This is a genomic window from Billgrantia zhangzhouensis, assembly GCF_021404465.1.
GTDB classification, from domain to species: Bacteria; Pseudomonadota; Gammaproteobacteria; order Pseudomonadales; family Halomonadaceae; genus Halomonas; species Halomonas zhangzhouensis.
Genome location: NZ_JABFTT010000008.1, coordinates 56184 through 112409, shown reverse-complemented (window position 1 = coordinate 112409; position 56226 = coordinate 56184). Strand labels below are relative to the sequence as shown.

The following is a 56226-nucleotide window of genomic DNA, read 5'->3' as shown; positions in this document are numbered from 1 at the left end:
AGATCACCGAGTAGGTGGAGTATTGCAGCATGGCCAACTCGTCGCATACGCCAATCGCCAGCGCCCCACCGGAGCCGCCTTCACCCACTACGGTGGAGATGATCGGCGTCTTGAGCCGCGACATCACCGCCAGGTTGTAGGCGATGGCCTCGCTCTGGCCGCGTTCCTCGGCATCGATGCCGGGGTAGGCGCCCGGCGTGTCGATGAAGGTGAGCACCGGCATCTTGAAGCGCTCGGCCATCTCCATCAGGCGGCACGCCTTGCGATAGCCCTCGGGGCGCGGCATACCGAAGTTGCGCCGCACCTTCTCTTTCACCTCGCGCCCTTTCTGGTGGCCGATCACCATCACTGGACGGCCTTCGAGACGGGCAACGCCGCCGACGATGGCAGGGTCGTCGGCGAAGCGACGGTCGCCGTGCAGCTCATCGAAGTCGGTGAAGACATGCTCGAGGTAGTCGAGCGTGTAGGGGCGCTGGGGATGGCGCGAAATCTGCGACACCTGCCAGGGTGTCAGGTCCTTGAAAATCGATTCGGTGAGCTTGCGACTCTTTTCCTCAAGGCGACTGATCTCATCGCTGAGGTTGAGTTGGCTGTCGTTGCCGACCAAGCGTAGCTCTTCGATCTTGGCCTGGAGTTCGGCGATGGGCTGTTCGAAATCGAGATAGTTGGGATTCATAGTGGCTGGGCCGCCTTGTCATTGCTGTCGCCGGGGCATGATGAACGCTGTTCGTCCCGGAAGCCATAAAATCGAGTGTCGGGCATTATCGCACCCTCAACGCACGGCGCAAGGCAACGTATGCGGACTTCGCTAGCACCGAGGGCTGCCGGGGACAGGCCGAAGAGGAGGTCTTTTGCCATGGATGGCAAAAGTAGCGCCCAGGGATGGGTTCACAGCGCCTCCTCGACGGTCCGGCGCTCCGGGGCCTGTCGCCGGATCAGCCCCGATGCCTTGTTTGGCGCACCTCGCTCAAGTCTGGATTAACTTTCTGTAATCAGCGGTACTTAAGCCGCACGCCATCTTGCCCTTCTACTTCACGCAGCGCGATCAGCAGCTCGTCGCTGGGCGCCACGCGCCACTGCGCGTCGAGCTCCATCCAGCCGGCGGCCACGTCGTTGCGGTAGCGCAGCCGTACCGGCAGGCCACCGTCGTCGCGGTGCGGAGTGAGGCTCGCGCGCAGCGAGTCGACCAGCCGGCCGTTGACCCGGGTGCCGTCTAGCGACAGCTCCACTGCTTCGCCGTAGCGGGCGCGGGCGGCCACCATCGGCGTGACCTCTTTGCCGCGCAGGCGCAGACCGCCGGAGAAGTCGTCGCTGGAGACTTCGCCCTCCACGATCAGCACCTGGTCGGCCTCGATCTGTCCGCGCAGCTGATCGAACAGTTCGCCGAACAGCGAGGCCTCGATGCGTCCGGTGCGGTCGTCCAGGGTGATGAAGGCCATGGTGTCGCCGCGCTTGGACTTCATGGTGCGCACCGCCACCACCAGGCCGGCCACGCGCTGCGGTTCGCGCGACGGCTTGAGATCGACGATACGAGTGGAGACGAAACGGGCAAGCTCCTTCTCGTACTCGTCGATGGGGTGGCCGGTGAGGTAAAGCCCAAGGGTCTCCTTCTCACCGGCCAGACGCTCCTTGTCGGTCCACTCGCGAGCACGCCGATAGGTCTCGTAGGGGTCGCTCTCGGCCTCGTCGTCGGCGAAGGCCTCGCCGAACATGTCCATCATGCCCAGGCTCTGGTTGGCCTGGGTCTGGGCGGCGGCGCGGATGGCATCGTCCAGGGCGGCAGCCAGCACCGCCCGGTTCGGTCCCAGGTTGTCCAGGGCGCCGGAGCGGATCAGCGCCTCCAGGGTACGCTTGTTCATGCGCTTGGGGTCGACCCGGCGGCAGAAGTCGAACAGGTCGTTGAACGGACCATCGGCCTCGCGTGCCTCGACGATGGCACCGATGGGACCTTCGCCCACACCGCGAATGGCACCTAGGCCGTAAACCACGCGGCCCTCGGTATCGACCGTGAACTTGTAGTCGCCGATGTTGACGTCCGGCGGTGTCACGGTCAGACCGATACGCCGCGACTCCTCGATCAGCGGCACCACCTTGTCGAGGTTGTCCATTTCGGTGGACATCACCGCGGCCATGAACGGGCCAGGGTAGTGCGTCTTGAGCCAGGCGGTCTGGTAGGAAACCAGGCCGTAGGCCGCAGAGTGCGACTTGTTGAAGCCGTAGCCAGCGAATTTTTCCACCAGGTCGAAGATGTTGCCGGCCAGCTCCTTGTCGATACCGTTGGCGGCGCAACCCTCCATGAAGCCGCTGCGCTGCTTGGCCATCTCCTCGGGCTTCTTCTTGCCCATCGCCCGGCGCAGCATGTCGGCCTGGCCCAGCGTGTAGCCAGCCAGTACCTGGGCGATCTGCATCACCTGCTCCTGATAGAGGATGATGCCGTAGGTGGGCTCGAGCACCGGCTTGAGCCACTCGTGCTGGTAGTCCGGGTGGGGGTAGGAGATCTCCGCGCGTCCGTGCTTGCGATTGATGAAGTCGTCGACCATGCCCGACTGCAGCGGGCCCGGGCGGAACAGGGCCACCAGGGCAATCATGTCCTCGAGCGAGTCGGGCAGCAGGCGCTTGATCAGTTCCTTCATGCCACGCGATTCGAGCTGGAACACCGCCGTGGTCTCGGCGCGCTTGAGCATTTCGAAGGTGGGACCGTCGTCGAGCGGGATGCTGTCGATGTCGAGCGGGCCCTCGCCCTTGGCCGCTCGCACCTTGTCGACCATTTCCAGCGCCCAGTCGATGATGGTCAAGGTACGCAGGCCGAGAAAGTCGAACTTGACCAGCCCGGCATCCTCAATGTCGTTCTTGTCGAACTGCACCACCAACCCCGAGCCGCCCTCGTCGCAAAGTAGCGGCGAGAAGTCGGTGAGCTTGGTCGGGGCAATCACCACACCCCCGGCGTGCTTGCCGGTGCCGCGGGTGATGCCTTCGAGCTTGACCGCCATCTCCCAGATCTCGGCGGCTTCCTCGTCGGCCTCGAGAAACTCCTTGAGTGCCGGCTCGGCCTCCAGCGCCTTGGCCAGGGTCATGCCCACCTCGAAGGGAATCAGCTTGGAGAGCTTGTCGCCCAGCGAGTAGGGCTTGCCCTGGGCGCGGGCCACGTCGCGCACCACCGCCTTGGCCGCCATGGTGCCAAAGGTGACGATCTGCGACACCGCATTTCGCCCGTAGCGGTCGGCCACGTACTCGATCACCCGGTCGCGCTTCTCCATGCAGAAGTCGACATCGAAATCGGGCATCGAAACCCGCTCGGGGTTGAGGAAGCGCTCGAACAGCAGGTCGTATTCCAGCGGGTCGAGATCGGTGATCTTTTGCGCGTAGGCCACCAGGGAGCCGGCCCCGGAGCCTCGCCCCGGCCCCACCGGCACGTCGTTCTCCTTGGCCCACTTGATGAAGTCCATCACGATCAAGAAGTAGCCGGGGAAGCCCATCTGGATGATGATGTCGAGTTCGAAATCAAGGCGCTCGCGATAGCGCTTGTCGATCTCGGCGTACTCAGCGCTGTCGCGGGGGTACTTCTCGGGCGGGTAGAGGAAGTCGAGGCGCTCGTCGAGGCCGTCGTGGGAGACCTTGCGGAAGAATTCGTCCTGGGTCATGCCCTCGGGGATCTCGAACTCCGGCAGGAAGATCTCGCCCAGACGCACATCGACGTTGCAGCGCGCGGCGATCATCACGCTGTTCTTGAGCGCCGCGGGAATGTCGGCGAACAGCTCGGCCATCTCCGCCGGGCTCTTGAGGTATTGCTCTTCGGTGTACTTGCGCTCGCGGCGCGGGTCGTCCAGCGCCTTGCCCTCGCCGATGGCGACTCGCGTCTCGTGAGCCCAGAAGTCGTCGCGCTCGAGGAAGCGCACGTCATTGGTGGCTACCACCGGCGTATCGCTGGCCATGGCCAGTTCCACCGAGAGGTGCACGCACTCCTCTTCCAGTGGCCGCCCAGTGCGGGTCAGCTCGAGATAGTAACGGCCCGGAAAGGCAGCTTTCCACTCCTCGAGCAGCACACGCGCCTCGTCGCGATGGTCTGCCAGCAGGTGGCGACCAATTTCACCCTCGCGACCGCCGGAGAGGGCGATCAGCCCCTCACTCTGCTCAAGCACCCAGCGCTTCTCCAACAAGGCACGCCCTTGCCGCTGCCCCTCCGTCCAGCCACGCGAAATCAGCTCGGTGAGGTTGCGATAGCCGGTGTCGTTCATCGCCAGCAGGGTCAGCCGGTAGGGATGCTCGTCATCGTAGGGGTTGGTCAGCCACAGGTCGGTGCCGATGACCGGCTTGAGCCCGGCTCCCTGGGCTCCGCGGTAGAACTTGACCAGGCCGAACAGGTTGGCTTCGTCGGTCACGGCCAGTGCCGGCATGCCCTGCTCGGCAGTCGCCTTGAGCAGCGGCTTTAGCCGCACCAGGCCATCGACCAGGGAGTATTCGGTATGCACGCGGAGATGAACGAAAGGCGTGGTCATAAGAGGCTCGGGGCTTGGCGGTAAATGGTCGACACGTGAAACGGGCTGTGATCCTGCAGTATGACTCGACGTCCTGCTCCGCTCGGGCTGATCCGGCACCCTCGCTATATTGGGAGCGACTCATGGGCTAAAGCAGCTCGAGCTGTCCCTTCAGCGGAGCGAACGAGCGGCGATGCTCGGGCAAAGGCCCAAGACGCACCAGCGCGTCCAGGTGCTCGGGCGTGGCGTAGCCCTTGTGACGGGCGAAGCCATACTCGGGGTAGAGGCCATGGAGCGCCACCATCTGGGCGTCGCGGGCCACCTTGGCGAGTATCGAGGCGGCGGCGATGGCCGGATGGCGGGCATCGCCCTTGACGATCGCCTGGCCGGGAACATGATGCCCGGGCAGGCGATTACCGTCTACCAGCAGGTACTCCGGCACCAGCGGCAAGGCATCGATCGCCCGGCGCATGGCCAGATGCGTGGCATGGTAGATGTTGAGTTCATCGACTTCGGCATGTGTGGCCTCGGCCACGGCGAAGGCCAGCGCCTTGTCGCGAATCTCGACGTCCAGCGCCTCACGTCGCTGTGGCGTTAGTTTCTTGGAATCGGTCAGGCCTTCGATAGGACGCAGCGGATCCAGGATCACCGCCGCGGCGACCACCGCGCCGATCAGCGGTCCACGCCCCACCTCATCGACGCCGGCCAGTAGATGGCCTTGGTAGTCGATCGTTAGCGGTGGCAGGTGGGATTCGTTCATGCCTCGCTCCTCTTGCCTTGCGTCTCTGCGCTCTGCTCCATCGCTTCGCTCGCCAGAGACTCGGGCAGCGGACGCCCCGCGACCACGGCCTCGATGGCCTCGACCGCCTTGGCGCTGGCATTGCGCTGCAACCCTGCATGCAGGCTGGCAAAACGCGCCTCGAGATCGGCCCGTGCATCGGCATCGTCGAGCATCGCCCCAAGGCGCTCGACGATCGCCTCGACACTAGCCGCATCCTGAATCAGCTCCGGCACCAAGGTCTCCTGGGCGATCAGGTTGGGTAACGAGATCCACGGTGTCTTGACCAGGCGCTTCGCCAGCCAGTGTGTCAAAGGCGCCATGCGGTAAGCCACCAGCATCGCACGATGACACAGCATCGCCTCCAGAGCGGCCGTACCGGAAGCGAGCAGCACGGTGTCGCTGGCCACCATGGCCTGGCGTGCCCGACCATCGAGCAAAGTGGTCCGTTCAGCGAGCAACGGACGGTGTTCGAGAAGCTCTTCCAGCGCCTGACGGCGCAGTGGGGTCGCGGCCGGTATCACCACCTTCAACGCCGGCCGTTCGCGACACAGCTGCTCGGCGGCATCAAGGAAGATTTCACCGAGATAGCGGATCTCGTTGGCCCGGGAACCGGGCAGTACGGCCAGTACCCTATCGTCTGGCATCAGGCCGAGTTCGGTGCGCGCGCCGTCACGATCGTTGACCAGAGGTAGCTCGTCGGCCAGAGGATGGCCGACGAAGGCCACCGGCAGCCGATGCCGTTCGTAGAAGGCCGCCTCGAAGGGCAGCAGAGCCAACATGGCATCTACCGAGCGGACGATTCCCTTGACCCTGCCCTGGCGCCATGCCCAGACCGTCGGGCTGACGTAGTGCATGGTGGTGAGGCCGGCCTCACGCAACTGACGCTCCAGCCCCAGGTTGAAGTCGGGCGCGTCGATGCCGACCATCACGTCCGGCTGCCAGGCCAGCGCATCGGCACGCAGCGTGCGGCGAACGCGAACTAGCTCAGGCAGGTGCTTGAGCACCTCGACCAGCCCCATCACCGAAAGCGTCTCCAGGGGAAAACGGCTGTCGATACCTTCGGCAATCATGCCGGGACCACCGATACCGCGGAACTGTACCTGCGGATGACGCGCCTTCAGGGCGCGCATCAGGCTGGCGCCAAGCTGATCACCGGACATTTCGCCAGCGACGATATAGACACGCGCGATTCCGCTCATATCATCCTCATCGCCATGACCTCATGTTTATCCTGCAGAGGCACCAGCGCCTCCGACACGCTATCGCTCAGCGCACGATGCCGCGAGTCGAAACTTCGATGGAAGCGGCAAAGGCCTCGGTTTCGGGCAGCGAATAGCGGCTACGGATTTCGTCCAGCGCCTGGGCGACGGTCAAGCCCTGACGGTAGACCAGCCGGTAGCTGTCGCTCAGCGCCTTGATCGCCTCGGTCGAGAAACCGCGCCGCTTGAGTCCGACCAGATTGAGGCCGTGGACCTGGGCGGGGTTGCCGTTGATCATGACGAAGGCCGGAGTGTCCTTGGTGATGATCGAACCGCCACCTGCCATGGCATGGTCACCAAAGTGGCAAAACTGGTGAATCGCCGACAGCCCGCCGAGAATGACGAAATTTCCCAGGGTCACGTGGCCGGCCAGGGTCGCCTGATTGGCCAGCACGCAGTCGTCGCCGATGATGCAGTCATGGCCAACATGGACATAGGCCATGAACAGATTGCGCGAGCCGATAGTGGTTTCGCCACGGTCCTGGGCGGTGCCGCGATGCAGGGTCACCCCTTCGCGGATGACGTTGTCGTCGCCCATTACCAGCCGCGTCGGCTCACCGGAATATTTCTTGTCCTGGCAGTCCTCGCCAACGGAGGCGAACTGAAAGATGCGGGTGCGGGCCCCCAGTACGGTAGGGCCCTTGATGACCACATGTGGGCCGATGCGACTGCCGGGCCCGATCTCGACGTCGGGCCCGATCACGCTGAAGGGACCGACCTCGACATCCTCGGCCAGACGTGCCCCGGGGTCGACGATGGCAGTGGTATGTATCAAGAAACCTTCCTCTCCGCACAGATGATATCGGCCTCACAGACCAGCTCACCGTCAACGGTAGCACGACAGGCAAACTTCCAGATGCCGCGCTTTTCACGCTCGACCCTGGCCTCCAGCTTCAGGCGGTCGCCCGGCATCACCGGTCGCTTGAAGCGCACGTTGTCGCTACCCACCAAATAATAGACGTAGCCGTCGGCAGGCAGCTTGTTGACGGTCTTGAAGCCGAGAATGCCGCAAGCCTGAGCCAGTGCCTCGAGTACCAGCACGCCCGGCATGATCGGGTGGTGGGGGAAGTGGCCGTTGAAGAATGGTTCGTTGATGCTGACGTTCTTGTAGGCAACGATGGATTCGCCGAGGCTCAGCTCCATGACCCGATCCACCAGCAGGAAAGGGTATCGGTGCGGCAGATAATCACGAATCTCGTTGATGTCCATTACCATCGTAGCGACCTCTGAAATGAAGTAGGGAAGCCATCGCGAGCGGCAACGCGTGCCGCCCCGGCTTCCCGAAAAACGCCTGCTCAGGCAGGCGGGAATTATAGCGCCGCCCGATTTCGTCTCAACCCTCTTGGCTGCGCTTCTCCAGCCGGCTCAAGCGACGAGCCATGTCGTCGAGCTGCTTGAAACGTACCGCGTTCTTGCGCCACTGGGCATTGGTCATGGCCCCGGTGCCCGATGAATAGACGCCCGGTTCGTGGATCGAGTTGGTCACCAGGCTCATGCCGGTGACCTGTACGCCGTCGCAGATCGTCAGGTGTCCTGAGAGACCCACCCCCCCCCCCAGCATGCAGTTCCTGCCCACCTTGGTGGAGCCGGCGATCCCGACACAGCCGGCCAGCGCCGTATGATCGCCGATGCGCACGTTATGCGCGATCTGTACCTGGCTGTCTATCTTGACGTCGTTACCGATCACGGTGTCGTCGAGCGCACCGCGGTCGATACTGGAACAGCTGCCAACCTCGACGTCGTCGCCCAACACCACGCCACCGAGCTGGGCGATCTTGTGCCAGCGGCTGCCATCGTGGGCGAAGCCGAAGCCGTCGCCGCCGATCACGCAGCCGCTGTGCAGGATGGCCCGCGCCCCGATGATCACGCCATGACAGACGGTGACGTTGGGGTGTAGCCGTGAGCCGGCGCCGATATGCGAGCCGGCACCGATGAAGCAGCCGGCGCCGACCACCACCTCGTCCCCCAGCTCCACCCCGCTCTCGACGACGGCATTGGGGCCGATCGAAACCCGCGCACCCAGCACCACGTCGTCCGCCACCACGGCCGCCGGATGGACGCCACCTTGCGGCGGCGCAAGGATGGGATCGAACAGCTGCGACAGGTGGGCATAGCCAAGATAGGGATTGGCCAGTTCCAGGCGCGCCACAGGGCAGGCAGCGGCATGCTCCGGATGCAGCAGCACGGCACCGGCCCGCGCGTTGGCGAGATCCTTGAGGTAGGAGCGGTTGGCAACGAAAGCGACCTGGTCGGGACCAGCCTCCTTGAGGGAAGCCAGCCCCCGGACCCGGCGGCTGCCATCGCCGACCAGATGAGCACCGAGCCTTTCGGCAAGCTCGGCCAGGGTGAATTCGGGAGTAGCAGGGTGCGTCATGGAAACCCGTGTCGACCGCGTGCGGCAGTGCCGCAATGGATATCAGAGTGAGTTGAGAATCTCGATCACTTCACCCGTCAGGTTAGGCAGGTCCTGTTCGGAATGCAGCACGCCCTGGGGCTCCACCAGCACCTGCACGCCGTGCCGCGAGATGACCTGTTCAACGGCCTGCTCGAGCTTCGGTTCGGCCTGCTGCAGGAACTCCTGCTCGGCGCGCATCTGCTCTTCCATGATCTGCTGACGCAGTTGCTCGAAGCGGCTGCCCTTCTGCTGGAACTCCTGGATCAACGACTGACGCTGGGCATCGGGCAGGCTTTCTCCTTCCTGCTGCAGTCGCTGCTGCAGCTGGGAGAGTTCCTGCCCCAGAGACTGGGCCTCCTGCTGCTGCCCAGCCAGACGGCTCTCGAGCTGCTGCATGGAGCGCTGGGCGGCATCGGACGCGAGCAGCGCCTGGCGCCAATCGAGTACCGCAACCTCGGCCGAGTGGGCCGGCAGCGCCACGATGGCCAGCAAAGCCAGGCAGAGAATGGCTGTCAACTTACGCATGTAGAACACCTCTTGGCAGGCCGGCTCAGAAGGTCTGGCCCAGTGAGAATTGGAAGAACTGCGTATCGTCGCCGCTCTCGTCGTTGAGCGGCTCGGCGATGCTGAAGGTCAACGGTCCCACCGGAGTCAGCCAGGAGAGCCCCACGCCGATGCTGTAACGCAGGTCGCCCAGGTCGACCCCGGACGAGCAGCGTGACGGTTCGTCCCCGGGCATCACGTCATAACAACTGGTCAGGAAAGTGTTGCCGGCGTCGATGAAGAAACCGGTCTGCAGCGAACGCTGGTCCTCGATGAAGGGCAGCGGGAAGAGCAGCTCGGCACTGCCTTCGATCAGGACATTGCCGCCCAAGGTGCGGTCACGCCCGGACTCGCGCGGCGTGGTGCGCTGGCCCAGAGTGTTCCCGGTGAAGCCGCGTACCGAACCCAGGCCGCCAGCGAAGAAGTTCTCGTAGAACGGATAGGGATCGCTGCCGATGCTATCGGCATAGCCCAGGGTAGTGCCGAGCTTGAGCGCCCAGGTCTCCTCCTCGTTGAGGGCGAAGAGCTGCTGGGCACGCGCGCGCAGCTTGAAGTAGTCGGCATCGCTGCCGGGGGCCGCGGTCTCCAGCGACAGGCGCTGATAGTTGCCGGAGGTGGGCATGATGCCGCGGTTGAGATTGTTGCGCGTCCAACTGGCGGTAAGCTTGAGGCTCTGGGCGCTGTCGCCTTGCTCCTCGACGTAGCGCACGATCTCCGAGGCGGTGTCGCGATAGGTCTTGACCGTCAGGTCCTCGACGCTGGCACCGAAGTTGAGCCGCGACAGCTCGCTGATCGGATAGCCGAAGTTGATCCCCGCGCCGTAGGCGTCGGTGGAGTACGTCGAAATGTCCGAATCCTCGTAATCGGTTTCGCGGTAGAACAGGTTGTAGCCGCGCGAAATGCCATCCAGCGTCCAGTACGGGTCGGTGAAGCCGAAGTTGACACTGGTGAAGGTATCGCTTCGCTGGGCGCCGATGTTGACGCGGTTGCCGGTACCCAGGAAGTTGTTCTGAGCCAGCGCCGCGCCGTAGATCACGCCAGCGCTCTGGGAGAAGCCGATGCTGGCCGAAATCGATCCGGAGGGCTGTTCCTCCACCGTATAGGTGACGTCCAGCTTGTCAGACTCACCGGCCACCGGCTGGGTCTCCACCTCGACCTGACGGAAGAAGCCCAGTCGCTCCAGTCGACGGCGCGACTGGCTGATCGATTCGGTGGAAGCCGGCGCCCCCTCCATCTGGATCATTTCGCGGCGCAGCACCTCGTCCTGAGTAGTGGTATTGCCGATGAAGTTGATCCGCCTCACATAGGCACGCTGCCCCGGCTCAATGCTGAAGGTGAGATCGACGGTCTCGCCATCGGCACGCGGTTCGGGCACCCCGTCGACCCGGGCAAAGGCGAAGCCCTCTGCGCCCAGGCGCGAGCGCAGCGCCTCGGTGGAGGCGGTGACGTCGCTACGCGAGAAGATCTCGCCACTCTGCACTTGCAGCAGGTTGCGCGCCTCGCGTTCGCCGATCTGCAGGTCGCCGGCGAAGCGGATGTCGCCCAGGCGGTACTGGCTACCCTCGTCGACGTTGATGGTGACGAAGATCTGCGACTTGTCCGGGCTGATGGAAACCTGGGTGGAGGTGATATTGAAGTTGACGTAACCGCGATCGAGGTAGAACGAGCGCAGCCGCTCGAGATCGCCGGCCAGCGCCTCGCGGGAGTACTCGTCACGGGAGAACCAACCGAAGAAACGTCCCGGGCGGTCGTTGAGTTCGAATACCTCGCGCAGCTCGTCGTCATCGAACTGGCGATTGCCGACGATATTGATCTGGCGGATATTGGCGACGGCACCTTCGTTGATGTCGATATCGACCTGAACCCGGCCCTCGTCGATCTCACTCACGCTGGTTTCGATACGGGCGCTGTAGCGCCCCTGGGCCTGGTAGACACCCTCGAGTTCGCGCTGGATGTCCTCGAGCGTGGAAATTTGCAGCACCTGACCTTCGGCTAGTCCGCCTTCGCGCAGACCACGGCGCAGGTCTTCCTCGGAGAGGCGACGGTTGCCACTGATGTTGAGCCGCGAGATGGTTGGCCGCTCGACGACCTGAATGACCAGGACGTCGCCGTCACGGGCGAGCTGAATGTCCTCGAACAGGCCAGTGGCGAACAGGTTGCGGGCTGCCTCGGCAAGCTCGCGGTCGTCCACCCTGTCTCTTGCGCTGATGGGGAAGGCGTTGAAGACGGAGGCGGCGGAAACCCGCTGCAGCCCTTCCACGCGGATGTCGGAAACTTCAAAGGATTGGGCCAGCACCGTACTGGAACCGGCCAGCAGCAGTGCCGCCAGTCCGAGGGTCTTGATATTCATGCAGTCGCTTCGCTCGCGTTGATCCGCCTGCCTGTCCAGACAGGCACCATATACATATGTGCGGGTGACTGACAAGGCAGAGCGAAGCTCTGCCTCCCTGTGCCCCGATAGGGGCGCTTGCTACCAGAGACGCATCAGATCGAAATACAGGGCCATCAGCATCAGCATGCCGACCAGCGCCAGGCCGATGCGCAGCCCAACCGCCTGAGCCCGTTCCGATACCGGCCGGCCGCGCACTGCTTCGACGAAATAATAAAGCAGGTGGCCGCCGTCAAGTACCGGAATCGGTAATAGATTGAGTACTGCCAGGCTGATCGAGAGGTAAGCCAGGAAGCTGACGAAGCTCTCCAGCCCGGTGCGCGCCGTATCCCCCGCCATCTGGGCGATGGTGATCGGCCCCGACAAGTTGGTCGGCGAGATCAGCCCCACCAGCATCTTGCGGATGGCGTCGAGGGTCAGCACGGTCATCTCGCCGGTACGGCTCATGGCCTGTCCCACCGCCGCCACGGGCCCATAACGGATCTCGCGGCGAAGCTCCTCGGGCCACTCGACCGGTTCGACGCCGGCTCCGACATAACCGATGGCCGCCCCCGTCTCGATTTCGCGCGAGCCAGGGACAAGCGTCAGCTCGAGACGTTCGTCGCCACGTGCCACCTCGAGCTCCAACGTCTCGCCGGGGCTGGCGCGCACTACACTGACGAAATCCATCCACTCATCGACAGAATGCCCGTTGACGGCCAGGATCTCGTCACCCGGCTGTAGCCCCGCCTCGGCGGCCGCCTGGCCATCGAGCACCTGTCCCAGCACGGCGGGGAAGCGCGGCTGCCAAGGCGTGATGCCGAGGCTCGCCAACGGCTGCGGGGGATCCTGGCGCACCAGGTAGTCCTGCACGGGCAGGCGGTATTCGCTCGGGCCGGACGTGGCATCGTCGCGCGCCTGGAAGATCAGTTCGCCGCTGGCGCCAATGTGAGCGATCAGGCGCAGGTTGATCTCGTCCCAGGAGCGCACGGCACTACCCTGAACCGAAACGATCTCCTGTCCGCTGGCCAGACCACTGTGGGCTGCCGGCGAGTCGGGCGTCACGTTGCCCACCACCGGCGCCACCGTGGTAGTGCCAGCTACGAACAGAGCCCAGTAGGCGACGATGGCGAGCAGGAAGTTGGCCAGGGGGCCCGCCGCGACGATGGCGATACGCTGCCATACCGTCTTGCGATTGAACGTTTCGTGGAGCTGCTCGCCAGGGACCGGGGCCTCACGCTCATCGAGCATCTTGACGTAGCCACCGAGCGGAATCGCCGCCACGGCGAACTCGGTCCCATGACGGTCGACACGAGACCAGATCGGTTTGCCGAATCCCACCGAGAAGCGCAGCACCCGGACACCGCAGCGACGCGCCACCCAGTAATGGCCGAACTCGTGGAAGGTGATCAACAAGCCTAGCACCACGATGACGGCCAGCACGTTCTGGATCAGGCCCAAGACAGCCTCCTTGATAGAACTACATTTAGACCGGCACAGACCGGCTCAGTGCCTTTCCAGCCATTCACGCGCCGCCTGGCGCGCTCGGGCATCGGCATCCAGGATGGCTTCCAGGTCGCCGCCGGCTTCGGCCGGCAGCGCCTCGAGAGTCGCGGCCACCAGCTCAGCGATGCCAGGGAAGCTCAACCGGCCCGCCAGAAAGGCATCGACGGCCACTTCGTTGGCACCATTGAGAATGGCCGGTGCCGTCCCGCCCTCCCGCATGGTCTCGCGAGCCAGCCGCAGGCACGGGAAGGCCACCTCATCCGGCGCCTCGAAATCGAGCCGGGCAATCTGAAACAGATCCAGCGCCTCGACACCGGCCTCGATGCGCTCCGGCCAGGCCAGGCCATAAGCGATCGGGGTACGCATGTCCGGGTTGCCCAACTGCGCCAGCACCGAACCGTCACTGTAGGCCGCCATGGAGTGGATCACGCTCTGCGGGTGCACCACCACCTGCACCTGTTCGGGTCGGGCATCGAAGAGCCAACACGCCTCGATCAGTTCCAAACCCTTGTTCATCAGTGTGGCACTATCCACCGAGATCTTGCGCCCCATCGACCAGTTGGGATGGGCACATGCCTGCTCCGGAGTCACCGTCGCCAGACGCTCCCGCGACCAACCACGGAAAGGCCCACCGGAAGCCGTCAGCAGCAGTTGAGTCACTCCGTGACGGGACAGACCGCCGCGATGTTCGGAGGGTAGACACTGGTAGATGGCATTATGTTCGGAGTCGATCGGCAATAGTGTGGCGCCATGGCGTACCACGGCATCCATGAACAGCGCCCCGGACATCACCAGCGCTTCCTTGTTGGCCAGCAGCACGCGCTTGCCTGCGCGCACCGCGGCCAGCGTCGGCAGCAACCCTGCGGCACCGACGATGGCAGCCATCACCACGTCCACCTGCGCCTCGCAGGCCACCTCGACCAGCGCCGCTTCGCCGGCCCGCACCTCGGTGCTCAGGTCCGCCCGGGAGAGGCGCTCGCGTAACCAGGCGGCATCGGCTTCCTCGCCCAGTACCACCACCTCGGGATGATGGCGCAAACACAGCCCCAGCAGCGCCTCGCGCGAACGCTGCGCGGTCAAGGCATGCACGCGATAGCGCTCGGGATGACGTGCGATCACGTCGAGCGTATTGGTACCGATGGAGCCAGTGGCACCCAGCACCGTCACACGCTGCTGCCGGAGAGGCTCACTCATGTCACAGCACCCCACTCTACAGAACGCCAAGGGAGAGCAGTGCGAACAGCGGCACGGCAGCGGTCAGGCTGTCGATGCGGTCGAGCACGCCGCCGTGGCCGGGCAACAGGTTGCTGGAGTCCTTGATGCCGCGAAAGCGCTTGAGCATGCTCTCGAACAGGTCACCAAGCACCGAGACCAAGGTCACCACCACCGTGGCGAGCGCCAGCCCCAGACCGCCCGCGAGGCCCAACCCCTGCCAGACGGCGAACAGCAGTGCCAATGCCAGCGTCACGCCGATACCACCGACGACGCCCTCCCACGACTTGCCGGGGCTGACCGCCGGCGCGAGCTTGCGCCGCCCCCAGGCACGACCGCTGAAGTAAGCCCCGATATCGGCGCCCCAGACCAGCAGCAGGACATAAAGCAGCCAGACGCCGCCAGTATCGCGTAATACGTTGAAACCCACCCAGGCCGGCAGCAGCACCCATAACCCCATGATCAGGCGCATGACCGTGGAGCGCCACTGCTCACTCCGTGTGGGGTACTGAGTGACCCAATAGAGGTTGGCCACCCAGCCGGCCACTGCTAGCCATAGTGGCCACGTCGCGAGCGCGGCCCCGGCCAGCCATAGCATCAGCATCAGCAGCGCCATGCCGACCACCAGTGCCAAGCGGCGCACCGCCTCGGTCACGCCGGCGAGATTGGTCCACTCCCAGGCGGCCAGCAGCACGATGGCCCCGGTAAAGAGGGCGAAAGCGTCCTCCGTGAGGCCGAACAGACCGGCCAACGTCAGCGGCGCCAGCCACGCCGCGGTAATGATCCGCTGTCTAAGCACCTTCGGCCTCGATCTGTTCGTCGGTCATTCCGAAGCGACGCTGTCTTCGGCGGAAGTCGTCCACTGCCAGATCGAAGGCATCGCCATCGAAGTCCGGCCACAGCAGCGGCGTGAAATAGAGTTCGGCATAGGCCATCTGCCACAGCAGAAAGTTGGAAATACGCTGCTCACCGCTGGTCCGGATGCATAGGTCCACCGGCGCCTCGCCGGCCAGGCACAGCTCATCCTGTAGCTGGTGCTCATCGATCGCGGCAGGATCGAGTTCCCCAACTGCGGCACGTTCGGCCAGACGGCGAGCGGCCGTGACGATGTCCCAGCGCCCGCCATAGTTGGCGGCAATCACTAGGTGCATGCGCTGGTTGTCCCGGGTCAATGCCTCGGCCTTGGCAATGTACTTCTGGATCGAGGTGGAAAAGGCGCTGCGGTCGCCGATCACCGAGAGGCGAATGCCGTTGTCATGGAGCTTTTTCACCTCACGCTTGAGGGCGATGAGAAAAAGATCCATCAGTGCGCTGACCTCAGCCTCGGGACGGCGCCAGTTCTCGCTGGAGAAGGCGAACAGCGTCAGGGTCTGGATACCGCGCTCGGCAGCGCGCCGAATCACCGCACGCACGGCCTCGACACCCGCACGGTGGCCGCGTATGCCGGAGAGTCCACGCGCACGCGCCCAACGGTTGTTACCGTCCATGATGATCGCCACGTGCTGTGGCAGGTCGTCGCCGGGCGGCTTGGGGGGCATCTGCGATGCAGAGGTCTGCGCTGGCGTCATGATGTCTCGCAATGGGGATGGAAGAACCGGGCGACAGGTCGCCGCCCGGCGCTGCTCAGACCTGCATCAGGTCGTGTTCCTTCACTTCGAGCTGCTTGTCGATCTCGGCGATGTACTTGTCGGTAAGCTTCTGGATCGTGTCTTCGGCACGATGCTGCTCATCCTCGGAGATCTCCTTCTCCTTGAGCAGGGCCTTGATGTCGTTATTAGCGTCACGACGCACGTTGCGTACCGCCACACGGGCATTCTCGGCCTCGGAGCGAGCCTGCTTGATGTAGCCCTTGCGGGTTTCCTCGGTGAGCATCGGCATCGGCACGCGGATCACGTTACCGGCACTGGAAGGGTTCAGCCCCAGGTCGGAGGTCATGATCGCCTTCTCGATCTTGGGCACCAGGTTCTGCTCCCACGGCACCACGGAGAGGGTGCGGGCATCTTCCACATTGACCGAGGCGACCTGGTTGAGAGGTACCTGGCTGCCGTAGTACTCCACAGTGACCGAATCGAGAATGCTGGAGTGAGCACGCCCGGTACGGATCTTGTTGAAGTTGGCATGAAGGGCATCAAGGCTCTTCTTCATGCGACTTTCGGCATCTTTCTGGATGTCATTGATCACGGTATCAACCTCTGTCTATCAGCGTGCCTTCCTTGCCGCCCACCACCAGGTTCAGCAGGGCGCCCGGCTTGTTCATGTTGAATACGCGAACCGGCATGTCATGGTCCCGCACCAGGCAGATAGCGGTCAAATCCATGATGCCGAGCTTCTGATCGAGCGCATTATCGTAGCTCAGATGATCGTACTTGACCGCATCGGCGTGCTTCACCGGATCCTTGTCGTAGACGCCATCCACCTTGGTGGCCTTGACCACCACATCGGCATCGATTTCGATGCCACGCAGGCAAGCGGCCGAGTCGGTGGTGAAGAAAGGATTGCCGGTGCCGGCGGAGAACAATACCACGTCTCCCGAGGTCAGGTAGCGGATGGCCGTGCGACGGTCGTAATGTTCCACCACGCCGCTCATGGGGATGGCCGACATGACCCGCGAGCGAATGTTGGAACGCTCCAGGGCATCGCGCATGGCCAGGGCGTTCATCACCGTGGCCAGCATGCCCATGTGATCGCCGGTGACCCGATCCATGCCCGCTTCGTTGAGCGCGGCGCCGCGGAACAGGTTGCCACCGCCGATGACGATACCGACCTGCACGCCGATCCCCACCAACTGACCGATCTCGAGCGCCATGCGATCGAGCACCTGGGGGTCGATGCCGAAGTCGTGCTCGCCCATGAGGGCTTCGCCGGAGAGCTTGAGCAGGATGCGCTTGTACTTGGACTTTTCACCGCGGGACTTGTCGGAGCGGGGCTGGGCGGGACTATCGACCTGATCGGGAATGGCCATGGCAACTCTCCTGGGCGCAAGGTGGAATGAAGCAACGCTCTGCTGCGACCGACGTGGCGGCCGGATACGAGAAGGCGTGCGCTCACGCGCACGCCATCATCGAACTGGAACCTCTGACCTTAGCGGCGGCCAGCCTGTTCCATGACTTCCTTGGCGAAGTCGACCTCTTCCTTCTCGATGCCCTCACCCACTTCGAAGCGAGTGAAGCCGATCACCTCGCCGCCAGCGGCCTTGACGAACTCGGCCACGGACTGGTTCGGATCCTTGACGAAGGGCTGCTCGGTCAGGCTGTTCTCGGCCAGGTACTTCTTCAGACGGCCTTCGACCATCTTCTCGGCGATCTGCTCGGGCTTGCCGGCCATGTCGGGCTGGGCCAGGATGATCGCCTTTTCCTTGTCGAGCTGCTCCTGAGGCATGTCCTCGGGGCGCGCCACGGCCGGGTTGATCGCGGCCACGTGCATGGCGACGTCCTTGGCCACTTCGGTGTTACCGCCCTTGAGCAGGGTGAGCACGCCGATGCGGCCGCCGTGGACGTATTCGCCCACCAGTCCGCCTTCGGGCGCCTCGACAACGGCGCAGCGACGCACGCCGATGTTCTCGCCGATTTTCTGCACCAGTTGCTCACGGGCGGTTTCCAGCTCACCGGCCATCACCGCTGCCACGTCTTCGCTCTTGGCGGTGAAGAAAGCGTCGGCCACCTTGTCGGCGAAGGCCTTGAAGTTGTCGTCGCGGGCGACGAAGTCGGTCTCGGAGTTGATCTCGACCACCACGCCGTAGCTGCCATCCTCGGCGACACGGGTCGCCACGGTGCCTTCGGCGGCGGTACGACCGGCCTTCTTGGCGGCCTTGAGGCCAGAGCTCTTGCGCAGGTTCTCGATGGCGACTTCGATGTCGCCATCCGCCTCGGTGAGTGCCTTCTTGCACTCCATCATGCCGAGCCCGGTACGCTCGCGCAGTTCCTTGACCTGGGAAGCGCTGATCGCTGCCATGGTATTCACCTCTCGATAAGTGGAACCCGTTCAGGTTCGACCTGGGAATAAGGGCGCCGGGCCCATGGGCCCGGTGAAATCTCGCCCCGCCGCGGCGGAACGGTAGCGGGCGGCCGAATGACTTGGCCGCCCTCCCGGCCCGGCGTTGCCGGCCCGGAAAACTCGCCGTTACTCGGCTGCGGCAGTGGCATCGCCACCTTCACCCTCGGTGACCTCGACGAACTCGTCGGGACGGCCTTCCTTCGCACGCGCACAGGCATCGGCGATCGCCTTGACGTAGATCTGGATGGCACGGATGGAGTCATCGTTGCCGGGGATCACGTAGTCGACGCCGTCCGGGTCGGAGTTGGTATCCACCACACCGATGACCGGGATACCAAGCTTGTTCGCCTCGTTGATGGCGATACGTTCGTGATCCACATCGATCACGAACAGGGCGTCGGGCAGGCCACCCATGTCCTTGATGCCGCCGATGGAGCGCTCGAGCTTGTCCTGCTCGCGGGTCGCCATCAGGACTTCTTTCTTGGTCAGCTTGTCGAAGGTACCGTCCTCGCGCATGGACTCGAGGTCGCGCAGACGCTTGATCGACTGACGAATGGTCTTGTAGTTGGTCAGCATACCACCGAGCCAGCGGTGGTTGACGAACGGCATGCCGACGCGGGTGGCTTCTTCCTTGATGATCTTGCTCGCACTGCGCTTGGTGCCGACGAACATGATCTTGTTGTTGGAAGCGGCCATCTTCTCGACCACGTCGATCACCTCGTTGAGGGCCGGCAGGGTGTGCTCGAGGTTGATGATGTGGATCTTGTTACGCGCGCCGAAGATGAACTTGCCCATCTTCGGGTTCCAGTAACGGGTCTGGTGACCGAAGTGTGCGCCTGCCTTGAGCAGGTCGCGCATGTTGACGTGTGCCATGGATGACTCCTGAAAATCGGGTTAGGCCTCCACGCACCCCATGGATCCGACCGCCGGGAAGAACCGCGGCAGCACCCGGGACCATGTGCCGGTACGTGTGTGTTTTCAAGGCTGTTGGATTAACGGCCGGCGCCGTGGGCATCATTGTGCCTCGTGCGGCCCGCTGCCGACGCCTTCGCTGTCATGCCGGCCGCAGGCGAGCCTGGCGGGCGACGATTGCAGGAATGCGCGCGGCTTTATACCATAGTTCGCCAACGAGATGAAGTCGCCCGCCGCCCACACCGCCCCGTTGTCTGCGCTGCAACCCCTCTGAACCGAGATTTCATGAACATACCCATCAAGACGCCCGACGAGATAGAAAAGATGCGTGAGGCCGGCCGCCAGGCCGCCAGCGTGCTCGAGATGCTAGCCCCTCACGTCCAGGCAGGCGTGACCACCGGTGAACTGGACCGCCTTTGCCACGACTATATCGTCAACGAGTTGGGCTCGACACCGGCACCGCTCAACTATCACGGCTTTCCGAAGTCGATCTGCACCTCGATCAACCACGTGGTCTGCCACGGCATCCCCGACCCGGGCAAGAAGCTCAAGAAGGGCGACATCATGAACATCGATGTCACCGTGAAGACCGCCGACGGCTACCACGGCGACTCCAGCGTGATGCACGTCATCGGTGAGAGCATCCAGGGCGAGCGACTGTGCCGCGTGACCCAGGAATGCCTGTACAAGAGCATTGCCCTGGTACGCCCCGGAGTGCGCCTCTCCGAGCTTGCCCGCGCCATTCAGCACCACGCCGAAACCAACGGCTACTCGGTGGTGCGCGACTTTTGCGGTCATGGCATCGGTGCCAGCTTCCACGAGGACCCGCAAGTGCTGCATTATGACGGCTACGCGCCCGAAGCCGACGCCACTCTGGCCGCCGGCATGTGCCTGACCATCGAGCCGATGATCAACGTCGGAGGGCACCAGACCAAGGTACTGCGTGACGGCTGGACCGCAGTGACCCGGGACAAGAGCCTGTCTGCGCAGTGGGAGCATACGCTGCTGGTCACCGAGACTGGCGTCGAGGTACTCACGGCGCGCAATGAGGAAGACTTCTCCTTCCTCGACCACTGAGTCGAGTCGCCATGCTCCTGCACCACTATCGCTTCGCCCCCGACGAGTCGCTGTTCGATGCCGAGACCTTCCGACGCGAACTGGCAGGGACTCGCTCACCCATCGCCCCGTTCAAGGCGGCACTGCGCGACATCCAGAGCCGGCTCGACGAGCGCTTCCACGCCGGGGCAGACATTCGCGACCTGATACACGGTCGGGCCTGGTGCCTCGACCAGTTGCTCAGCGTAGCGTGGTCGCTGCAGGAATGGCCCGATGACGGCGTGGCACTGCTCGCCGTGGGCGGCTACGGCCGCGGCGAGCTGCATCCCCATTCCGACATCGATCTGATGATGCTGCTCGAGAATGACGACGACACCCCCTACCGTGGGCCGTTGACTGCCTTCATCACCTTGCTGTGGGACATCGGGCTGGAGATCGGCCACAGCGTGCGTTCGCTTTCCGATTGCGAACGCGAGGCCGGGAGCGACATCACCATCATCACTAACCTGATGGAGTCGCGCACCCTGGCTGGCCCCGAGTCGCTGCGCGAGGCGATGAAGGCGCGCATCGCCACCGAGAGCATGTGGCCCGCCGACCGCTTCTTCGAGGCCAAGTGGCAGGAACAGATCGCTCGTCACCATCGCTTCAACAACTCCGAGTATCACCTCGAGCCCAACATCAAGAGTTCGCCGGGCGGCCTGCGCGATATCCAGATGATCGGCTGGGTGGCCAAGCGCCACTTCGGCAGCCAGCGCTACGAGGACCTGGTGGCGGAAGGTTTCATGAACGATGCCGAGCTGCGCATCCTGAGCCAGGGCCAGGCCTTCCTGTGGCAGGTGCGCTATGCGTTGCACATGCTCACCGGCCGCGCCGAGGATCGCCTGCTATTCGACCATCAGCGCACCATCGCCGAGCTGTTCGGCTTTCGCGACACGCCCGAGCGCCTCGCCGTCGAGCAGTTCATGAAGCGCTACTATCGCCATGTCACCGCGCTGGCGGGACTCAACGACATGCTGCTGCAGCACTTCGACGAGGCGATCCTGCGTGACGGAGAGCGACTGGAGACTACCGCCCTCAACGAGCGCTTCGCGATCGAGGGCAGCTACATCAAGGCGCGCCACCGCTCGGTGTTTCGCGAGCACCCCTCCGCCCTGCTCGAGCTGTTCCTGCTGATGGCCGAGCACCCCGAGATCGAGGGCGTGCGCGCCGACACCATTCGCCTGATTCGCGACAACCGCCATCTGATCGACGACCTCTACCGCGACGACGAACACCACCAGCACCTGTTCATGTCACTGCTGCGCTCCAGCGGCAATGTGGCACGCCAACTCCGGCGCATGAACCGTTACGGCGTGCTCGGCAAGTACCTGCCGGAGTTCGGCCAGGCCGTCGGGCTGATGCAGCACGACCTGTTCCACATCTACACCGTGGACGCCCATACCCTGCGCCTGCTCAAGTGCATTCACCAGTTCCGCAAACCGCAGGCGCGCGACGACTTCCCGGTAGCAGCGGCGCTGGTGCCCCAGTTGCCCAAGCTGGAGCTGCTGTGGATCGCCGGGCTCTACCATGACATTGGCAAGGGGCGCGGCGGCGACCATTCGATCCTCGGCGCCCGTGACGTGGAGCGCTTCGCCGAGCGCCACGGCCTGTCGCAGCGGGACACCCGCCTGGTTAGCTGGCTGGTGGAAAACCATCTGGTAATGTCCATGGTGGCGCAGAAACGCGACATCACCGACCCCGATGTGATTCGTGAATTCGCCACCTTGGTGGGCGACGAGGCTCGCCTGGACCACCTCTACGTGCTCACCGTGGCCGACATCAACGCCACCAACCCGACGCTGTGGAACGGCTGGCGCGCGTCGTTGCTGCGCCAACTGCATGCCGAGACCAAGCGCGCCCTGCGCCGCGGCCTGGACAACCCGCTCGATCGCGAGGATTGGGTCGCCGAGACCCGCAGCGAAGCGCGCTCGCTGCTGACCACGGTAGGTGCCGAGCTGAGCCGGGTCGAGCGCCTATGGGAGCAGCTCGGTGAGGAGTACTTCCTGCAGTACGCCCCCAGCGAGATCGTCTGGCAGACCCTGGGCATCCTCGCCCACCGTGAGTCGGCGCTGCCGCTGGTGCTGATCAGCGCCCCCACCGACGACATGTCCGAGGGGGGCACCAAGGTCTTCATCCATACCCGCTCGGTGGATGACCTATTCGCCGCCACTGCCGCCGCCATGGAGCAGTTGGGACTGTCGATCCACGACGCACGCATCGCCACCTCGAGCAACGACTGGACGCTCAACACCTTCATCGTGCTCGACGACCAGGGCCGTGCGATACGCGACCCGAGACGCATCGAGGAGATCCGCGCCCACTTGGTGGAGGAACTCGACGACCCCGAGGATTACCCCCAGATCGTCACCCGTCACACGCCGCGCCAGCTGCGCCACTTCAAGGTGCCCACCGAGGTGCTGATCGAGCAGGACCCGGCCAACGAGCGCACCCTGCTGGAGCTGACCGCGCCCGACCGACCCGGCCTGCTGGCCCGGGTCGGGCGCATCTTCATGGAGCAGGGCATCTCGCTCTCGGCGGCCAAGATCGCCACTCTGGGCGAACGGGTCGAGGACGTCTTCTTCATCACCGACAAGTCGGGCGCACCGCTGATCGACCCCGAGCGCCAGCAGCGCCTGCGCGAGCGCCTGATCGAAGTGCTGGACGTGGCGGGCTGAGGCGCGCGGCGACAAGTTTGAGGCGAGCCGGGGGCTTCCCTATAATCGGCGGTCTGCCTGCAGACACGACAACGCCGCCGCCCCACGGCGCCTGGACACCCATGAACCCCGATCTCGACGCCCTCAAGCCCTATCCGTTCGAAAGGCTTGCCAAACTGAAGTCCGGCGTGACGCCTCCCGAAGAGCTCTCGCACATCCCGCTGACCATCGGCGAGCCGCAGCACGCCCCCTTCAGCGCCGCGCTGGAGACGCTCGTGGCGCATCAGCTCGACTTCGCCCGCTACCCGGCCACCGCCGGCATACCCGAATTGCGCGACGCCATCGCCGGGTGGGCCACGCGGCGCTTCGGACTCAAGGGGCTCGACCCCGAACGCCAAGTGCTGCCGGTCAACGGCACCCGCGAGGCGATCTTCGCCTTCGTCCAGGCCGCCCTGGACCGCAGTCGCCCGGCCCGAGTGGCGGTGCCCAACCCCTTCTACCAGATCTACGAAGGCGCCACCCTGCTCGCCGGCGGCCAGCCGCTCTATCTCGACTGCCGGGCCGAGAGCGGCTTTCGCCCCGACTTCGATGCCATACCGGCCGACACCTGGCGCGAGGTACAGATCGTTTTCCTCTGCTCGCCGGGCAACCCTACCGGCGCGGTGACGCCGCGGGCCGAGTTCGAAAAGCTGATCGCCCTGGCCGACGAATTCGACTTCATCATCGCCTCCGATGAGTGTTATTCCGAACTCTATCTCGACGAGAGCGCCCCACCACCGGGGCTGCTCGAGGCCTGCGCCGCCATCGGACGCCACGACTATCGCCGCTGCCTGGTATTCCACTCGCTCTCCAAGCGCTCGAACCTGCCAGGACTGCGCTCGGGATTCGTCGCTGGCGACGCCGGGCTGATCGCACCGTTCAAGCGCTACCGCACCTATCATGGCTGTGCCATGTCGCTGCCGCTGCAGCACGCCTCGATCACCGCCTGGAACGACGAGAGCCACGTACGCGACAATCGCGACGCCTACCGCGAGAAGTTCGCCGCGGTGAGCGAAATTCTCGCTCCGGTGCTTGAATTTCCCGTGCCCGAGGCCAGTTTCTACCTATGGCCGGCGGTACCGGGCGGTGACGACGAGGCCTTCACCCGGAGCCTGTTCGCCGCGGAGCATGTCAGCGTATTGCCCGGCGCCTACATGGGGCGCCCGGGCATCGATGGCATCAATCCCGGTGCGGGCCGAATGCGGCTGGCGCTGGTGGCCGAACGCGAGGCCACCGTGGAAGCCGCCCAACGAATTCGCCGTTTCATCGAAAGGAGTGCATGATGGCGACCCTCTTCGTGATCAAGAACTGCGACACCTGCCGCAAGGCGCGCAAGGCCCTGGAGGAGAAAGGAGTGCCCTACCAGGTTCACGACCTGCGCGAAGACGGCCTCTCGGCGGCGCTGCTCGAGCATATCCTCGCCAAGGTTCCGGTGCTGGAAGCCCTCAACCGACGCAGTACCACCTGGCGCAACCTCCCCGAGGAGGACAAGCACGACCTCGATGCCAACAAGGTCCGCGCGCTGATCATGGCCAATCCCACCCTGCTCAAACGGCCGTTGCTCGATACCGGCGACGAGATACGCGTCGGCTACCGCAACGGCGACTACGACGATCTCAAGGGCTGAAGCCCATTCCCTTCAAGACGTGAGGACACCACATGCTGAGTTTTGCCTTCGGAATCGGCACCCAGAACACCCAGGGCGACTGGCTGGAGATCTACTATCCGGCGCCCCTGCTCAAGCCGGATGCCAGCCTGGTGGAGGCTGTCGGCAAGGTGCTCGACGTCCCCGCCGGTAACAGCGCCGTCAGCTTCCTGCCGGAACACTGCGCCAAGCTTGGCGAGGCGCTCAGGACGGCCGGCCACGTGGCCCAGGCGGAGTTGGTCGAGGCGCTGGCCGCCAGCCAGCGGCCGCTGGTCGCCACCTTCCTGGAGAACGACCTGCCGCCGCAGAGCGCCCCGGAGGTCTATCTCAAGCTGCACCTGCTGTCGCATCGCCTGGTAAAACCTCACGGCGTAGACCTCACCGGTATGTTCGGCCTGTTGCGCAACGTGGCCTGGAGCAGTGAAGGTCCGATCGACATCGAGGAACTGCCTGCCCGTCGCCTCAAGGCACGCCTGGAGGGACGCACGCTGTCGGTGGACTGCGTGGACAAATTCCCCAAGATGACCGACTACGTGGTGCCCAACGGCGTACGCATTGCCGACACCGCACGAGTGCGCCTGGGCGCCTACCTGGGCGAGGGCACCACCGTGATGCATGAAGGCTTCGTCAATTTCAACGCCGGCACCGAAGGTCCGGGCATGATCGAGGGTCGCATCTCGGCCGGCGTAATGGTGGGCAAAGGCTCCGACCTGGGCGGCGGCTGCTCCACCATGGGTACCCTTTCCGGCGGTGGCAACATTGTCATCAAGGTGGGTGAAGGCTGTCTGATCGGCGCCAACGCCGGCATTGGCATCCCGCTGGGCGATCGCTGCACCGTCGAGGCCGGTCTCTACATCACCGCCGGGGCCAAGGTCACCCTGCTCGACGATCAGGGCCAGGAGGTCAAGACCGTGGCGGCACGCGAACTGGCCGGTCACAGCGACCTGCTGCTGCGTCGCAACTCGCAGAACGGCCGCATCGAGTGCCTGACCAACAAGAGTGCCATCGCGCTCAACGAGGCCCTGCATGCCCATAACTGATCCACAGGGGCTCTCCGCGACCCAGCAGCTCGCCTTCGAGCTGATTCGCCGCCCCTCGGTCACTCCCGACGACCTCGGCTGCCAGGCGCTGATGATCGAGCGCCTGGAGCGGCTGGGCTTCCAGATCGAGCGTCTTCCCTTCGGCGATGTGGAGAACTTCTGGGCGACCCATGGCCATCACGGCCCGGTACTGGCCTTCGCCGGCCATACCGACGTGGTGCCGAGCGGCCCCCATGTACACTGGGAGACGCCCCCCTTCGAGCCCTGCATCGATGACAAAGGCATGCTGCGCGGCCGCGGTTCGGCCGACATGAAGGGCAGCCTGGCGGCAATGATCACTGCGGTGGAACGCTTCGTCAGTGCCCACCCCGACCACCACGGACGGATCGCCTTCCTCATCACCTCCGACGAGGAGGGGCCCGCAGTGGACGGCACCCGGGCCGTGGTCGAGCACCTGCGCGAGCGCAACGAGCGCCTCGATTACTGTATCGTCGGCGAGCCCTCCTCCACCGACGTGCTCGGCGACGTGATCAAGAACGGTCGTCGTGGCTCGCTCGGCGGCGTGCTGCACGTCAGGGGAGTCCAGGGCCATGTGGCCTATCCGCATCTGGCACGCAACCCGATACACCAAGCGCTGCCGGCACTCGACGCGTTGGTACGTGAACACTGGGACAGCGGCAACGACTTCTTCCCTGCCACTAGCTTCCAGATTTCCAACCTTCGTGCCGGTACCGGCGCCACCAACGTCATTCCCGGCGACGTGGAAGTGGTGTTCAACTTCCGCTTCTCCACCGAGGTGACCCATGAACAGCTGCGTTCACGCACCGAGGCGATACTCGATGCCCACGGTCTCGAGTATCAGCTCGACTGGACACTCAACGGCGAGCCCTTCCTGACCGCCGAAGGCGAATTGGTGGAAGCCGCCCTGCACGGCGTGGAAGCCGTGCTCGGCCGCCAGCCCCAGCTTTCGACCAGCGGCGGCACGTCGGATGGCCGTTTCATTGCCACGCTGGGCAGCCAGGTAGTAGAGCTGGGGCCACGCAACGCCACCATCCACCAGGCCAACGAATGCGTGCGCGCCGCCGATCTCGACGATCTGAGCCAGGTCTACGAAGCAATCCTGGCCAAGCTCTTCGTCAACGGCACCGCCCAGCCCTGACCGCGCCGAGAGGTTCGCCATGCCAGACTTGCACGAGAGCCCCATGCGCTATCCGGACATCGAGATCTACCTGCGTCAGCCTCCATTCGAGGCCATCAATGCCTGGCTTGGCGAAACACTGGATGCCGCTCCACTGCGCGGCGCCGGGCGTAACAAGTGGCAGACCCGCGGCCATTACGAGGGGCACGAGGTGCCGGTGCTGCTGGTGGAAAAAGCCGCCGACGGCTTCGCCAGCCTGTGGTTCGACAGCGCTCACACACCGTGGCCGCGAGATGCCGACTGCGCCCGCGACGCCGCCGCCCGGCTCGACTGTGAGGTCCGCTGCTCGCTTGGCGGCTGGCAACCTGGCGACGACCCCGACCGCTTCTGGCAGGTGCTACCCGACGGCAGCGAAAGCGCCATCGACTGGCCCGACTCCGGCCAATGACCCCAAATGACATCGCCCCGCCGAAGCGGGGCGATGTCCAAACCAACCTATTGATTCTTGCGAAAGCTGACGAGCGATGGCCAGGCTAGGCGGGATTGCTCTTCCCACGCTTCCAACAACGCCTGGTCGAGCGCAGGCGCTTTCTACCACCTAAGTGATGACCGTGACGTCGTCGGCTTGCAGCCCCCGCTCATTCTCGATCACGTGATAGCGCACCTTCTGCCCCTCGGCCAGGGTGCGGTGCCCACGGCCGCGAATGGCACGGAAATGGACGAACACGTCCTCGCCGCTCTCACGCTTGATGAAGCCGTAACCTTTGTTGACGTTGAACCATTTGACCTCGCCGATCTCGCGATCGTCGTTCTCGACATCGGCCAGCACCGCGAGCCTGGGACTGAAGGCATGCAGTGTGAGAGTGGCGATCAGCAGCAGCACGAAGGCCGCCGCCGCCACGGCGAAATAGACCGCCGCGACACCCTCGACCTCGAGCATGGCGAACAGCTGGCGTGCCAGATCGCCTCCGGTCAGTGAAATGAACAGTGCGATCAGCAACGGAGCCGGCAGCGCCAGCAGGAGGCTGATCAGCGTACAGCGAATGATAACCTTGCGATTCATGGATCCGTATTGCTCACTTGTAATGTGGAATTGATGAAACAGGATGTCAGATGACGACACGACCCAAGGCCCCGTCAGCCAATGAAGGTGTCACGATGAACAGCGACACGCAGCGCGACGATTCTAGCATGAGCCCCGAGCATACGCTCGCCGCCCGACTGGAGTCACTGGAGAGCCGCATCGCCTACCAGGAACACTGGCTGGATACGCTGGACCAGGCGGTTGCTGCCCAGGAACGGCGCCTGGCACAGTTGGAGCGGATCAATACCCTGATGCAGGAAAAGCTGCGCGACCAGCAGCGGGCGCTGCAGGATTCGGAGATGACGGCACCGTCACCGCAGGACGAGGTGCCGCCGCATTACTAGCCACGAGCCACAAGCAAACAGCCTAGTCCGAGACCTGAAGCCCGAAGCCCGAAGCCCGAAGCCCGAAGCCCGAAGCTTAAAGATCTTCGAGGTAACGCTCCGCATCCAATGCCGCCATGCAACCAGTGCCGGCGGAAGTCACCGCCTGGCGGTAGACGTGATCCATCACGTCGCCGGCGGCGAACACGCCCGGCACGCTGGTGGCGGTGGCGTTGCCCTCAAGGCCGGACTTCACCTTGATGTAGCCGTCGTGCATTTCCAACTGCCCCTCGAAGATACCGGTGTTGGGGCTATGGCCGATGGCGATGAACACGCCGGGCGCCTCGAGTTCCTTCACGCTGTCGTCGACGGTGGAACGGATGCGTACGCCGGTCACGCCGCTGGCATCGCCCAGCACTTCTTCCAGGACATGGTTCCATTCGAGCACGACGTTGCCGTTCTCGGCCTTCTCACGCAGCTTGTCCTGCAGGATCTTCTCCGCGCGCAGGCTGTCGCGGCGGTGCACCAAGGTGACTTTGGAAGCGATGTTGGAGAGGTAGAGCGCCTCTTCCACGGCGGTATTGCCGCCGCCTACCACCACGACCTCCTTGTTGCGGTAGAAGAAACCATCGCAGGTGGCGCAGGCTGACACCCCTTGGCCCATGTACTGCTGCTCGGACGGCAGCCCCAAGTAGCGGGCGCTGGCACCGGTAGCAATGATCAGGGCATCGCAGGTGTAGCTGCCGCTGTCGCCCTTCAGGGTGAAGGGGCGGTTGCGCAGATCCACCTCATGGATGTGGTCGAACAGCACTTCGGTATCAAAACGCTCGGCATGACGCTTCATGCGCTCCATTAGTTCCGGCCCCTGCACACCGGCATCGTCACCAGGCCAGTTGTCCACATCGGTAGTCGTCGTCAGCTGACCGCCGGCCTGGATGCCGGTGATCAGGACCGGCTTGAGGTTGGCCCGCGCCGCGTAGACGGCAGCAGTGTAGCCGGCCGGACCGGAGCCCAGAATGATCAGGCGTTCGTGACGCGCTTCGCTCATGAAGAGATCCTCGCAGCTCGAAAACGGGATGAGGCATGACGTGTCTCGCCCCGACCGTGTCGTCGCACGTTGCCGGGAGCATGGTTGAAGCCATTGTATCAGTCTCGGGCGTCTGGGGCGTGGTACCTCTTCCCCCTCATGGGAACGTTACAGCACCTCGTCATCGCGTCCCAGCACCAGGGCTTCCAGCTCGCTTGCGATCGGCGATACCTCTACCCGAACCTGGATCGGCGAGCAGCAGTAGGGGCAGTCCTCCCAGGTTGCGTGGCTGCCTTGAGAGACATCGATCAGCAGGTCGAAAGGCATGCTGCAGTATGGGCAGTGGACCAAGTAGCTATCGAGCCGATCTTCATGCATGCGCCCCCCCAAGCGCCGCCCCTCCCCGGCGGAGCATCAGCGCCATGCAACGGACTTTCGTTCAGCATAGAAACCTTGGGCAGCGCTTGAAAGGGGAACCTATCATGACCATGTGTTAAGTATGAGACCGAAGAAAAAGACCGTTCATTACCGTGACAGGAGGCTTTCATGAGCCGTGACGAGATGCCGGATACCCTGCAGACCCTGGACGCCGGCGGTACCACCTATCACTACTACAGCCTGCCGCAGGCAGCCGATGCCCTAGGCAACATCGACAGGCTGCCGAAGACTCTGAAGATCCTGTTGGAGAACCAACTGCGCTTCGCCGACGATCCGAGCGTGGCCCGCAAGGATCTTCAGGCCCTGGTCGACTGGCAGCAGGGGGGGCGCTCCAGCCGCGAGATCGGCTACCGCCCGGCCAGGGTGCTGATGCAGGATTTCACCGGCGTTCCCGGCGTGGTAGACCTAGCCTCGATGCGCGCCGCGGTGCAGAAGCTCGGCGAGGATCCCTCGCGCATCAACCCCCTTTCGCCGGTGGATCTGGTCATCGACCACTCGGTAATGGTCGACAAGTTCGGTAACCCCACCGCCTTCAAGGACAACGTCGCCATCGAGATGGAGCGCAACCGCGAGCGCTACGAGTTCCTGCGTTGGGGCCAGGACGCCTTCGATAACTTCCGCGTAGTGCCGCCGGGCACCGGCATCTGTCACCAAGTGAACCTGGAGTATCTGGGCCGTACGGTGTGGACCAAGGAGGAGAACGGCAAGACCTTCGCCTACCCGGACACCCTGGTGGGCACCGACTCCCATACCACCATGATCAACGGTCTCGGCGTACTCGGCTGGGGGGTCGGCGGCATCGAGGCCGAAGCTGCCATGCTCGGCCAGCCGGTGTCGATGTTGATTCCCGAGGTAGTGGGTTTCAAGCTCACCGGTAAGCTCAAAGAGGGCATCACCGCCACCGACCTGGTGCTGACGGTGACCCAGATGCTGCGCAGTCGTGGCGTGGTGGGCAAGTTCGTCGAATTCTACGGCGACGGCCTGTCCGACCTGCCGTTGGCCGACCGTGCGACCATTGCCAACATGGCGCCGGAATATGGCGCCACCTGCGGCTTCTTCCCGGTTGATGACGAGACCCTAGCCTACCTGCGCCTGACTGGCCGCGACGATGCCCAGATCGCCCTTGTGGAGGCGTATTGCAAGACCCAGGGGTTGTGGCGAGAACCCGGTGACGAGCCGATCTTCAGCGATACCCTGCACCTCGACCTGAGCGATGTCGAAGCCAGCCTGGCCGGTCCCAAGCGTCCTCAGGATCGCGTCGCCCTGAAAGACATGAAGGCGACCTTCGAGAAGCTCATGGAGGGAGAAAACGGCAACAAGCCGCTTCCCAGCGAGGAAAAAGGTCGGCTGCTCTCCGAGGGAGGCCAGACCGCGGTCGGGGTGCATGATAGCTACGAGCACCACGACAGCCAGAACGTCGAGCTGAACGGTGAGCAGTTCATGCTCAATCCCGGCGCCGTGGTGATCGCCGCCATTACCTCCTGCACCAACACCTCCAACCCCAGCGTGATGCTGGCCGCCGGCCTGCTGGCACGCAACGCCCGAGCCAAGGGGCTCAAGACCAAGCCTTGGGTCAAGACCTCGCTGGCCCCCGGCTCCAAGGTGGTGACTGAATACCTCGAGGCTGGCGGTGTGCAGGAAGACCTGGATGCCTTGGGCTTCAACCTGGTGGGCTACGGCTGCACCACCTGTATCGGCAACTCCGGTCCGCTACCTACGCCCATCGAGAAGGCAGTCGAGGAGGGCGATCTCACTGTGGCTTCGGTGCTCTCCGGCAACCGCAACTTCGAGGGTCGCATCCATCCGCTGGTGAAGACCAACTGGCTCGCCTCGCCGCCGCTGGTGGTGGCCTACGCTCTGGCCGGTAACGTGCGTCTGGATCTCAGCCAGGATCCGTTGGGCGAGGACCGGGACGGCAACCCGGTCTACCTGCAGGATATCTGGCCCTCCCAGGCCGATATTGCCAATGCCGTGGAGAAGGTGAAGACCGACATGTTCCGCAAGGAGTACGCCGAGGTCTTCGAAGGCGACGAGACGTGGAAGGCACTACAGGTACCGCAGAGCCAGGTCTACGAGTGGTCGCCCTCCTCCACCTATATCCAGCACCCGCCCTTCTTCGAAGGCATGGGTCGCGATCCGGAGCCCATCGAGGACGTCGAGGATGCCCATATCCTCGCCCTGCTGGGCGACTCGGTGACCACCGACCACATCTCTCCGGCCGGCTCCATCAAACCCGACAGCCCCGCCGGACGCTACCTGCAGGAGCGTGGCATCAAGCCGGTAGACTTCAACTCCTACGGCTCGCGGCGCGGCAACCACGAGGTAATGATGCGCGGCACTTTTGCCAACGTGCGCATCCGCAACGAGATGCTCGACGGTGTGGTCGGCGGCGAAACCCGCCACGTGCCCTCGGGCGAGCAGATGGCGATCTACGACGCCGCCATGAAGTATCAGGAGAAGGGCACGCCGCTGGTGGTGGTTGCCGGCAAGGAGTACGGCACCGGCTCCTCGCGCGACTGGGCGGCCAAGGGCACGCGCCTGCTCGGTGTACGCGCGGTGCTTGCCGAATCCTACGAGCGCATCCACCGCTCCAACCTGATCGGCATGGGCGTGGTGCCGCTGCAGTTCCCCGAGGGCGAGAGTCGTCACACTCTCGGCCTGACCGGCGACGAAACGATCTCCATCGAAGGCCTGGCCGACCTCACCCCGGGCGGCAAGGTGACGGTGACCATCAAGAGCGACAAGGGCGAGAAGCGCATCGAGGCGCTGTGCCGCATCGACACCGCCAACGAGCTGGAGTACTACCGCCACGGCGGCATCCTCCACTACGTGCTGCGCAAGATGATCGGCGCGGTCTAAAGGCGCAGAACCGAAAAGGCCCCATCTCGGGGCCTTTTCTCATTCCTCACATCGAGCGACGGCGGTAGGTACGATACTCCGGCGTCCAACTGCTACGCTCGATGGCCTGACGCAGCTTGATCCCGTCGGTGCTCAGCGCCACACCCTCCTGCTGGGCTTGGGCGGCGACGTCGAAGGCAATGACCTTGGAGAGTTCGCGAATCTGCGACAGCGGCGGCAGCAGCGCGCCCTTGCCATGCTTCACCAGCGGCGCTTCGCGCGCCAGGGCGCGGGAAGCAGCCATCAGCATGGTGTCGGTGATCCGCTTGGCACCGCTGGCCACCACGCCGAGGCCGATGCCGGGGAAGATATAGGCATTGTTGCACTGGGCAATGGGATAGGTCTTGCCATCGTGCACCACCGGCGGGAAAGGGCTACCGGTGGCGACCAGCGCGGCGCCATCGGTCCAGCGGATTACGTCCTCGGGCACCGCCTCGGCCTGGGAGGTGGGATTGGAGAGCGGCATGATCACCGGTTTCTCGCAGCCGGCATGCATGGTGCGCACCACCTCTTCGGTGAAGATGCCAGGGCGACCACAGACACCGATCAGCACCGTGGGCTCGATCCGGCGCAGGGTCTCGACGAGATCCTGGCCGTTCCACTCTGCGGTGAGCGCGGGGTCGTGCGCCAGCCGGCGCTGGAAGTCGCGCAGCCAGGTCTGCTCGGAAGTGACGAGCCCTTCCCGGTCGACCATGAACACGCGCCGCCGCGCCTCCTTCTCGGTCAGCCCCTCGGCCTGCATCGCTACCACCACCTGTTCGGCGATACCGCAGCCGGCGGAACCGGCACCAACGAACACTACGCGCTGGTCGGCGATGGTCTCGTCACGGGCTTCGCAGGCGGCCATCAGCGTGCCGACCACCACCGAGGCGGTACCCTGCACATCGTCGTTGAAGCAGCACAGCTCGTTGCGATAGCGCTCCAGCAACGGCACCGCGTTGGCCTGGGCGAAATCCTCGAACTGCAACAGCACGTCCGGCCAGCGGCGCTTCACCGCGGCGATGAACTCGGCGATGAAAGCATCGTACTCGTCCTGGGAAATGCGTGGATGCCGCCACCCCATGTACATCGGGTCGTCGAGCAGCGCCTGGTTGTTGGTACCCACGTCGAGGGTGATCGGCAACGTGTAGGCGGGGCTGATGCCGCCGCAGGCGGTGTACAGCGCCAGCTTGCCGATGGGGATACCCATGCCGCCGATGCCCTGGTCGCCGAGACCGAGGATCCGCTCGCCGTCGGTTACCACGATCACCTTGACCCTGTCCTTGGTGGCGCTGCGTAGAATGTCGTCCATCCGCTCGCGGTCGGGGTAGCTGACGAACAGGCCGCGGTGACTGCGGTAGATGTTGGAGAACTCCTCACAGGCCTGACCCACCGTGGGGGTGTAGATGATCGGCAGCATCTCCTCGAGATGCTCCATCACCATGTGATAGTAGAGGGTCTCATTGTCGTCCTGGATTGCCCGCAGATGAATGTGCCGCTCCAGGTCGCTATGACACTGCTGGTACTGGCGGTAGGCCCGTTCGGCCTGCTCCTCGATGGATTCCACGTTCTGTGGCAGCAGGCCGACCAGGTTGAACTCGAGGCGCTCCTCGCGGGTGAACGCACTGCCCTTGTTGAGCAGTGGCATCTCGAGCAGCGATGGACCAGAGTAGGGAATATAAAGTGGACGTTTGCTTTCGGGCATCTTTTGTCTCGATACGGTGACTGGAACCGGGCCGTAGGGAAGCGCAGACAGATGTACTGCCCTTCCTGAGCGCTCTGGTGGCGCTCTTGGCGCCAACTCTACCACGCCTCTGCCATCGTGGCGCATCAGCTGACTTTGGCATGGGTCCTGTCGCTGGGTGGACGGTCGAAAAACCACGGACGCAGCCTCACGCCGAGCATGTTGCCGGCAAAGCCCGCCACCAGCCATACCCAGCCATGCAGGCTCCCCGACGCAATGCCGCTGAAGTAGGCACCAATGTTGCAACCGAACGCCAGCCTGGCCCCGTAGCCCAGCATCAGGCCCCCGATCACCGCCGCCATCACCGAGCCCAGCGGAATCCGCAGGGTCGGGGAGAAGCGTCCAGCCAGAGTGGCAGCCACCATGGCGCCCAGAATGATCCCTACATTCATCACCGTGGTGATGTCGCTCCATACGCTGGCGTGAAGCGCCGCGGCGTTGCCCGGGCTCTGCCAGTAGCCCCACTGGCTGACATCGCCACCAATGAATTCGTAAGCCTTGGCGCCCCACAGCGCGAAGGCGGAGGTAATACCCCAGGGGCGTCCAGCCAACGCCAGGGTGGCGAAGTTGAGCAGCGCCAGTGCCACGGCACCAAGCAACAGCGGCCAGGGGCCGGTGAGCCAGCGCCCCTGGCTGAGGTTGGCGCGTGGTGCCTCCTCCAATCCGCCATGGCGGCGCTTCTCCAGCAGCACCGTCAGCACGGCGATGGCACCGAACAGCGCCAGGCTCACGGCAATTCCTCCACCGGCGCCGAAGGTCTGTACCAGCGACACCGGCTGAAAGGCGGGCAAGCTCATCCACCATGAGAAATGGGCGGTACCGATCAACGAGCCGACGATGAAGAAGAGCAACGTGATCACCATGCGGGCATTGCCACCGCCGGCGGTGAACAGTGTACCCGAGGCACAGCCGCCGCCGAGCTGCATACCGATACCGAACAGGAAGGCGCCCACCACCACCGAGACCCCGATGGGAGAGACGAAGCCCGTCACACTTTGGCCCCACAGGCTGCCCGCCCCCAATGCAGGGAAGAATAACACCACGGCGATGGCCAGCATGACCATCTGAGCGCGCAGCCCACGCCCACGTCGCTCGCTGATGAAGACCCGCCAGGCGGCGGTAAAGCCGAAGGCGGCGTGATAAAGAGAAACGCCGAGCAGCGCCCCTACGACCATCAGCAGACCCATGCGCGTGCCGAAGGCCAGACCGACCAGCAGCGCACCCGTCAATATCAATGCACCCAGCAGCAGAGAGACCCGTCGCGGTCGTATCGCATCCAATGCAGTGGCCATGAAACTCCTCCTCTCCATTCGCCCCTGTAGCGTGGCAAGTTCCACCGAAGTGCGCCAGGCAGTTGCCAAAACGTGACAGGGCGCCCGAAGGCGCCCCATACAGGAACCGCTCAGAGGCTAGATGAAACGTCCCAGCCCAGCGGCCTGGCGCAATTTATCCATGAACGGCGCGGCCTCGGCACGAGCCCGCTCGGCGCCCTTGAGCAGCACGCTTTCGATGTGTCCGGGATCCTCCATCAGCGCTTGGTAGCGTTCGCGAGGCTCGCGCAGCTGCGCATCAAGATGCTCGAACAGGCGATTCTTGACCTCGCCCCAACCGATTCCATTGGCGTACTCGCTGCGCATCGCCTCACGCTCCTCGCGAGTAGCGAAGGCAGAATAGATCTGGAACAGGGTGCAGCCTTCCGGGTCCTTGGGCTCGCCGGGCTCCAGCGAGTTGGTCTTGATCTTGCGCACCAGCTTGAGCAGCTTCTTCTCGGAGACGAACAGCGGAATGGTGTTGTTGTAGCTCTTGGACATCTTGCGCCCGTCGAGACCGCCCAGTACCGCCACGTCGTCGTCGACCACCGCTTCGGGCAGGGTAAAGAACTCGCCCTTGTAGAGATGGTTGAAGCGCCCGCCGATATCGCGGGCCATCTCGATATGCTGGATCTGGTCGCGCCCGACCGGCACCTGGTGGGCGTTGAACATGAGGATGTCGGCAGCCATCAGCACCGGATAGCCGAACAGGCCCATGGTGATGCCCTTGTCGGGATCCTGGTTGCCGGCGGCCTCGTTCTCGGCCACCGCCGCCTTGTAGGCGTGGGCGCGGTTCATCAGGCCCTTGGCGCACACGCACGACAGCATCCAGGTCAGTTCGGGGATCTCGGGAATGTCCGACTGGCGGTAGAAGATGGCGTTGTCGGTATCCAGCCCCAGCGCCAGCCAGGTGGCGGCGATCTCCAGGCGCGACTCCTGCACCCGGCGCGGGTCCTGGCACTTGATCAGTGCATGCAGGTCGGCAAGGAAGTAGTAGGACTGCACGCTGGGATCCTGGCTCGCGGCGATGGCCGGCTTGATGGCGCCGACGTAGTTGCCCAGGTGGGGCGTGCCGGTGGTGGTGATGCCGGTGAGAACGCGTGTCCTCTGGGAAGCTGCACTCATGGAAAGCGGACTCTGCTTGTCGGAAATGCCCGCTATGGTAACGCGAGGGGGCGGCCAAGGCGACCTGACCGAGACCACCCCCGAAAAGAGATTCCTCATGGCCGTGAGACGTTGCGACGACCGGAAGCGTCCCTGCGACAGGCGCTACGCGGAACCCATCCCTGGGCGCTACATTCGTCCTATGGCGCTCTCGCATCCTGCTCCGCTTGCAGGGCCGGGGTTGGCCATCCATGGCCAACCCGTTCGGAGCAATGCTCCTCACCCATGAAGAATGATCTCCGCTTCGACCTGTCCCCGGATCCTACCCCGACGCCCTGGCATACCTCAGTCTTCATCGCACCAACGCAGCCGGATCGACAGATTCCAGGCCAAAGGCCTCGGCCACGGCGCGGTAGGTGACCTGGCCGTCGTGGACGTTGAGCCCGGGCAGGAAGTGGGCGTCGTCGGCCAGCGCCCGCTGCCAGCCCTTGTCGGCCAAGGCCAGCACGAACGGCAAGGTGGCATTGGTCAGCGCCTGGGTCGAGGTACGCGCTACCGCGCCCGGCATGTTGGCAACGCAGTAGTGGACGATGCCATCGACGATATAGGTCGGCTCGGCATGGGTGGTGGCCTTGCTGGTCTCGAAGCAGCCGCCCTGATCGATGGCCACGTCCACCAGCACGCTGCCGGGCTTCATGTCGGCGAGCATCGCACGAGTGATCAGCTTGGGCGCGGCGGCGCCGGGAATCAGCACGGCACCCACGATCAGGTCACTCTCGCGTACCGCCTCGTCGATGGCGTCAGCGGTGGAGAAGACCGTCTTCATGCGGCCCTGATAGCGGTCGTCGAGCACTTCGAGGCGCGGAATCGACTTGTCGAGTACAGTCACCTCGGCGCCCAGGCCCAGCGCCATACGCGCGGCGTTCTCGCCCACTACACCGCCGCCAATCACCGCCACCTTGCCGGGAGCCACCCCGGGCACGCCGGGCAGCAGTACGCCGGCACCACCCTGGGCCTTCTCCAGACTATGGGCACCAGCCTGTACCGCCATACGGCCGGCCACGGTGCTCATCGGCGCCAGCAACGGCAGGCCGCCCTGGCGATCGGTCACGGTTTCATAGGCAATACAGGTGGCCCCGCTCTCCATCAGCCCGCGAGTCAGCTTCTCCTCCGCCGCCAAGTGCAGGTAGGTGAACAGCGTCTGGCCGCGGGTAAGCCGCGCCACCTCTTCCGGCTGCGGCTCCTTGACCTTGAGGATCAACTCGGCCTCGCCCCAGAGGGTATCGACATTCGCTTCGAGCCGGGCGCCGGCCGCCTCAAAATCGGCGTCGGAGAAACCCGCCCCTTCCCCGGCACTCACTTGAACGGTCACCGAATGGCCTCGCGTCGCCAGCTCCCGTGCCCCCGTGGGAGTCAGGGCGACGCGATACTCATGGTTCTTGATTTCCTTCGGCACGGCGATTTTCATTGGGCACCTCCTGCGGCACTGTCTTGTTAGGGGACCATCCTTGCTAGGGAATCGTCACGCCCATTACAGCACAATCAGTCCATACACGAAGTACCAACGATAAAGAACGACAAAAATTCATCTCCATGGCCAGCGCGGCAGAAAATCGCTGCCCCCAAAGAGAATACTGGCAAAAAAATCACGGCCTCACTCGACCACGAGCGCTCCACCATAGATCGCCACGTACTCCTCGGGCAGGCGGCGTGGCCGACCGCTGGAGAGTTCGATACAGGCGAAGCGGGTGCGAGCTCGCAGCAGAGTGCGACCATCGGCGGGCCGAACGAGCTGGAAGCGCCGGGTCAGGGTCAGGCGGCCGTCGCAGCCGATGATCCAGGTGGCAAGCGCCAGGTGCTCTCCCTCGAAAGCAGGCGCCAGGTAGTCGAGTTCGTGGCGGTGCACGGCCATGGCCCGGTCCAGCTCACGGTAGCGGACCAGATCGAGGCCGAGATGCTCCGAATGCGCCCAACTCACTTGCTCGACCCAACGCAGGTAGGCGGCATTGTTGGCGTGACCGTACTCGTCGATGGCCGCGGCCTGCACCTCAAGCTCGATGACGAACGGATCGGGAAGGTCCCACTCCTGGGTCATGGTGCGCTCCCTTGCAGGTTCAGACTTTGGACGTACCGCAACGCCAGCAGGCCTCGAAGACACCTTCCAGCGTTTCACCGCAGTTCGGGCAGCACCACTCCGCCTCCTCGGTGCTGCCCGTCATGGCATGATGGATCAGGGTCTCGGCGCGTTCGCGATTGTGTTTGGCCACCCATACCTCGGGCTCGCATTCCCCCAGCGGCAGCTCGCCCGCGCCCCCACCCAGCACCATGTTGCGCAGCTCAACGGGGATACCCGCCGCGACCAGCAGGTTGCCCATATGGCTGACCAGCAGCGCATTGGAGTGAGCGAAAACGCATACGTAGCTCATAGGCATCGTTCTAACATCATCGGGCGCAGCAATTTCAATCGCGAAACACGCGGACGCCCAGAGCCTTCAGGTAAGCGGTCTCGGGAATGGCAGGATGGACCGGATGGTCCGCCGCCTGGTGGCCCTGGTAGACGACCTGGCCGTGGCGATCCTGATGGCGTACCGCACCGCGCACCACTTCCACCAACCGCTCCTGAGCCAGGTGCATGGAGCACGAGGCTGAGAGCAACAGGCCGTCGCGCCCCAACAGGCGCATGGCCTCACGATTGAGCTTGCCATAGGCGCGCTCGCCGTTGGGAATGTCCTTACGTTTCTTGATGAAGGCCGGCGGGTCGAGGATCACCACATCGAACTGTTCGCCATCGGCCTTGAGTGCAGCCAGTGCCTCGAAGGCATCGGCCTCGCCCACCGTCACCTGCTCGTGCAAGCCGTTCAGTGCCGCATTCTCCGCCACCCGCTCCAGGGCTTGGGCGCTGGCGTCCACGCACAGCACCTCACTGGCACCATGTGCCGCCGCCTGTACGCCCCAGCCACCGATGTAGCTGAATACGTCGAGTACCCGCTTACCGGCCACCAGGCCGTTGAGCCAGGCGCGGTTGGCGCGATGGTCGAAGAACCAGCCGGTCTTCTGGCCGTCGAGTACCGGCACGTGGAAGCGCACGCCGTTCTCTTCCATCAGCACCGGGCCGTCGAGCTCGCCCTTCGCCACGGTGACCTGGCGCTCGAGCTGCTCCTGGCGCCGCCCGGACGAGTCGTTCTTGAACACGATGACTCGGGGCGAGAGCACCTTGTCCAGCGCAGCGACGACCTCTTCGGCGAGCCGTTCCATACCCAGGGTATTGAGCTGGACCACCACGACGTCGTCGAAGCGATCCACCACCAGCCCCGGCAGCAAGTCGCCCTCGCCGTGCACGAGGCGGTAGAAAGGCTTGGCATAGAAGCGCTGGCGCAGTGCCAACGCCTGGTTGAGGCGATGCACCAGCAGCGAGCGGTCGAGGCGCATGTTGGGGTCGCGCGACACGACTCGGGCACAGATCAGCGAGTTGGGATTGACGTAGGCCACGCCCATGGCCTTGCCATTGGCGGCCTCGATCACCACCTGGGCGCCCGGCTCGAGGCCCTTGAGCGGCGTGGCCTCGATGTCGACCTCGTTGGAGTAGAGCCACAGGTGACCAGCCTTGAGGCGGCGGTCGGCGTTCTTCTTGAGGCGCAGGGTCTGGGTCATGGTCGGTCTCGTGAAATGAGGGTCATTTTTGGCAAGAGGGGCAGAAGACACTGGCCCGCTGGCCCAGCGTCACCAGCCGCAGCTCGCCGTTGCAGCGTCGGCAACCCTGGCCGTGACGGCCATAGACGTTGAGGCGCTGCTTGAAGTAGCCCGGTTCGCCAGTGCCGCTGACGAAGTCGCGCAGGGTGGTGCCGCCCTGGGTGATGGCGGCGGCCAAAACCTCTCGCACCGCTGCGGCCAGGCGCTCGTAGCGCTCGAGAGAGATACGCCCTGCGGCCCGGCGCGGGTCGATGCCGGCCAGGAACAGCGCCTCGCTGGCGTAGATGTTGCCCACGCCGACCACCACGGTATTGTCCATCAGGAACGGTTTCACGGCCATGCGCCGGCCACGAGAGAGCCGATAGAGCCGCTCAGCGTCGAAGGCCTCGGAGAGCGGTTCCGGCCCCAGATTCGCCAGACGCGGGTCGCTCTCCAAGCTGCCTGCGAGCCAGTCGACGAAGCCGAAGCGGCGCGGATCGTGGTAACGCAGGATGGCGCCGTCGTCGAGCACCAGATCGACATGATCGTGCTTCTTGGGCAGATCGCCCAGCCGGGCGATGCGCAGGCTGCCCGACATGCCCAGATGCCAGACCAGACTGCCGGCGCCCTTCCCCCGGCCCTCGATCGGCAGCAGCAAGTACTTGGCGCGACGAGCCAGGGTGCCAATGCGAGAGCCCACCAGGCGCTCGATGAAGTCATCCGGCACCGGCACGCGCAGAAGCGGCTGGCGCACGATCGCCTCGACGATCTCGCGCCCTTCCACATGGGGGGCGATACCGCGCCGGGTGGTCTCGACTTCGGGAAGCTCGGGCATGGCGAAAAACATCCGGGAAATAGATACGCCTGAACCCGGTATGCACCGGGTTCAGGAGGACAGGTCTTGCTACCTGCGGCTGGAAGCCGTCAAGTCGCCATGGACGCCCAGCGGCGGGCGTCGGATCGGCTTACTTGATCTTGGCTTCCTTGTACATCACATGCTTGCGGACGACCGGATCGTACTTCTTGAATTCGAGCTTGTCCGGAGTGTTCCGCTTGTTCTTGTTGGTGGTGTAGAAGTGGCCGGTACCGGCGCTGGACACCAACTTGATCTTGTCACGCATGGCTGTTTACTCCCTGATCTGTCGCTTAGACGGCTTCGCCGCGCTTGCGGATGTCGCTGAGCACCGCGTCGATGCCCTTCTTGTCGATGATGCGCATACCCTTGGAGGAGACCCGCAGCTTGACGAAGCGGTTCTCGGACTCCACCCAGAAACGGTGGGTGTGCAGGTTCGGCAAGAAACGACGGCGGGTCTTGCGCTGGGAGTGTGAAACGTTGTTACCAGTCACCGGGCGCTTGCCGGTAACCTGACATACTTTGGACATGGGAGCCTCCAACCGCTTGGCCAGGTGGTCAAACCTGTGTGTTCAAAACCTGTCGGGCAAACCGGGAACGACCCCGTTGTCATTTGACCCAAGGGAATTCAAAGGCTGCACTTTATAGCAGAGTGCGCCCCTACAGGCAAGTAGCCGCGTATTCTACACCCCCCTACCCCCACCCCCGCAAGCTTTCCTCTCTCACGGGCTTAGCCGGCAGCAAAGGCCGGCGCAACGCAGCGATTCGCTCGCGCAGCCATTTATGCCGTGTTTCCTAAAGCCAGCCGCGTTCTGCAAAGGAAACGACCTCCCCATCGCCGACGACGAAGTGATCCAGCACGCGAATCTCGAACAGCGAGAGCGCCTCGCGTAGCCGCTCGGTGATACGTCGGTCGGCATCAGAGGGCTCGGCCACGCCGGAGGGGTGGTTATGGGCGAAGATGATCGCCCCGGCGCCCAGCTCCAGTGCGCGGCGCGCCACCTCGCGGGGGTAGACCGAGGCACTGTCCAGCGTGCCGCGAAACAACGACTCGAAGCGGATCACACGGTGCTGGGTATCGAGAAACAGTGCAGTGAACTCCTCGTGCCCCAGATGACGCAGCTGGGTAGCCAGGTAAGCGCGCACCAGCGTGGGCGAGGTCAGCGCATTGCCGCGAGCGAGCTGAGCCGCCAGATGACGCTTCGACAGTTCAAGGGTGGCTTGGAGCTGGACGAACTTGGCCGTGCCCAGGCCTCGTTCAGCGCAGAAGCGCTGTTGGTCGGCCTCGAGCAACTGGCGCAAACCGCCAAACGAACCCAGCAGGTCGCGGGCAAGGTCCACCGCCGAGCGCCCCGCCACCCCCACGCGCAGGAAAATGGCCAGCAATTCGGCGTCGGATAACGCCCCGGCACCCAGCGCCAACAGTTTTTCCCGCGGGCGCTCGCCCTCGGGCCAGTCGCGAATCGACATCCCGTGTCTCCTTGCTACGCTTTCCCTGATGATTGAAGTCCCCATTGTAACCGACCTTGGCTGAAGGCTGCGGCTGCGTAACTTCAACGGCAGTGGTAAGGTAGGCGGTCGGGTTTCAGTTCAGGAAAACAGCATGACTACGCAACGCGTGCAACGGCTTGCCGGCCGACGCATCCTGCTCGGCATCAGTGCCGGCATCGCCGCCTACAAGAGTGCCCAGCTCGCTCGGCTGCTCAAGCAGGCAGGCTGCGAAGTTCGCGTGGTCATGACCGAGGGCGCCCAGGCTTTCATCACGCCGTTGACGCTCCAGGCGCTGACCGGCGAGCCGGTGCGCACCTCGCTGCTCGATCCCCAAGCAGAAGCCGGCATGGGCCATATCGAGCTGGCCCGCTGGGCCGAGACGATCCTGATCGCCCCGGCCACCGCCGACCTGATGGCGCGTCTGGCCCAGGGCATGGCCGACGACCTGCTCACCACCTTGTGCCTGGCCAGCGAAGCCGAGAAGATCATGGCGCCGGCCATGAACCAGGCCATGTGGCGCCACCTGGCCACCCAGCGCAATGCCGCCCGCCTGGAACAGGACGGCTGGCGACTGCTGGGACCGGCCAGCGGCGATCAGGCCTGCGGCGACGTGGGGCCGGGTCGCATGCTCGAGCCCGAGGCGATCATGGCCGAACTCATCCCGCCTCCCAGCATAGCCGTGCACGGCCAGGCCCCAGCGGCCGAGGGCGCCCCGGCCCGAGGCCTGCACGTGGTGATCACCGCCGGCCCCACTCGCGAGCCGTTGGACCCGGTGCGCTATCTCTCCAATCACAGCTCGGGAAAGATGGGCTTCGCCCTGGCCGCCGTTGCGGCAAAGCTCGGCGCCCGGGTCAGCCTGATCAGTGGCCCGGTGAACCTGCCCACACCCGAGGGAGTCGAGCGCACCGATGTGGAAACCGCGCTACAGATGCACGAGGCGAGTCGCCGACTGGCGGCTGACTGCGACCTGTTCATCGGCTGTGCCGCGGTGGCCGACTATCGCGCCGCGACAGCCGCCGAGCACAAGATCAAGAAACGCGAAGGCGAGGAAGGCCTGACCCTGAAGCTGCTCAAGAACCCCGACATCATTGCCGATATTGCCCATATGCGCGATGCGGCCGGGGGGCGTCCCTTCGTGGTGGGCTTTGCCGCGGAAACCCACGATCTCGAGGCCTACGCTCGCGACAAGCTGGCACGCAAGCGGCTCGATATGATCGTCGCCAACGATGTCTCTGCCGCGGGGCTCGGCTTCGGTGCCGACGACAATGCCGCCCTGCTGCTGTGGCGCGACGGCGAGGGAGAAGGCGGCGAGCAGCTGCCGCCGCAGCCCAAGACAGAGTTGGCCAGGGTGGTGATCGAGCGAGCGCTCGGCCGCCTGACTTCCCGCCCCGTACATTGAACCCGAACCTGCCCGGAACCCGCAGAACCGACGGAGCCACCATGTCCGATTCCCGCCCCCAACGACCGCGCCTGGCCGTCAAGCTGCTCGATGAACGCCTGCGCGACTTCATGCCCCGGTATGCCACCCTGGGCTCCGCCGGCATGGACCTGCGCGCCCTGCTCGACGAACCGCTGGTCCTCGAACCCGGCCAATGCGAGCTGGTACGCACCGGGCTTGCCATTCATATCGGCGACCCGGGCCTGGCCGGCCTGATCCTGCCGCGCTCGGGCCTGGGCCACAAGCACGGCATCGTGCTCGGCAACCTGGTGGGACTGATCGATTCCGACTACCAGGGCGAGTTGATGATCTCCACCTGGAACCGCGGTACCGACACCTTCGTACTGGAGCCGTTCGAGCGGCTGGCCCAGTATGTCCTGGTACCGGTGGTCCAGGCCGAGCTGGAAGTCGTCGATGAATTCGAGGCCAGCCTGCGTGGTGAAGGCGGCTTCGGCAGCTCGGGCCGCCATTGACCTCCAGGAACGCCGCCGATCGTCCCAAGGAGCGGTGACGCCCGGCAGCGCCGTCGCAACCTGGCACCAACGAACATATATCTGTCTGACAAGGAACCGCTATGAGCCAAGTCGAGAGCAGCCCCGTACCGGCCTCCATCTTCCGCGCCTACGACATTCGCGGCATCGTCGACGACACCTTGACCGAGGCGACCGTCGAGAAGATCGGTCGAGCCATCGGCTCGGAAGCCGCCGCCCGCAACGAATCCACCGTGATAGTAGCCCGCGACGGCCGCCTCTCCGGCCCACGGCTCAGTGAGGCATTGGTTCGCGGCTTGACCGCCGCCGGCCGCGACGTGATCGATATCGGCATGGTGCCCACGCCGGTGCTCTACTTCGCCACTCACGTACTCGAAGGCACCGCTTCGGGGGTGATGGTCACCGGCAGCCACAATCCACCTGACTACAACGGCTTCAAGATCGTACTGGGCGGCGAGACGCTCTCAGGCGAAGCGATTACCGCGCTGTACAAGCGTATCGAGTCCGGTGACCTCCTCAAGGGTCAGGGCAGCGTGCGTCATGAAGACGTGCGCGACGCCTACCTCGAGCGTATCCTCGGCGACATCCGTCTCGAGCGCCCGCTCAAGGCGGTGGTCGACTGCGGTAACGGTGTGGCCGGCGAGCTGGGCCCCAAGCTGATCGAGAAGCTGGGGGTCGAAACGATACCGCTGTTCGCCGAGATCGATGGCAACTTCCCCAACCATCACCCCGACCCGGGCAAGCTAGAGAACCTGCAGGACGTGATTCGCACGGTGAAGGAGACCGGCGCCGACATCGGCCTGGCCTTCGACGGCGATGGAGACCGCCTGGGCGTGGTGACGCCGAGCGGGCAGCTGATCTACCCCGATCACCTGATGATGGCCTTCGCCGAGGACATGCTCGAGCGCAACCCAGGCGCCCGGGTCATTTTCGACGTCAAGTGCACCGGCAACCTGGCAGGCGTCGTCGAAAAGGCAGGAGGCACGCCGGAGATGTGGCGCACCGGCCATTCGTTGATCAAGGCACGCATGAAGGAGACCGGGGCTCAGCTCGCCGGCGAGATGAGCGGCCACATCTTTTTCCAGGAGCGCTGGTACGGCTTCGACGACGGCATCTACGGTGCCGCCCGGCTGCTGGAGATCCTCTCCAAGCAGGAAGACGATGCCGATACCTTTTTCGCCCGCTACCCGCAGGACCTCGGCACGCCCGAAATCAACGTGCATGTGACCGACGAAAACAAATTCGAGCTGGTCGACAAGCTGGCCCGCGAGGGAGACTTCGGCGATGAAGGCGTTAAAACCACCCTCGACGGCATTCGCGTCGACTATCCCGATGGCTGGGGCCTGTGCCGCGCCTCCAACACCACGCCCGTGCTGGTGTTGCGCTTCGAAGGCAAGAGCGACGCCGCCCTCGAGCGTATTCGCAACCGTTTCGCCGACGCCCTCAAGCAGGTCGATCCGGCGCTGACGCTGCCCAGCTGACGGCAGCGTTTCGTATCCCTGAGGAAGGACCATGACCGAAACGACTCGTGACCCGCGGCTGGTGGTGGAAGTGCTTTCCGAGGCACTTCCCTACATCCAGCGCTTCTCCGGCAAGACCGTCGTCGTCAAGTACGGCGGCAATGCCATGACCGAAGATGCCTTGATCGACTCCTTCGCCCGCGACATGGTGCTGATGAAAGAGGTCGGCATCAATCCCGTGGTGGTACATGGCGGCGGCCCGCAGATCGGCGACTTGCTGGCCAAGCTCAAGATCGAGTCGCGCTTCGTCAACGGCATGCGGGTTACCGATTCGCAGACCATGGACGTGGTGGAGATGGTGCTCGGCGGACTGGTCAACAAGGAGATCGTCAACCTGATCAATCAGTGCGGCGGCAAGGCGATTGGCCTCACCGGCAAGGATGGTGCCCAGATCCGTGCACGCCAGCTCAAGGTCGAGCATCAAACCCCGGAAATGACCGCCCCCGAGATCATCGACATCGGCCACGTAGGCGAGGTCGAGCATGTCTCCACCGAGCTGATCGAGATGCTTGCCGAACGCGACTTCATCCCAGTGATCGCACCGATCGGCGTTGACGCCAAGGGCCACAGCTACAACATCAATGCCGACCTGGTGGCCGGCAAGGTGGCCGAGGCACTAGGCGCCGAGAAGCTGATGCTACTGACCAACGTGGCCGGCCTGATGAACGCGGAGGGCGAGGTGCTTACCGGTCTCACCACGGCTCAGGTGGATGCTCTGATCGCCGACGGCACCATTCATGGTGGTATGCTACCGAAGATCCGCTGCGCGCTCGACGCCGTGAAGGGAGGCGTGCGCAGCGCGCATATTATCGACGGCCGCGTGCCCCACGCCACGCTGCTGGAAATTTTCACCAACGCGGGGGTCGGTACCCTGATCACCGATGCCGACCGACAAGGGAACGACAACGCTTGAAGCAACTTCCGCCCAGCGTCTGACGGTGGGCGGTGCTTCCAGCCATTCAATAACCAGAAGACAAACTCCGACATGACGCAGGCTACACAGAATTCCAGCCGGCGCGAGCAGATCCTGCAGGCGCTCGCCCTGATGCTGGAAGAAGACAGCGGCAAGCGCATCACCATCGCGGCGCTGGCGCGCCAGGTAGGCGTCTCAGAAGCCGCGCTCTACCGACACTTCCCGAGCAAGGCGCGCATGTTCGAGGGGCTGATTTCGTTTATCGAAGAGACCCTGTTCGAGCGCATCTCGCGCATCCTCGACGAAGTTCCCGAGGCCATACCACGTTGCGGGCAGATCCTCACCCTGCTGCTGGCCTTCGCCGAGAAGAACCCCGGTCTCTCGCGCCTGCTCGAAGGCGACGTGCTGACCGGCGAGACCGCCCGGCTGCGGCTGCGTATCCATCAGCTCTTCGAGCGCCTGGAGACCCAGCTCAAGCAGGTACTGCGCGAGGCGGAGCTGCGCGAGCGCCGCCGCACAGTGATGCAGGTATCGGCCACGGCCAACCTGCTGATCGCCGTGGCCGAAGGGCGCATCTCGCAGTACGTGCGCAGCGACTTCCAGCGTCGTCCCACCGAGCACTGGGACGACCAGTGGGCGCTGCTCTCGGCACGGCTGATGCGCGAGCCGATCACCCAGATCGCCTGACCCTCCGACATGCAAAAGCCCCGGCCAGGCCGGGGCTTCATCGTTGACGCAACGCTACCGGCCGGTCAGGCGGCCAGGGCTCCGCCCAATTGCTGGCGGATTTTCATCATGGCGTTCTTCTCGAGTTGGCGAATGCGCTCGGCGGAGACGCCATAGACATCAGCCAGCTCATGCAGGGTGGCCTTGTCATCGACCAGCCAGCGGCGCTGCAGGATGTCGCGGGAGCGCTCATCCAACGACTCAAGAGCCATCTTCAAGCGACGGCTGGCGTCGTCTTCCCAATCGCTGTCCTCGAGTTGGACCGCGGGGTCTGCGCCAGCATCGTCCAAGTAGTGCACCGGCGCCTGGTAGGCCGCATCCTCGTCCTCACTCGGCGAGACGTCGAAACCAGCGTCGTGTGCCGCCAGGCGCCCTTCCATCTCGCGCACGACCTCGGGCTTGACGTCGAGATCGCGGGCAATGGCGTCGACCTCGTCGTTATTCAGCCAGGCCAGACGCTTCTTGGCGCTGCGCAGGTTAAAGAACAGCTTGCGCTGGGCCTTGGTGGTGGCGATCTTGACGATACGCCAGTTGCGCAACACGAATTCGTGTATCTCGGCCTTGATCCAATGCACGGCAAAGGAGACTAGGCGCACCCCCTGGTTGGGGTCGAAGCGCTTGACGGCCTTCATCAGGCCCACGTTGCCTTCCTGGATCAGGTCGGCCTGTGGCAGGCCGTAGCCGGAATAGCTTCGCGCGATATGGACCACGAAGCGCAGATGCGACAACACCAGACGACGCGCCGCCTCCAGGTCGCCCTCTTCGTGAAGGCGGAAGGCGAGTTCGCGCTCTTCCTCGGCGGTGAGCATGGGAATGCCGTTGACCGCCTGGATGTACCCGTTGAGGTCATGCCCTGGCGAGAGATGACCCACCGGCAGAAGACTGGTGCTCATTGCAGGTTGTCTCCTTGAAAACCTATGTACGGTTCAGTCGCCCGTTTAGACGGGTGAAAGTCGATAATGTTCCCTATTCCTGCCGACAGCGTGGCAGATGCTGGGCGCAGTCGCTAGCGCAGTATTTTCCTGCGACCTTTTACCGCGGCCGAACCTCCGCTCTTTACCGCGGCCGCACCTCCGCGAGGTGGCGGCTCACAGCGATCCAGGCACCCAGCCAGCCCAATAGTGTACTGCACAATAGTAGCGTTGCCGAGCCCTCCAGCCCCAGGCGGGGCAGGCTGAAGGTGGCACCGTAGCTGGCCGCCAGCGCGCTGACCGGCACCGCCAGCCACTGGTTGCCGAGCCCCAGCAGCCCCCAGGCGAGCAGGCCACCGCCGAGGCCGTACCAGGCCCCGCTGTAGAGAAACGGCCGCCGCACGAAGGCGTGGGTGGCACCGATCAGCATCACCACCTCGATCTCCTGGCGACGGCTCTCCACCGCCAGACGAATGGTGTTGCCCACCACCAGCAGCACGCCCAAGCCGAACAGCACCGCCAGCGCCAGCGCCAGGCGGCTGCCCAGCTCGGCCAGGTGACGCAACCGCTCGAGCCAGGCCAGGTCGAGGCGCACCTCGTCGACGCCGCTCAGCGCCTCGAGCTCTCCGGCCAGCTGACGCACGGCCTCGGGAGCCGGGTCCACCGGCACCACCACGATACTGGCCGGTAGCGGATTGTCCTCGAGCCGGCCCAGAGCATCGGCCAGCCCCAGCGCCTGCTGGAACTCGGCCATGCCCTCGGCGGCGCTGATCAGCCGGGTACGCGACACCCCCTCGTGGGCATTCACCGCCTCGTCGATGCGCTCAGCCTGGGCCTCATCGACACGATGTTCCAGATAGGCAGTGAGCGTAGCACTCTCCTCGAGTTCGGCATCGAGCAGACGCGCACTGTCCAGCGCCAGCCACAGCGCTGCCGGTAGCACCAGGGCGATGGCGATGGCGAGCATGGTGAGCAGGCTGCCAATGGGGGCTCGCAGCAACCGCCGTGCGCTGTCCAGGCACATGGCGCGATGGTGGCGCAGCCAGCCGCGAAAACGGCTCGAGGAACGCGTGCGCTGGCTGCGGGCGCCGCGTGGCGGCGCGGGAGGCTGACGGCGGCTCAAGCCGCTCTCGCGCGATTGACGGCTCATGCAGCCTCCTCGTCGGCCACCAGACGCCCCTCTCGCAGACGCAGCACGCGATGGCGCAAACGAGCGATCAGCGCGAGATCGTGGCTGGCGATCATCACCGTGGTACCAATGCGGTTGAAGTCCTCGAACAGCGCCATGATGTCGGCCGAGAGCTGCGGGTCGAGATTGCCGGTAGGCTCGTCGGCCAGCAGCAGCGAGGGTTTATTGACCACCGCACGGGCGATACCCACCCGCTGCTGCTCGCCACCGGACAGCTCGATGGGCAGCGCCTTCTCACGGTGCAACAGCCCCACCTTGTCGAGCGCCGCCCGCACCCGACGGGCAGCCTCGCGCGGGTCGACCCCGCGGATCTCCAGCGGTAGCGCCACGTTATGGTAGATGGAGCGATCGAGCAGCAGTTGGTGATCCTGGAAGACCACGCCGATCTGACGCCGGTAGAACGGCACCTGGCTGGCGTGCAGGCGACCGATGTCGTGTCCGGCGACCAGTACCCGACCGCGGGTGGGCCGCTCCAGCAACATGATCAGGCGCAACAGCGAACTCTTGCCGGCCCCCGAGTGACCGGTGAGAAAGACCATCTCGCCGCGATGCACGCGGAAGTCGATGTTGGCGAGCGCCTCGAAGCGCCCGCCGTAACGTTTCCCCACATGCTCGAAGAGGATCATGACGAGGCGGTAGCTCCCTCGTCACCTTGATCGAAGAGCGCATCGACGAAGTCCCTGGCCTCGAAGGGGCGCAGATCATCGAGCCCCTCGCCCACACCGATGAAACGGATCGGCGTACCGAGCTGCTTGGCCAAGGCAAAGATGATGCCGCCCTTGGCGGTACCGTCGAGCTTGGTCAGGGTGATACCGGTGACCGGCACCGCCTCGTTGAAGGTATTGGCCTGGGAGAGTGCGTTCTGGCCAGTGCCAGCGTCGAGCACCAGCATTACCTCGTGAGGGGCGCTGTCGTCGAGCTTGCCCATTACCCGGTGCACCTTCTTGAGCTCCTCCATGAGATGCCCCTTGTTGTGCAGCCGCCCGGCGGTGTCGGCGATCAGCACATCGATCTTGCGCGCCTTGGCCGCCGCCACGGCGTCGTAGATCACCGAGGCGCTGTCGGCTCCGGTGTGCTGGGCGATCACCGGCACCTCGTTGCGCTCCCCCCACACCTTGAGCTGCTCCACCGCCGCGGCGCGGAAGGTGTCGCCGGCAGCCAGCATCACGCTACGGCCTTCGCGCTGGAAGCGCTGGGTCAGCTTGCCGATGGTGGTGGTCTTGCCCACGCCGTTGACGCCGACCACCAGGATCACGAAGGGCCCCTCGCCTTTGGCCGGCAGCACAAGAGGCTTGGCCACGGTATCGAGCATCGTGGCGAGTTCGTCCTGCAGGGCTCGGTAGAGCGCCTGGGGGTCCTTGAGCTCCTTGCGCGAGACGCGCTCGGTCAAGCGGTCGATGATCTCGGTGGTGGCCTCGATGCCCACGTCGGCCATCAGCAGTTGGGTCTCGAGATCCTCGATCAGCTCGTCGTCGATCTGCTTCTTGCCCAGGAACAGCCCGGCGACACCCTCGGTGAGGTTGGCTCGGGTCTTGCCCAGACCGGAACGGATGCGCGCAAACCATCCCTTCTTCTCGGCGACCGGCTTCTCCTGTAACGGCGCTCGGGCGGGCTCGGGTTCGGGTTCGGGTTCGGGTTCGGGTTCGGACTGAGATTCAGGCTCGGGCTGAGGCTCGGAGGCCAGCGCCTCTTCACGCAGCACCTCGTTCTCCTCTTCCCGGCCAACCTCATCGACCGCTTCGGTCCGGTCGCGCACCTCATCCGCGGGGCCAGCCATGGCGGCCTCCTCAGGGCGCGGGGCATCGACGGCGTCTGGCTCGGCTGGCGCCGTCTCCCGCTTCATTTCGGCAGCCGTTTCACTCGTCGGCGCACCTTCGTGGGACGCCTCTTCCTCACGCTCCGCATCAGGCTGAGTCGGCTGCCGTTCCTGCTGTTCTTCCTGCTGGGATTCCTGCTGCTTCTTGCGCTTGAAAAAACCGAACATGGGGGAATTCAGCCTCACGGGTGAATGATCGCTACATCCTAACACCGCGCACCATGACTGTGGACACGGCGCCGGGTACAATTCCGCCCATGACACGTCGCCGCTCGTCCCCTCGTTCACGCTCCCGCCCAGACGCTCGCCCTTCCAAGGGTAGCGGTCGCCTGCGCATCATCGGCGGCGAATACCGTCGACGCCTGCTACCGGTACTCGACAACCCGGGCCTGCGCCCCACGCCCGATCGGGTGCGCGAGACCCTGTTCAATTGGCTGGCGACCGCCACGCCGGGGGCACGGGTGCTCGACCTGTTTGCCGGCACCGGCGCACTGGGTCTCGAAGCGCTTTCCCGCGGCGCGGCCTCGGCGCTATTCATCGAGCGCGACGCCCAGGTCGCTCGGACGCTTGCGGACAACCTCCACACCCTGGGCGCCGCAGAGCGGGGGCGGGTACAGGCCGGCGATGCTCTCGCCTTCCTTGCCGCCGGGCCGAGTAACAGTACCGCCTTCAGCCTCGCCTTCCTCGACCCTCCTTTTCGCCAGGACCTGGCGGAGCCCTGCTGTGAGCGGCTGGAACAAGGATGGCTCACTCCCGAGGCTTGGGTTTACCTGGAAACCGAAACGGCGCTCGACGTGTGCGTGCCAGCCAACTGGTCACTGCATCGTGAAGTGCGCGCCGGCGACAGCACCGGGCGCCTCTATCGGCGCCTCGCCCAGCCCGATGAATAAGTGGGCGTCGCCGTTCGGCTACGCTTGCCGAGCCTTGGCCCTCGGCGTTACGCTGCGCAACGGAATCAGCGCGGGCAGGCGCCCGCCCCGGTCAGGATGTCATTTCAGGAGAACACGATGAGCACCGAACTCTTCAACCGGCTCGAACAGAAAGTGGCCAGTGCCGTCGAGGCCCTGGAACTGCTGAAGCTGGAAGCCGAGGAGCTGCGCGAGGAAAACAGCCGCCTGAAGCAGGAGCGCGAGGAGTGGGAGCGTCGCCTGACCGCCCTGCTGGGCAAATTCGACGAACTGGAGACCGAAAGAAGCTAAGCCCTAAGCCGCTCCAGGCAAGTCTCCTATCACCTCCAGAGGCCTAGCCACACCTGCTCGACCTCATAGTCGACGCGACATCAGCAAGGCATCCTCCCTGTTCGCGTCGGCCATGTCTTCCAGGGGCGGGTAATATCCCCGCCGCCACCCGTCCTCGCTGAAGCCTGTCCGGCGATAGAGAGCGATGGCCGGCACGTTGCCCGCTCTGACCTCGAGCAGCAACCGCTCGCTACCCCACCGTCGACACTGCCTGATCGTCGCCTCCAGCAGCGCTGCGGCCAGACCGCGGCGTCGCATGGCAGGTTCCACCAGCATGGCTTGCAACTCCGCCTCGAAGGGCAGCCTGACCACCACGACATGCCCGACGAGCCGATCCGCCAGCACCGCCCCCAGCACGCAACCGTCGGCATCGTTCAAGGCGGACTCGAGCTGGCGACGTGACCAGGGGCGCGACTGACAGCTCTCCAGCGCTTCCAGGCGCTCCAGGTCGACGATCGTCAACCATTGGATGGCGAGTTCAGTCATCGGTCTCGCTACCAGACTGGGACCAGGCCCGCCGCCACTCCTGCAAGACAGGCCATAGTTCGCGCTTGGTCGTGGCACTCTGCGTCAACTCGGCAAGGGACGGCCCCTGCCATCCGGGCAGGTCAAGCAGTACGAATGCGCCCTGCTGCGAACCGAGCAGCCGATCCAGGGTTTCGTCACGGCCGAACATCAGGATGCGTTCGAGCGCCCAGCCGCGCCGCTGCGTGCCTTCGATAAAGGCCTGTAGGCCCTCGCGCGCTTCTTCCAACGGTGCCTCGACCGGCAGGTTTTCCATCGGCGGCCAGCGAAAGGTCTCGAATACCGGCAACTGCCCGATGTCGATCATCGCCGCTTGCAGCAAGTTGGCCAGCAGTTGCCCCTGGCTGGCATCCGGCGCGTCTTCCTGCGGCACGATCACCAGCCAGCGGCCCGCCAGGCATGCCACCTGCAGGGTAAAGCGCAACGGTTCCTGGGCCGGCCGGGCTTCCTCGGTGGTAGCGTCGCGCCCCGCTTCCCCGGCGTCAGCTTCCTCGGCTGACGCAATCCCCAGCAGTTGTCGGGCGCGCTTGGGAACCGCCGCCCGCTCGGGCTCCATTGGGGGCGGTGTCTGAACGGGCCTGGGGGATGCGGCTTCCGCCTCGTCGAGCAGGGCATGCAAGCGCTCGGCGGGAGGCTTGGCCGCGGGTCGCTCGGGTAACTCCCACTCACAGGCCTTGCTCGGTCGCGCGTGGGGCAACTGGTAACGCGCCACCCAGGCCGTCAGCCCCATCGCCTCCAGGTATTGCAGGCGCTGCGGTTCAGTGGTCACGTGCCGGCGCCACGACAGTTAGGCGAGTCGGGGCGGGCCTCACCACGGGCGGCCCACTCCTGCGGTGTGTAGAGATGCAAGGCCAGGGCATGCACCGGCCCAGCGAGTTCATCGGCCAGCAGTGCATAGAGGCGCTGGTGGCGCTTCACCGGCATCAGCCCCTGGAAGTGCTCGGATACCACCGTGACCTTGAAATGGGTTTCGGAATTGGCCGGCACGGCATGCCGATGGCTCTCGTTCTCTACCGCCACATGGGTGGGCTCGAGGGCCTGCAGCTTCTCTTCGATAACGGCCTGAACGCTCATGAGGGCTCCTCGATCATGGATGTCAGGTCATTGTACTCTCTTGCTCGGTGACTGCACCTGGGGCGGTTGCTCAGCGCTATCGGCCTGAACGGCTCCAACCAGCGGCATCCGCGCCAAGCTGGCCACGAACGCCAGCAGGCAGGTCAAACAGCCGATCCACAACGTGGCCTGTACCGGAGCGCTGGCAGCCATGAAGGCACCGACCAGCGCCACCCCGAGAGATTGGCCCACGGTGCGCGTGGTACTGAGCACGCCGGAGGCACTGGTGCTGAGCTCGCGCGGCGCGCTGGTCATCAGTTCGCGGTTGTTGGGCGGTTGGAACAGCCCGAAGCCGACGCCGCACAGTGCGGTGCGCCACAAGCTGTCCAGCACGCCGGCATCCTGCGGCAACAGCGCCAGCGAGGCCAATCCCAGCATCAGCAACACCAGCCCCAGACTCGCCATCACGCTGGGATTCACCCGATCGGCCAGCCGGCCAGCCAGTGGCCCGACCAGCATGATAGCGAGCGGCCAGGGCGTGAACAGCCAGGCGGTATGCAGCGGCGAGAACCCCATTTCCTGCTGGTAGAGGAACGACAGCGCGACGAAGGCCAACCCCTGGCCGACGAAGGCGAGCCCCGAGGCGGATACCGCCAGGCGGAAGCGAGCCACCTGAAACAGTCGCGGCGGCAGCAGCGGGTGACTCGCCCGGCGCTGGCGGCGCAGGAACAGCCAGCCCGCCACCACGCTCAGCGTCAGCCAGGCCAGAGCCTGCCACAGCGGTGCGCCGTGGCCCAGGGTATCCATGGCCAGGAAGAAGCTGCCCAGCATGACCACCGACCCCAGCGCACCGCGGCCGTCGAAGCCGCCACGCCGCCCTTTCTCGCGCGGCAGCGCACGCCAGGCCAGCCACAGTGAGACAAGCCCCAGCGGCAAATGCAGGGCGAACAGCCAGGGCCAACTGACGGCCGACAGCACCAGTCCGCCCAGCGCCGGACCGGCGGCGTAGCCACCCGCCACTACCAGGGCGGAGAGCCCCAGCGCACTGCCCAACAGCCGGGTGGGAAAGATCGAGCGGTAGAGCGCAGGGCCAATGGAAAGGGTCGCCGCCGCCCCCAGCCCCTGCAGCGCGCGGAAGAGCAGCAGCCACTCCAGGCTGCGCGCGAGCGCGGCCCCCAGCGAGGCCACCACGAACAGCGCCAGCCCCACCACGTAGAGGCGGCGACGACTGATCATCTCGCTAAAGGAAGCGCACACCAGCAGGAAGGCGGCGCAGACGATCTGGTAGAGGTTGGTGACCCAAACCGTCCTAGCGGCAGATATCCCCAGGTCGCGCGCGATGGAAGGCAGCGCGATGTTGACCATGGTGACGTCCACCACGGCCATCAGGGTGCCGAGGATCAGCGCCAGCACCGCCAGACGTCGCTCAGG

55 protein-coding genes (2 of these 55 running past the window's edge) are annotated in these 56226 nt (G+C 64.7%); 16 read left to right on the top strand and 39 right to left on the bottom strand.

The window, feature by feature from the left end; all coding sequences use genetic code 11:
* The 17 genes from accA to rpsB all read right to left on the bottom strand — a co-directional run.
* Positions 1-676 carry the 5' portion of an acetyl-CoA carboxylase carboxyl transferase subunit alpha gene (gene accA, locus HOP51_RS11825; protein WP_234274103.1) on the bottom strand. 278 nt of this gene lie to the left of the window's left edge, so 676 of the gene's 954 nt are visible here — the first part of the coding sequence; its start codon is at positions 674-676; its stop codon lies off the left edge, out of view.
* A 316-nt stretch (positions 677-992) separates the two neighbouring features.
* Positions 993-4496 carry a DNA polymerase III subunit alpha gene (gene dnaE, locus HOP51_RS11820; RefSeq protein ID WP_234274102.1) on the bottom strand — a complete coding sequence of 1168 codons (3504 nt, stop codon included), beginning with the start codon at positions 4494-4496 and terminating at the stop codon, positions 993-995.
* 127 nt (positions 4497-4623) lie between these two features.
* On the bottom strand, positions 4624-5235 hold the full coding sequence (gene rnhB, locus HOP51_RS11815; RefSeq protein WP_234274101.1) for a ribonuclease HII: 612 nt from the start codon (positions 5233-5235) through the stop codon (positions 4624-4626).
* Positions 5232-6455: a lipid-A-disaccharide synthase gene (gene lpxB, locus HOP51_RS11810; RefSeq protein ID WP_234274100.1), complete on the bottom strand. Its 1224-nt coding sequence runs from the start codon at positions 6453-6455 to the stop codon at positions 5232-5234. Before lpxB ends, rnhB begins: the two co-directional genes overlap by 4 nt.
* 67 nt (positions 6456-6522) lie before the next feature.
* Positions 6523-7290: an acyl-ACP--UDP-N-acetylglucosamine O-acyltransferase gene (gene lpxA, locus HOP51_RS11805; protein WP_234274099.1), complete on the bottom strand. Its 768-nt coding sequence runs from the start codon at positions 7288-7290 to the stop codon at positions 6523-6525.
* Positions 7287-7730, bottom strand: a complete 444-nt coding sequence (gene fabZ, locus HOP51_RS11800) for a 3-hydroxyacyl-ACP dehydratase FabZ (protein WP_159548917.1) — start codon at positions 7728-7730, stop codon at positions 7287-7289. The genes lpxA and fabZ overlap by 4 nt, the downstream gene beginning before the upstream one ends.
* 118 nt (positions 7731-7848) lie before the next feature.
* Entirely contained in the window at positions 7849-8889 is a 1041-nt protein-coding gene (gene lpxD / locus HOP51_RS11795; RefSeq protein ID WP_234274098.1) for a UDP-3-O-(3-hydroxymyristoyl)glucosamine N-acyltransferase, read from the bottom strand.
* Positions 8890-8931: 42 nt separating this feature from the next.
* Positions 8932-9435, bottom strand: a complete 504-nt coding sequence (locus HOP51_RS11790) for an OmpH family outer membrane protein (RefSeq protein ID WP_234274097.1) — start codon at positions 9433-9435, stop codon at positions 8932-8934.
* A gap of 25 nt (positions 9436-9460) precedes the next feature.
* Positions 9461-11803, bottom strand: a complete 2343-nt coding sequence (gene bamA, locus HOP51_RS11785; RefSeq protein WP_234274096.1) for an outer membrane protein assembly factor BamA — start codon at positions 11801-11803, stop codon at positions 9461-9463.
* 120 nt (positions 11804-11923) lie between these two features.
* The gene (rseP, locus tag HOP51_RS11780) at positions 11924-13282 is read right to left on the bottom strand and encodes a sigma E protease regulator RseP (protein WP_234274095.1); all 1359 of its coding nucleotides are present in this window, start codon (positions 13280-13282) and stop codon (positions 11924-11926) included.
* 45 nt (positions 13283-13327) lie between these two features.
* Positions 13328-14521 (bottom strand): 1-deoxy-D-xylulose-5-phosphate reductoisomerase, encoded by a 1194-nt coding sequence (gene ispC / locus HOP51_RS11775; protein WP_234274094.1) that lies wholly within the window; start codon positions 14519-14521, stop codon positions 13328-13330.
* 16 nt (positions 14522-14537) lie between these two features.
* A complete protein-coding gene (locus tag HOP51_RS11770; RefSeq protein ID WP_234274093.1) occupies positions 14538-15338 on the bottom strand; it encodes a phosphatidate cytidylyltransferase in 801 nt (266 codons plus the stop codon).
* Positions 15331-16107, bottom strand: a complete 777-nt coding sequence (gene uppS / locus HOP51_RS11765) for a polyprenyl diphosphate synthase (RefSeq protein ID WP_407061800.1) — start codon at positions 16105-16107, stop codon at positions 15331-15333. Before uppS ends, HOP51_RS11770 begins: the two co-directional genes overlap by 8 nt.
* A gap of 55 nt (positions 16108-16162) precedes the next feature.
* On the bottom strand, positions 16163-16720 hold the full coding sequence (gene frr / locus HOP51_RS11760; protein WP_234274092.1) for a ribosome recycling factor: 558 nt from the start codon (positions 16718-16720) through the stop codon (positions 16163-16165).
* A 4-nt stretch (positions 16721-16724) separates the two neighbouring features.
* Positions 16725-17501 (bottom strand): UMP kinase, encoded by a 777-nt coding sequence (gene pyrH / locus HOP51_RS11755; protein WP_201296998.1) that lies wholly within the window; start codon positions 17499-17501, stop codon positions 16725-16727.
* Positions 17502-17620: 119 nt separating this feature from the next.
* The gene (gene tsf / locus HOP51_RS11750; protein ID WP_234274091.1) at positions 17621-18490 is read right to left on the bottom strand and encodes a translation elongation factor Ts; all 870 of its coding nucleotides are present in this window, start codon (positions 18488-18490) and stop codon (positions 17621-17623) included.
* A gap of 168 nt (positions 18491-18658) precedes the next feature.
* Positions 18659-19405: a 30S ribosomal protein S2 gene (rpsB, locus tag HOP51_RS11745; RefSeq protein ID WP_234274090.1), complete on the bottom strand. Its 747-nt coding sequence runs from the start codon at positions 19403-19405 to the stop codon at positions 18659-18661.
* A gap of 324 nt (positions 19406-19729) precedes the next feature.
* Here rpsB and map point away from each other — a divergent pair, with 324 nt between their 5' ends.
* The 7 genes from map (at position 19730) to HOP51_RS11710 (ending at position 27503) form a co-directional block, all read left to right on the top strand.
* Complete coding sequence (gene map, locus HOP51_RS11740; RefSeq protein WP_234274089.1) at positions 19730-20521, top strand: type I methionyl aminopeptidase; 792 nt, start codon at positions 19730-19732, stop codon at positions 20519-20521.
* An 11-nt stretch (positions 20522-20532) separates the two neighbouring features.
* Positions 20533-23214, top strand: coding sequence for a [protein-PII] uridylyltransferase (locus tag HOP51_RS11735; protein WP_234274088.1), 2682 nt, complete (start codon positions 20533-20535; stop codon positions 23212-23214).
* Positions 23215-23315: 101 nt separating this feature from the next.
* Positions 23316-24515, top strand: a complete 1200-nt coding sequence (gene dapC / locus HOP51_RS11730) for a succinyldiaminopimelate transaminase (protein WP_234274087.1) — start codon at positions 23316-23318, stop codon at positions 24513-24515.
* A complete protein-coding gene (locus HOP51_RS11725; RefSeq protein ID WP_234274086.1) occupies positions 24515-24859 on the top strand; it encodes a Spx/MgsR family RNA polymerase-binding regulatory protein in 345 nt (114 codons plus the stop codon). The genes dapC and HOP51_RS11725 overlap by 1 nt, the downstream gene beginning before the upstream one ends.
* Before the next feature lie 32 nt (positions 24860-24891).
* On the top strand, positions 24892-25917 hold the full coding sequence (gene dapD, locus HOP51_RS11720) for a 2,3,4,5-tetrahydropyridine-2,6-dicarboxylate N-succinyltransferase (RefSeq protein ID WP_234274085.1): 1026 nt from the start codon (positions 24892-24894) through the stop codon (positions 25915-25917).
* Positions 25904-27076 carry a succinyl-diaminopimelate desuccinylase gene (gene dapE / locus HOP51_RS11715; protein WP_234274084.1) on the top strand — a complete coding sequence of 391 codons (1173 nt, stop codon included), beginning with the start codon at positions 25904-25906 and terminating at the stop codon, positions 27074-27076. Before dapD ends, dapE begins: the two co-directional genes overlap by 14 nt.
* 19 nt (positions 27077-27095) lie before the next feature.
* Positions 27096-27503 carry a hypothetical protein gene (locus HOP51_RS11710; RefSeq protein ID WP_234274083.1) on the top strand — a complete coding sequence of 136 codons (408 nt, stop codon included), beginning with the start codon at positions 27096-27098 and terminating at the stop codon, positions 27501-27503.
* A 150-nt stretch (positions 27504-27653) separates the two neighbouring features.
* On the opposite strand, the gene HOP51_RS20970 is transcribed toward HOP51_RS11710, so the two are convergent.
* Complete coding sequence (locus HOP51_RS20970; protein ID WP_159548886.1) at positions 27654-28118, bottom strand: cold-shock protein; 465 nt, start codon at positions 28116-28118, stop codon at positions 27654-27656.
* 95 nt (positions 28119-28213) lie between these two features.
* Between HOP51_RS20970 and HOP51_RS11700 the strand changes: the two genes are divergently transcribed.
* Complete coding sequence (locus HOP51_RS11700; RefSeq protein ID WP_234274082.1) at positions 28214-28483, top strand: SlyX family protein; 270 nt, start codon at positions 28214-28216, stop codon at positions 28481-28483.
* 76 nt (positions 28484-28559) lie between these two features.
* Here HOP51_RS11700 and trxB read toward each other — a convergent pair whose 3' ends face one another.
* A complete protein-coding gene (gene trxB / locus HOP51_RS11695) occupies positions 28560-29510 on the bottom strand; it encodes a thioredoxin-disulfide reductase (RefSeq protein WP_234274081.1) in 951 nt (316 codons plus the stop codon).
* Positions 29511-29657: 147 nt separating this feature from the next.
* Complete coding sequence (locus tag HOP51_RS11690; protein WP_234274080.1) at positions 29658-29867, bottom strand: CPXCG motif-containing cysteine-rich protein; 210 nt, start codon at positions 29865-29867, stop codon at positions 29658-29660.
* A gap of 168 nt (positions 29868-30035) precedes the next feature.
* On the opposite strand from HOP51_RS11690, the gene acnA reads away from it, so the two are divergent.
* Positions 30036-32786, top strand: coding sequence for an aconitate hydratase AcnA (acnA, locus tag HOP51_RS11685; protein ID WP_234274079.1), 2751 nt, complete (start codon positions 30036-30038; stop codon positions 32784-32786).
* A gap of 46 nt (positions 32787-32832) precedes the next feature.
* Here the strand turns inward: acnA and HOP51_RS11680 are convergent, their stop codons facing one another.
* From HOP51_RS11680 to radC, 11 genes are all read right to left on the bottom strand, one after another.
* The gene (locus tag HOP51_RS11680; protein WP_234274078.1) at positions 32833-34509 is read right to left on the bottom strand and encodes an NAD-dependent malic enzyme; all 1677 of its coding nucleotides are present in this window, start codon (positions 34507-34509) and stop codon (positions 32833-32835) included.
* A gap of 125 nt (positions 34510-34634) precedes the next feature.
* Positions 34635-35840, bottom strand: coding sequence for a YeeE/YedE family protein (locus HOP51_RS11675; RefSeq protein ID WP_234274077.1), 1206 nt, complete (start codon positions 35838-35840; stop codon positions 34635-34637).
* Positions 35841-35957: 117 nt separating this feature from the next.
* Positions 35958-36983, bottom strand: a complete 1026-nt coding sequence (locus HOP51_RS11670) for a tryptophan--tRNA ligase (protein WP_234274076.1) — start codon at positions 36981-36983, stop codon at positions 35958-35960.
* 331 nt (positions 36984-37314) lie between these two features.
* Complete coding sequence (gene ald, locus HOP51_RS11665) at positions 37315-38430, bottom strand: alanine dehydrogenase (RefSeq protein ID WP_234274075.1); 1116 nt, start codon at positions 38428-38430, stop codon at positions 37315-37317.
* Between the two features lie 186 nt (positions 38431-38616).
* A complete protein-coding gene (locus HOP51_RS11660; protein ID WP_234274074.1) occupies positions 38617-39057 on the bottom strand; it encodes an acyl-CoA thioesterase in 441 nt (146 codons plus the stop codon).
* A gap of 19 nt (positions 39058-39076) precedes the next feature.
* Positions 39077-39388, bottom strand: coding sequence for a putative signal transducing protein (locus HOP51_RS11655; RefSeq protein WP_234274073.1), 312 nt, complete (start codon positions 39386-39388; stop codon positions 39077-39079).
* A gap of 34 nt (positions 39389-39422) precedes the next feature.
* Positions 39423-40613: a class I SAM-dependent rRNA methyltransferase gene (locus tag HOP51_RS11650; RefSeq protein WP_234274072.1), complete on the bottom strand. Its 1191-nt coding sequence runs from the start codon at positions 40611-40613 to the stop codon at positions 39423-39425.
* 22 nt (positions 40614-40635) lie between these two features.
* Positions 40636-41466: a bifunctional DNA-formamidopyrimidine glycosylase/DNA-(apurinic or apyrimidinic site) lyase gene (gene mutM / locus HOP51_RS11645; RefSeq protein WP_234274071.1), complete on the bottom strand. Its 831-nt coding sequence runs from the start codon at positions 41464-41466 to the stop codon at positions 40636-40638.
* 130 nt (positions 41467-41596) lie between these two features.
* Entirely contained in the window at positions 41597-41752 is a 156-nt protein-coding gene (rpmG, locus tag HOP51_RS11640; RefSeq protein WP_129140669.1) for a 50S ribosomal protein L33, read from the bottom strand.
* 25 nt (positions 41753-41777) lie between these two features.
* Complete coding sequence (gene rpmB, locus HOP51_RS11635) at positions 41778-42014, bottom strand: 50S ribosomal protein L28 (protein ID WP_010630182.1); 237 nt, start codon at positions 42012-42014, stop codon at positions 41778-41780.
* A gap of 265 nt (positions 42015-42279) precedes the next feature.
* Positions 42280-42954, bottom strand: a complete 675-nt coding sequence (gene radC, locus HOP51_RS11630; RefSeq protein WP_234274070.1) for a RadC family protein — start codon at positions 42952-42954, stop codon at positions 42280-42282.
* A gap of 133 nt (positions 42955-43087) precedes the next feature.
* Here radC and coaBC point away from each other — a divergent pair, with 133 nt between their 5' ends.
* From coaBC to slmA, 5 genes are all read left to right on the top strand, one after another.
* Entirely contained in the window at positions 43088-44374 is a 1287-nt protein-coding gene (gene coaBC, locus HOP51_RS11625; protein WP_234274069.1) for a bifunctional phosphopantothenoylcysteine decarboxylase/phosphopantothenate--cysteine ligase CoaBC, read from the top strand.
* A 41-nt stretch (positions 44375-44415) separates the two neighbouring features.
* Positions 44416-44886, top strand: coding sequence for a dUTP diphosphatase (dut, locus tag HOP51_RS11620; RefSeq protein WP_234274068.1), 471 nt, complete (start codon positions 44416-44418; stop codon positions 44884-44886).
* 101 nt (positions 44887-44987) lie between these two features.
* Complete coding sequence (locus HOP51_RS11615) at positions 44988-46385, top strand: phosphomannomutase/phosphoglucomutase (protein WP_234274067.1); 1398 nt, start codon at positions 44988-44990, stop codon at positions 46383-46385.
* Positions 46386-46416: 31 nt separating this feature from the next.
* On the top strand, positions 46417-47337 hold the full coding sequence (gene argB / locus HOP51_RS11610; protein ID WP_234274066.1) for an acetylglutamate kinase: 921 nt from the start codon (positions 46417-46419) through the stop codon (positions 47335-47337).
* A gap of 72 nt (positions 47338-47409) precedes the next feature.
* Entirely contained in the window at positions 47410-48024 is a 615-nt protein-coding gene (gene slmA, locus HOP51_RS11605) for a nucleoid occlusion factor SlmA (RefSeq protein WP_234274065.1), read from the top strand.
* Positions 48025-48089: 65 nt separating this feature from the next.
* On the opposite strand, the gene rpoH is transcribed toward slmA, so the two are convergent.
* From rpoH to ftsY, 4 genes are all read right to left on the bottom strand, one after another.
* Entirely contained in the window at positions 48090-48956 is an 867-nt protein-coding gene (gene rpoH, locus HOP51_RS11600; RefSeq protein WP_234274064.1) for an RNA polymerase sigma factor RpoH, read from the bottom strand.
* A gap of 163 nt (positions 48957-49119) precedes the next feature.
* Positions 49120-50124: a permease-like cell division protein FtsX gene (gene ftsX / locus HOP51_RS11595; protein WP_234274063.1), complete on the bottom strand. Its 1005-nt coding sequence runs from the start codon at positions 50122-50124 to the stop codon at positions 49120-49122.
* Positions 50121-50789, bottom strand: a complete 669-nt coding sequence (ftsE, locus tag HOP51_RS11590) for a cell division ATP-binding protein FtsE (RefSeq protein ID WP_159548832.1) — start codon at positions 50787-50789, stop codon at positions 50121-50123. Before ftsE ends, ftsX begins: the two co-directional genes overlap by 4 nt.
* Positions 50786-52147 (bottom strand): signal recognition particle-docking protein FtsY, encoded by a 1362-nt coding sequence (gene ftsY / locus HOP51_RS11585; RefSeq protein WP_234274062.1) that lies wholly within the window; start codon positions 52145-52147, stop codon positions 50786-50788. The genes ftsE and ftsY overlap by 4 nt, the downstream gene beginning before the upstream one ends.
* An 89-nt stretch (positions 52148-52236) precedes the next feature.
* On the opposite strand from ftsY, the gene rsmD reads away from it, so the two are divergent.
* Together rsmD and zapB are read left to right on the top strand one after the other, a co-directional pair.
* Complete coding sequence (gene rsmD, locus HOP51_RS11580; protein WP_234274061.1) at positions 52237-52869, top strand: 16S rRNA (guanine(966)-N(2))-methyltransferase RsmD; 633 nt, start codon at positions 52237-52239, stop codon at positions 52867-52869.
* 117 nt (positions 52870-52986) lie between these two features.
* Positions 52987-53178: a cell division protein ZapB gene (gene zapB / locus HOP51_RS11575; RefSeq protein WP_234274060.1), complete on the top strand. Its 192-nt coding sequence runs from the start codon at positions 52987-52989 to the stop codon at positions 53176-53178.
* A gap of 63 nt (positions 53179-53241) precedes the next feature.
* Here the strand turns inward: zapB and rimI are convergent, their stop codons facing one another.
* The 4 genes in view from rimI to HOP51_RS11555 are tightly spaced (at most 27 nt apart) and all read right to left on the bottom strand, a layout consistent with a single transcriptional unit that may run on beyond the window.
* Positions 53242-53703 carry a ribosomal protein S18-alanine N-acetyltransferase gene (gene rimI / locus HOP51_RS11570; RefSeq protein WP_234274059.1) on the bottom strand — a complete coding sequence of 154 codons (462 nt, stop codon included), beginning with the start codon at positions 53701-53703 and terminating at the stop codon, positions 53242-53244.
* Positions 53696-54511 carry a hypothetical protein gene (locus HOP51_RS11565; protein ID WP_234274058.1) on the bottom strand — a complete coding sequence of 272 codons (816 nt, stop codon included), beginning with the start codon at positions 54509-54511 and terminating at the stop codon, positions 53696-53698. The genes rimI and HOP51_RS11565 overlap by 8 nt, the downstream gene beginning before the upstream one ends.
* Positions 54508-54816, bottom strand: a complete 309-nt coding sequence (locus tag HOP51_RS11560) for a BolA family protein (protein ID WP_159548814.1) — start codon at positions 54814-54816, stop codon at positions 54508-54510. The genes HOP51_RS11565 and HOP51_RS11560 overlap by 4 nt, the downstream gene beginning before the upstream one ends.
* A gap of 27 nt (positions 54817-54843) precedes the next feature.
* Positions 54844-56226, bottom strand: the 3' portion of a protein-coding gene (locus HOP51_RS11555; RefSeq protein WP_234274057.1) for an MFS transporter. Its footprint extends 51 nt past the window's final position; the window shows 1383 of its 1434 coding nt (coding positions 52-1434); its start codon lies off the right edge, out of view; its stop codon occupies positions 54844-54846.

What these genes read in the sequence shown, in the direction of transcription:
- HOP51_RS11560 (WP_159548814.1), bottom strand. Translation starts at nt 54,816, where the DNA reads ATGAGCGTTCAGGCCGTTATCGAAGAGAAGCTGCAGGCCCTCGAGCCC.
- pyrH (WP_201296998.1), bottom strand. Translation starts at nt 17,501, where the DNA reads ATGGCCATTCCCGATCAGGTCGATAGTCCCGCCCAGCCCCGCTCCGAC.
- uppS (WP_407061800.1), bottom strand. Translation starts at nt 16,107, where the DNA reads ATGACGCCAGCGCAGACCTCTGCATCGCAGATGCCCCCCAAGCCGCCC.
- HOP51_RS11680 (WP_234274078.1), bottom strand. Translation starts at nt 34,509, where the DNA reads ATGCCCGAAAGCAAACGTCCACTTTATATTCCCTACTCTGGTCCATCG.
- rpsB (WP_234274090.1), bottom strand. Translation starts at nt 19,405, where the DNA reads ATGGCACACGTCAACATGCGCGACCTGCTCAAGGCAGGCGCACACTTC.
- HOP51_RS11670 (WP_234274076.1), bottom strand. Translation starts at nt 36,983, where the DNA reads ATGAGTGCAGCTTCCCAGAGGACACGCGTTCTCACCGGCATCACCACC.
- rnhB (WP_234274101.1), bottom strand. Translation starts at nt 5,235, where the DNA reads ATGAACGAATCCCACCTGCCACCGCTAACGATCGACTACCAAGGCCAT.
- HOP51_RS11675 (WP_234274077.1), bottom strand. Translation starts at nt 35,840, where the DNA reads ATGGCCACTGCATTGGATGCGATACGACCGCGACGGGTCTCTCTGCTG.
- rpmB (WP_010630182.1), bottom strand. Translation starts at nt 42,014, where the DNA reads ATGTCCAAAGTATGTCAGGTTACCGGCAAGCGCCCGGTGACTGGTAAC.
- rsmD (WP_234274061.1), top strand. Translation starts at nt 52,237, where the DNA reads ATGACACGTCGCCGCTCGTCCCCTCGTTCACGCTCCCGCCCAGACGCT.
- slmA (WP_234274065.1), top strand. Translation starts at nt 47,410, where the DNA reads ATGACGCAGGCTACACAGAATTCCAGCCGGCGCGAGCAGATCCTGCAG.
- HOP51_RS11690 (WP_234274080.1), bottom strand. Translation starts at nt 29,867, where the DNA reads ATGCATGAAGATCGGCTCGATAGCTACTTGGTCCACTGCCCATACTGC.
- dapD (WP_234274085.1), top strand. Translation starts at nt 24,892, where the DNA reads ATGCTGAGTTTTGCCTTCGGAATCGGCACCCAGAACACCCAGGGCGAC.
- dut (WP_234274068.1), top strand. Translation starts at nt 44,416, where the DNA reads ATGTCCGATTCCCGCCCCCAACGACCGCGCCTGGCCGTCAAGCTGCTC.
- HOP51_RS11655 (WP_234274073.1), bottom strand. Translation starts at nt 39,388, where the DNA reads ATGAGCTACGTATGCGTTTTCGCTCACTCCAATGCGCTGCTGGTCAGC.
- bamA (WP_234274096.1), bottom strand. Translation starts at nt 11,803, where the DNA reads ATGAATATCAAGACCCTCGGACTGGCGGCACTGCTGCTGGCCGGTTCC.
- HOP51_RS11700 (WP_234274082.1), top strand. Translation starts at nt 28,214, where the DNA reads ATGAACAGCGACACGCAGCGCGACGATTCTAGCATGAGCCCCGAGCAT.
- rpmG (WP_129140669.1), bottom strand. Translation starts at nt 41,752, where the DNA reads ATGCGTGACAAGATCAAGTTGGTGTCCAGCGCCGGTACCGGCCACTTC.
- ald (WP_234274075.1), bottom strand. Translation starts at nt 38,430, where the DNA reads ATGAAAATCGCCGTGCCGAAGGAAATCAAGAACCATGAGTATCGCGTC.
- HOP51_RS11615 (WP_234274067.1), top strand. Translation starts at nt 44,988, where the DNA reads ATGAGCCAAGTCGAGAGCAGCCCCGTACCGGCCTCCATCTTCCGCGCC.
- HOP51_RS11710 (WP_234274083.1), top strand. Translation starts at nt 27,096, where the DNA reads ATGCCAGACTTGCACGAGAGCCCCATGCGCTATCCGGACATCGAGATC.
- dapE (WP_234274084.1), top strand. Translation starts at nt 25,904, where the DNA reads ATGCCCATAACTGATCCACAGGGGCTCTCCGCGACCCAGCAGCTCGCC.
- HOP51_RS11650 (WP_234274072.1), bottom strand. Translation starts at nt 40,613, where the DNA reads ATGACCCAGACCCTGCGCCTCAAGAAGAACGCCGACCGCCGCCTCAAG.
- coaBC (WP_234274069.1), top strand. Translation starts at nt 43,088, where the DNA reads ATGACTACGCAACGCGTGCAACGGCTTGCCGGCCGACGCATCCTGCTC.
- ftsY (WP_234274062.1), bottom strand. Translation starts at nt 52,147, where the DNA reads ATGTTCGGTTTTTTCAAGCGCAAGAAGCAGCAGGAATCCCAGCAGGAA.
- tsf (WP_234274091.1), bottom strand. Translation starts at nt 18,490, where the DNA reads ATGGCAGCGATCAGCGCTTCCCAGGTCAAGGAACTGCGCGAGCGTACC.
- map (WP_234274089.1), top strand. Translation starts at nt 19,730, where the DNA reads ATGAACATACCCATCAAGACGCCCGACGAGATAGAAAAGATGCGTGAG.
- lpxB (WP_234274100.1), bottom strand. Translation starts at nt 6,455, where the DNA reads ATGAGCGGAATCGCGCGTGTCTATATCGTCGCTGGCGAAATGTCCGGT.
- acnA (WP_234274079.1), top strand. Translation starts at nt 30,036, where the DNA reads ATGAGCCGTGACGAGATGCCGGATACCCTGCAGACCCTGGACGCCGGC.
- HOP51_RS11790 (WP_234274097.1), bottom strand. Translation starts at nt 9,435, where the DNA reads ATGCGTAAGTTGACAGCCATTCTCTGCCTGGCTTTGCTGGCCATCGTG.
- HOP51_RS20970 (WP_159548886.1), bottom strand. Translation starts at nt 28,118, where the DNA reads ATGAATCGCAAGGTTATCATTCGCTGTACGCTGATCAGCCTCCTGCTG.
- mutM (WP_234274071.1), bottom strand. Translation starts at nt 41,466, where the DNA reads ATGCCCGAGCTTCCCGAAGTCGAGACCACCCGGCGCGGTATCGCCCCC.
- fabZ (WP_159548917.1), bottom strand. Translation starts at nt 7,730, where the DNA reads ATGGTAATGGACATCAACGAGATTCGTGATTATCTGCCGCACCGATAC.
- rimI (WP_234274059.1), bottom strand. Translation starts at nt 53,703, where the DNA reads ATGACTGAACTCGCCATCCAATGGTTGACGATCGTCGACCTGGAGCGC.
- HOP51_RS11725 (WP_234274086.1), top strand. Translation starts at nt 24,515, where the DNA reads ATGGCGACCCTCTTCGTGATCAAGAACTGCGACACCTGCCGCAAGGCG.
- trxB (WP_234274081.1), bottom strand. Translation starts at nt 29,510, where the DNA reads ATGAGCGAAGCGCGTCACGAACGCCTGATCATTCTGGGCTCCGGTCCG.
- HOP51_RS11660 (WP_234274074.1), bottom strand. Translation starts at nt 39,057, where the DNA reads ATGACCCAGGAGTGGGACCTTCCCGATCCGTTCGTCATCGAGCTTGAG.
- dnaE (WP_234274102.1), bottom strand. Translation starts at nt 4,496, where the DNA reads ATGACCACGCCTTTCGTTCATCTCCGCGTGCATACCGAATACTCCCTG.
- ftsX (WP_234274063.1), bottom strand. Translation starts at nt 50,124, where the DNA reads ATGAGCCGTCAATCGCGCGAGAGCGGCTTGAGCCGCCGTCAGCCTCCC.
- dapC (WP_234274087.1), top strand. Translation starts at nt 23,316, where the DNA reads ATGAACCCCGATCTCGACGCCCTCAAGCCCTATCCGTTCGAAAGGCTT.
- argB (WP_234274066.1), top strand. Translation starts at nt 46,417, where the DNA reads ATGACCGAAACGACTCGTGACCCGCGGCTGGTGGTGGAAGTGCTTTCC.
- zapB (WP_234274060.1), top strand. Translation starts at nt 52,987, where the DNA reads ATGAGCACCGAACTCTTCAACCGGCTCGAACAGAAAGTGGCCAGTGCC.
- ispC (WP_234274094.1), bottom strand. Translation starts at nt 14,521, where the DNA reads ATGAGTGAGCCTCTCCGGCAGCAGCGTGTGACGGTGCTGGGTGCCACT.
- HOP51_RS11735 (WP_234274088.1), top strand. Translation starts at nt 20,533, where the DNA reads ATGCTCCTGCACCACTATCGCTTCGCCCCCGACGAGTCGCTGTTCGAT.
- radC (WP_234274070.1), bottom strand. Translation starts at nt 42,954, where the DNA reads ATGTCGATTCGCGACTGGCCCGAGGGCGAGCGCCCGCGGGAAAAACTG.
- rpoH (WP_234274064.1), bottom strand. Translation starts at nt 48,956, where the DNA reads ATGAGCACCAGTCTTCTGCCGGTGGGTCATCTCTCGCCAGGGCATGAC.
- lpxD (WP_234274098.1), bottom strand. Translation starts at nt 8,889, where the DNA reads ATGACGCACCCTGCTACTCCCGAATTCACCCTGGCCGAGCTTGCCGAA.
- ftsE (WP_159548832.1), bottom strand. Translation starts at nt 50,789, where the DNA reads ATGATCCTCTTCGAGCATGTGGGGAAACGTTACGGCGGGCGCTTCGAG.